The organism is Aquibacillus saliphilus (assembly GCF_020404745.1).
GTDB lineage: Bacteria > Bacillota > Bacilli > Bacillales > Amphibacillaceae > Aquibacillus > Aquibacillus saliphilus.
Window position 1 is genome coordinate 115343 of record NZ_JAIZAP010000010.1, and the last position, 57671, is coordinate 173013.

Genomic DNA, 57671 nt, shown 5'->3' on the forward strand with positions numbered 1-57671 from the left:
GAGGATGAAATTGTCCATATTAAGCAAATTTTAGAAGCTGCCCAAATAGAAAATGTGATAGAGGGAAATCCAAAACTTACAAATGCTCCCTTATTAGTCGAAAATGTAATGAGTATGTGTTTGAAAGAGTCTGTTACGAATATAGTTAAACATAGTCAAGCAACATACTGTGAAGTAATGATTGAGCAATCACCCGATGAACTGCTTGTAAAAGTGCATGATAATGGTGTCGGTATTTCAGATGACATGGATGCTAATAAGGGGCATGGACTTCAGGGGATGCGAGAACGATTAGAATTCGTTAATGGCAGTTTAGAGATTGAATCTTCGAATGGCACGACACTTTGTATCAAGATACCGAATGCTATTCAACAAACAAAATGGGAGGGATTAAAGTGATTCGGATTGTACTTGCCGAGGACCAACGCCTGTTGCTCGGGGCTCTTGGTTCTTTGCTTGATTTGGAAGAAGATATGGATGTTGTTGGTAAAGCTAGGAACGGGGAAGAAGCATTAGCCTTAGTTAAGCAGCATGACCCTGATATATGTATTATGGACATCGAAATGCCGCTTAAAAGTGGCTTAGATGCAGCCGAGGAATTAAAAGATCATTCATGCAAAGTGATTATCCTTACCACTTTTGCAAGATCAGGATATTTTGAACGAGCACGTGATGCAGGGGTAAGCGGCTATTTGTTAAAAGATAGTCCAAGCGAGGACTTGGCTAACTCAATTCGAGTCATTATGGATGGTCGCCGAGTTTATGCTCCAGAATTAGTGGATATGGCTTATAGTGATGTAAACCCGCTTACCGATCGAGAAGAACAAGTAATCAAATTAATGGCTGATGGGAAAAATACAAAAGAAATAGCAAGTCAGCTTTATCTTACCAATGGTACTGTCCGCAATTATATTTCAACCATTCTAGATAAGCTTGAGGTAAGCAACCGGATCGAGGCTATTACTCGTTTTAAGGAAAAAGGTTGGTTTAAGTAAAATTCTTATTTTACCGAGTCAATGTTGTATCCTGGTGGCGATAAATAGATATGATGAAATTGATTGTACCAGTCGATAAGGCTGGTATTTTTGTTGGATTTTTTGAATTGCTCAAAACAAACGGGCGCGATTAAATAATCGCACCCGTAAAATTAGTTGTCTACCATGTCAGTATAAATGTGAATAGCATCTCTTAAAAATGCTGCTTTACCAGGTTGGTCCTTATCATAAAAGGCAGTAAACCTTTCATCGTCAACATAAAGTTGAGCAACACCCGCATGTGCTTCTTTTGTATAACTATTCCAATAAAGGCTTATCCACTGACGATGTAAGTCAGCTGTCTTCCTGGCCAAATCACTAGAAGGATCTTTGGTTTCGAATGCCTCACTTAGTGTAACAAGTACTTCTTCACCAAGTTTTTCCGCTCTTTCAAATTGTTCTTGTGTCATCCCCTTCATTTTTTGGTTAGATTTATCCACTTGTGCATCCCCGTATGTTTTCCTAATTTCTTTCCCGAATTCTTTTTCATTTTCATCTATCATTTTTTGTTTAAGACCCTCAAATTTTTCTTTGTCAGTCATTGTAGTTCTCCCTTCTCTGTTATCTAATGTTTTATTAACAGTTGAAATCATCTTGTCTAACTCTTCTCGTTTTGTTAAAAGCTTCTCTCTATGGTCGTAAAGTGCATGTGTACTGTTAAATGAGGGGTCAGTAATGATTCGCTTAATAGCATCCAAACTAACTCCAAGTTGTTTATAAAAAAGAATTTGCTGGAGCTGATCTACCTCTGCTTGGCTATATATCCGGTAACCGGAAGAATTGATTCTTGAAGGTACTAAAAGACCAATTTGATGATAATAACGAAGCGTTCTGGTACTAATACCTGCGAGTTTTCCAAGCTTTTGAACAGTGTATTCCATGGGTTTCACCTCCTGTTAACTAATACAATACACCTTTACGTAACGTAAAGGTAAAGAGGGAATGAAAAATTTAATAAGAAAGTTAAACTATTGTGTTATCATTGGTAATTATAATAGTCAATCAATAGCTGAGAGGGTTTTTGAAATGAATGATGAGTTTAGTCTGAAAGAGTTTCTTTTCAATGATGACTCATTCAAAAAACGAAGAAAGTGATAGGCATTATATTCACACTAATCTTTTTCGTGATCCAGATTACTACTGAAAATACGAATAGTCTATTAATGATTTTACAACTTATGTCCATTGGTTTGATCGTATTTTACATATTAAAAATAGTTATCTATACTATTCCCGAAAAGAAAAAAGTCCATATTTGGGACCTTGTTGGGATCGTTCTCATAACACTATTATTCATTTATCTAGTTTCGCCGTCTGTTGTTGCTAATTAACTAGTAAAGAGTAAACAAATGTTTGTTAATTAGGTAGACTTTTACCGTTGAAAAATATAGTAGTCTTCCAGGTCACCAATACACTAGACATAAATAGAGAGGAACAAACGAATGCAATCTTCAAGTTATAAGAGATCGACGATTGTTGCGCTTTTACTTGCCGGAGCGTTTATAGCGATTTTGAATCAAACATTAATGATTACAGCGATTCCGCCAATTATGAAGGAAATGAACATAACTGCGAATTCAGCACAGTGGCTAACAACTGTATTTATGCTTGTAAACGGGATTATGATCCCGATAAGTGCTTTTTTATTGGAGCGATTTTCGACTAGGCAGTTGTTCATAACAGCAATGAGTGTTTTTGCTTTTGGTACATTGGTAGCGGGATTAGCTCCAAATTTTGAGGTTTTATTAGTGGGAAGAGTCATCCAATCAAGTGGAGCTGGTGTCATGCTTCCGCTAATGCAAACGGTATTTTTAATGATTTTTCCAGTTCATAAGCGCGGTGCCGCGATGGGTTTAATCGGACTTGTTATTTCCTTTGCCCCCGCTATTGGGCCAGCCTTATCTGGTTGGGTAACGGAGCATTACTCATGGAGGCTACTATTTTTTATTATTTTGCCAATTGCAATTATCGACATCATTGTCGCTTACTTTGCCTTAAAGAATGTTACAGAACTAAAAAATCCAAAAGTAGATGTCCTTTCGATTATTTTATCTACTTTCGGGTTTGGCGGCTTGCTCTACGGATTTACATGTGCAGGAAACTATGGTTGGTTAGCTCCAATTACGCTTGTTATATTAGGGTTAGGTAGTTTAGCACTTACCTTGTTTATAGTGAGACAGTTACGCATGAAACACCCAATGTTGGAATTCCGTGTCTTTACCTATTCGATTTTCCCTTTAGCCGTAATTGTTGGAATGATTGTTTTTATGGGGTTAATAGGTGTAGAGACGCTTGTGCCGCTTTATATGCAAAATATGCGGGGTTTCACTGGACTTGAAGCGGGATTAGCACTGCTACCAGGTGCACTGATTACTGGTTTTATGTCTCCAATTACCGGGAGAATATTTGACAAAATTGGTGCGAGAAAGCTTGCCGTAGTAGGCTTGACAATTGTCACACTGTCATCGTTTGGGTTTACTAGGCTAGATGCCTCTACATCAATGGCCTTTATCACAATTATGTACAGTATAAGAATGTTTGGCTTATCGATGGTATTAATGCCAATTGCTACTGCTGGCTTAAATCAATTACCAAAACGATTGATTCCACATGGCGCTGCAATGGATAATACAATGAGAATGATTGCTGCTTCAGTTGGAACAGCAATTCTTGTTACAGTAATGACGACAACGTCTGAGACTGCTGCACTTCGACCGGAAGTTTCTTATCCGGATATCCACGGGGCTAATATAGCATTCATGGTCGTAGCTATTTTATCGTTGATTGGTTTAGTTATTTCATTCTTTATTAAAGATAGCAGACCGTCAGAAGAAGAAATGGAAGATAATTACAATGAGAAGGTTGGTGAAAGTTAACGCACCTGAAACTTTCCCTACCGTTAAGACGTAGAATGGGTAGTAGGTTATGTGAAAGGGAGTGTAAACATGAGTAAGTATTCGATTGATGAATTCATTAAACAGACGAAACAAGATGACCAAGAAAATGAGTACTTTGAATTGGAAACACCACGTATCCTAGAGGTGAACTTGAGAGATCAAGTCTGGGCGAAAGTAGGATCGATGATCTCATATAATGGAAAAATTAAGTTTGAGCGTGAAAAGATATTAGAGCACGGTGTAGGTCGTATGTTTAAGAAGGCCTTCACTGGAGAAGGAAGCTCATTAATGAAAGCGACTGGAAATGGTCGGCTGTACTTAGCAGACCAAGGCAAAAAGATTACCATTTTGGAGCTTGATAATGAGTCGATTACGGTAAATGGGAATGATTTACTTGCTTTTGAACCAGGCATCGAATGGGACATTAAACTTATGAAAAAGATCGCTGGCATGATGTCCGGTGGATTGTTTAATGTAACCTTAAAAGGTAGTGGAAGGGTTGCAATCACTTCGCACTATGAACCATTAACACTACTAGTTCACCCAGGTGAAAATGTAATTACTGACCCAAATGCCACTGTAGCTTGGTCTGGTCACCTGAAACCAGACTTCAGGACTGATATAAGTGTGCGAACTGTCTTAGGTCGTGGTAGTGGTGAGTCGATTCAAATGGAATTTTCTGGTGATGGTTTTGTCATTGTTCAGCCGTTTGAGGAAGGCTCAACCAAAGGTAGCTGATTAGAAGATAGAGCATATTCCATATAAGGATTATTTCAGCTTTTAGTACAAAAATTAAAATAGTAATGCTAACGGTGTACAAATTCATACGAATTCGTACACCGTTTTTTTGATTGCTTATGAAATACGAATTTCCTTGTTAAAGAATTGACCCTAAAGTTATTAAGTACAGTGTTTAACAAACTCGTTTTTGAAGCTAAATTGAGATACTAAATTATAAAATAAAAGAACTACGAATTAACTAACGATAAATTGCCATTTGCCTACTTGATTCCTTCGGTTTTTAGCTCATCAATGACTTTTCTCAAAAATCTTCTGGTTTGGTCTATATCCGCAATGGTGAAGTTATCATGATGGCTATCAGCCGAAGATGTCTTGCCTTTAGACCGTATAAGTAATTTTCCACCCTTAATTAAGTATTGATTGGTTTCTTTAAAATTTCTACCGGCGAAGGATTTCGTTTTCTCAAATCCCTCATTTAAATCTAAGAGTTTTTGTAATACATCTTTTGTTAATCTCATTGTTAATATCCTCCTCAAATTCTGATTTTTTTGTTGGTAAAAAATAGTGATACTTCACTATATTCTACTTATGTGAATCCTTCGATATTAAACATAAATTCTATTTAACCTTATAGTAAAGTTACTCTCGTTTTCTATATCACATATAAAATCATTACCACAGACAATTCGCTACCTATACAATTATTATTTCCACCGTGCGAAAGCACTTGCTATTTATACCGAATAAAACACTTTTTGATTTAATAAACCTAGAACAATAAGAAAAGTCCCATGTGAAATTCATTGTTAATTTCCATGCGACTTTATATGTGAATTATATTGTTTGCACCTCAAAAATAGAACCTGTTATACAGAAATAAGTGTCTTTCTTATTTCGAAGGCGTCTGCGCTTTTGTTCAATGTCACATTTCGACTTCCATAGCTGAATCATTATATTCGATGATTTCTACATTCGCCGTCATTTGAATATTTTGCGATGAACCGTTAATGGATTGATCCGAATCATTCAGAAGTTATTGAAAACGTAATGAGTTATATTGAAGAAAATATTGTCAATGATAGATTCGCTAGCTTGCATATTGATCGAGAAGAAAGAGATTTAGGCATGATTAGGCGATGATACATTAAAAGAGGATGAGGCCGAGCAAGACAAGAATGCATTTCAAAAGCTTTTTTCCACAATAAAAGAGTGGTTGGTTCATTTATTGTAGAAAAAGAACCCCTTTAATTTTTTGGGGTCCTATTTGGATTGTAGATTTGCTAATGTTTTTTATTTTTAGGAATTGCTTGTTCGATAAAATTGTCTGCTAGGTCGTGTAATTGTTCTCGTAAAAGGTCACCTTCCATCGGTAAACCATGTCCTGAAAGAAGGGTTTCGGGTTCAAGAGCGGCCAATTTTTTTACAGACTCCTCAGCTTTGACCCAATCAGACGTAAAATAAGCTGGAGGGCCATATACTTTTTGCAAAGGTATGAAAACAGCTACAGCTGATTCGGGTTTTTCTGTTACAATTGCATCGCCAGTAATTAATGTTCGGTCACTTTCACGAAACAGTACAATATGACCAGGACTGTGTCCAGGAGTGTGAATGTATTTCCACTCGTCTAAAAATGGAATTTCGCCGTTCTCAGGAAGCGGTTTGACCCACTTTTTAAAGTTGACTGGCTTCTGCGGGAAAAATGGTGATAATAATGAGAGCGTACCACCACCAACAGTAGGGTCTGCGGGCGGATAGGTATCCTTTCCAGTTACATAGTCAATCTCATCTGAGTGGATATAAATAGGTACGTCCCAATATTTTGCTAATTCCTTTGATGAGCCCACATGATCAAAATGGCCATGGGTAAGTATAATAGCACTTGGAGCTTTGTCGCCGAATCGTTTTTCGACAGCTGCGATAATGCGTTTAGTATAGTGAGCAACCCCGGTGTCAACAAGTAACCAGTTATCTGAATCAGGCTTACCTATCATACATACATTTGCAACGATTGTCCGATAAAATGCAAGGTCGTCAAGTACTTCCTCAGCTACCGCATGGTCCATGTCAAATTCTTCATTAGAGTTATCAATGTCCTTATCCATAAGTTTCATCCGTCTCCTTTTTCACTTAGTTTGCTTTAGATGCGAGCCATTATTCATCGAACAAGTGGATATTTTAGTAGAGGTTTTTTGGGGGAAATTCAAATTAGAACAAATTTTCATCAGGGGGTATTTGGTTGAAATATAAATTTTTAATAATGTTACTACTAGTTACTTTCATTCTGATTGGATGTCAAAGTCCAGAAGACAATACGAGTGAACTAGACTTAAAAAAGAAAACTATTACTCATATTGAAGTTCGGAGTTGGGAAAGTGAAGAGCTAATAACAACTATTGATAACCAAACATTTATTGATGATCTAATCATTCAGATTAGTGATTCAAAACATAGTTCGACAGCTACAATGGACTTCAGGAGCCCTGATTATAAGATGACTTTTATTAATGAACAAGAAATGGTATATCAATTAGGCTACTATCTAAAAGCAATGAACTTAGGCGTTATTGGTCGTTACTGGGATTTTAAACAGGACCAACAAATTGGTGTCACTCAAAAGTTGCCGATTAAAAGTAATAAGTAGAGCGTCATCTTAGTAAAATCTGCTATTTAAACGAATCTGGGCACTTTTATAGTGATGTCTAATACTGGTCGTAATTATACTGCCTAAAGGACGAATGATGTATGTCACAATTATTTAATGCTATGCTAGTGAGTCAATTTCATAATTACAATATCAAGCCATATCCTAACAACATAAGTTGGAATAGGTTCAAGTCCAACTTATGTTGTCAGGATATGGCGGTACATAGGTATTATGAAATTGATTAAGTTATAATGAAAATATAAAAGAACTGGAGGTAACTATTATGGTCAAAAGGAAAAAAGGAATAGAGAGACATGAATCGTTAATATCGTTATCCCATCACCATCACCATGCACTTTTCTTAGCATTAAATTTAAGGAAAGTCGGGACAGAGAAAAGTAAGTATTCACCGGAAGAAGTAAAAGCAGAGTTGCGACAATTTTGGGAGCCTGGTGGACAGCAACATTTTCGTGAGGAAGAAGAAATTTTGTTACCAGTCTATGCACAACATCAATCAATTGAGCAGCCTGAGATTACTGAAATGCTTTTAGAACACGTGAAAATCAGGTCAATGATCATGCAAATCCTTGAAACAGAAAATGAGATAATCCCATTGATGAATGACTTAGGTGTTCAGTTAGATGCGCATATTAGAAAAGAGGAACGTGTAATCTTCCCAATGATAGAAAAAGCACTCCCCGAACACATTTTAAAAAGCTTGGAGCAATACCTTCATAAGGACTAAAGTCCATGGAATCAAGGATATAATAGAAGCTAAAAGCCTTTATCACAGGTACTTAGGATAAACTAGTTGAGAAGCGATTAAAACTTTAGTTTATGATACTAAAGTTGTTTCAGCTAGGTTAAAATGGGGAAACATCAAGAATATCGATTAAACTACTGGGTGATTACATGATTGAAATTATAAAAAATAGTTACGAAGACTTCAAAGCGTCCTATAAGAAATATCTATCCTTTGAATTAATATACATGCTCCTTGCTAGCTTTATCTTTGTACCACTGATCTCACTAATTTTTAATCGAATGTTAAAAATAATGGGGACTGGAACGCTTCTAAACGCAGATGTATATAAGATCGCCTCAAGCTATACAGGAATTATTGGAATGCTTCTTATTAGTTTTTTGGCAGTTGTTATTTTGTATATCGAATTTGGAGTCATGATTATTATTGCTCAAAAGAGATATTTTGATAGAAATATCCTCGTTTCTGAGGCCCTGGTTACAACAATAAGAAAATTACCAAAATTACTTGGTTTTGGGTTTTTACAATTAATTCCTATCTTATTGCTAATTACACCTTTCATTGATTCTTCAACATTACCAGTTTTGTTGGATTTTAATATACCTATTTTTCTAACCAGTGAAGTCTATCAATCCTATTTTTCAATTATCATATATTTATTCGTATTTTTAATCATTGTTTATCTATTTATAAAATGGATATTTACACTTCATTATATTTTTATCGAAGAGAAATCAGTCTGGGATGCAATGAAACTCAGCATGAGAATTACAAGAGATAATAAACTGAAAATATTGCTGAGTCTAAGCTTGTTAAACGTATCTATTTTTGTTGCTGGGTTCCTAGTCATGACAATGATATCTCAAGTAGCGACCATGCTTGATACGAAAGTAATAGGCGATATTATTAGTAATTATTTGATTACTTTTTCGAGTTATATAACGATTATCTTTTCATTACTCTTACTACCAATAAATATTATTATTATTACTAGATTGTTTTACCGGTTTAATACTAATCAAGGGGATTCAGTCGACGATCAGTTATTACTTGAGACTAGTAAAAAGTTAAATGAATTTGAGCATTATGTCACCCGATTTTTCACTAAAAGGAAGAAAGCATTAACAACAATAGTAGTCCTCTTTTTAACTGGAATGTTTCTAATAAATTATACGGTAAATGAAACTATTGTTTATTTAAAATGGGATGTTTCTGTTGCAAGTCATCGGGGCGACTTAAAGAGTGCACCAGAAAATTCGATGAGTAGTATCCGTTCTGCAATCGACAAAGGTGTTGATGCTATAGAAGTAGACGTCCAGATAACAAAGGACGGTGTCATTGTTTTAAACCATGATTATGATTTAGAGCGAATTGCGGGTGTCTCTTCTACTGTCAAGGACATGACTTATGAGGAGGTATCTAAAATAGATATCGGGAGGCTCTATTCAGAGGACTTTATCGGTGAAAAAATCCCGACATTGGATGAAGTGTTAGGGAATCTTAAGCAAGAAGAGACGAAACTGATTATTGATGTAAAGACAGCTGAATCTAGTGTTGAACTTGCCGAAGGGGTAGTAGAATTAATAGAGAAACACGACATGGAGGATGTTTCCTACATTCAGGCATTTGATAATGAGTTACTCCAGGAAATCAGAAACAGAAATAGCGAAATTAAAATTGGACAAATATTGTATTTAGCTGTTGGTAATTTATCGAGTTTGGATGTTGATTTTTATACCATTCGCCAAAGCATGCTGACCGAACGATTTATTGAAAACGCTCGTGAAAACAACCGGGAAGTATGGGTATGGACAGTCAATAGTAAAAGAAATATGAAAGAGGTACTGAAATATGATATTGACGGCATTATAACCGATTACCCTGAAAAAGTTCAAAATGTACTAGGTGTTAATTTTTCTCAACAGAGTCAATCTGATAATTAGCTTGATGAAATTGACTAAACATGAATATTTTTTTATACCATTAGGCGCTTTCTAGTTAGGAAGGCGCCTAATGGTATATTTTTAGAAAAATCGTTATGATACTTGTGATTTAATGTGAAGTTATTAACAGCATAGGTAGTAAAAATAGCAAAAAAGCATGAAAAATTACATTTAAATAATTTCCATATCTTTTCCTCACGGTACATTAATAATGATAAAATAACTTATAGAATCAAAATAGTTCAGGGGGATACTGCGATGAATGAACAGTTTAATAAACCAAAAGGGTTTGGAGAGATACTTGACCATACGTTTCGGTTAGCTAAAAATCATTTTTCTGATTTTTTCATGATTTTGTTAATTCTAATTGGACCGATTTACCTGTTACAAGCACTAACCCAGCTATTGTCCGGAACGAATCTTTTTAGAGAAGTTGGAACTGGAGACAATTGGCTAGATCAGATAATAACAAGCTTTGATCAAGGAGCACCAACGACGAGCATCGGTGCTGATATCGGAATTGTTTTTTTAGGGTTAGCTAGTATCATTTTGTTGCCGGTTGCACAGGTGGCTATATTTTACACAGTCAATCACATTATGAGAAATGAAGAGTACATGGTTGGTTCTGTCATTAAACAAGCGTTTTCTAGATTTTGGCCTATATTCGGAAGTAGTCTTTTAATGGCAGTGATTGCATTTGTGATGATAATTATACCAATTGCTAGTGCATTTTTAGTAGGTTTTGTTAGTTCATTCATTGATCCGATTTTGGGTGTATTTGCTGGAATTATTCTATTTTTAGGCCTAGGTTTAGTTGTTGCACTTTTACTAGTTCGTTGGAGCTTTTACCTAGGTGTCGTTGCTTTTGGCAAAGAGGCGCCTGGTTTATCTAAAAGTTGGAATCTTACCCGTAAACGAACGTGGGTAATAGTAGGGCTTTATCTCATCTTAGCTCTTATTATCGGTAGTATTAGCGCAGCAGTTGAAGTACCTGTTATGCTCATACTTGGTGACAGTGTCTTATATAGCATTATTATTAACGTCGTTTCATTAGTTACAACAATGATTTTTGCTGTAGCTTATGCAGTTATCTTCTTTGACTTGAAACTTAGAGTGGGTGCAGATGATCTAAAGGAAATGATTGAAGATTATAATGAACGAAAATAAATGAATTAACCAAACCAAGGACGTGCTTAGCCTTCTTCTAAGGATCGTGGGGTGAATAAGTAATTGTATAATCAGAATCGAGCAAAAGAGGAACTGAATAAAATTTTGGAACAACCAGAATATCAGGTTTACTATGAGGACAATCGAAGTCTATTTGAAAAGTTGTGGGATCAGGCACAAAGTTGGCTAGCGGATTTACTGGCCAACTGGTTTTCTTCGTTTGAGCCTTCAAGTGGTGTCGCAAACGGAATATTAATTTCGGTTATTGTTGTAGTAGTTGTCTTATTAGTAGGAGCTATTTTTATCGTTGGACGTAACTATCGACGCAAGCAGGATTTTCGAGATAACAAACCACTACAATCGATCAATGAAATAAATTGGTCGTTCAAAAACCATCTAGCAGAAGCAAAGAGACAAGAAGAGTTACAGCAATATTCACTCTCTACACGTCATCTATTTTTAGCTTTACTTCTTTATTTTCATGAAAAAGAATGGCTTGAAGCTAGAATATGGAAAACCAATTGGGAGTATTATGATGAACTCACGAGAGTTAATCAAAGTAGTGCAGAACAATTTTATAATCTAGCACTTATCTTTGATGAAGTAGCCTATGGTGAGCGTACGATGGAGCAGACGGAGCTAGTCCAATACAAAAATGAAGTAATGAACTGGTTGGAAGAAACTGAATACAGTAATCATTCCTAGTAAGGATAAGGATAGGCGGAAAGGTGGAATGAGTAGGCATTGGAAAAATCAAATTCGAATAAAAGGACATGGCTTTGGCTTCTAAGTATTCTTCTAGTGTTTATAATGATAAGTTTCTTCATCACATCGCCAGAGCCAGAGGATTATCCAGATTATGTTACAGATTCTCCGTCTCCAACCGGTGTAAAGGGACTCTATACTTATTTAGAGGATGCTGACAGGTGGTCCTATCGACCACAGCTTTTGCCAGATCAAGACGATAATCAATTATTAATTATTGTTCAACCTTTTTTTATACCTGAAACAGAAGAGATGGAAGCATATCGGTCATTTATGGAATCTGGAAACACGATTTTGTTATTGCAAAACAATCCTAGTGGGATGTTTGACCTTGAAACAACATACATAGAAGAGGAAGCACCGGTTCATGTCTATCATCAAAATGAAGAGAAATTTCGCGCTGATGTAGCTTCTTCTGTACGATTAGAAACAGAGGAACAAGATGAGGTATTGATCTACGATGACCTAGGTACAATTGCGTTAAAGCGTGACTATGGGAATGGCGAATTAATTGTTTCAGGCACACCAGAATGGGTGACTAATGAAGAACTTCTAAATAACGATCACTTGCCTCTCGTCTTGTCGCTTATTGAAAAAGGGAGTCCAACTGGAACGAACATATCCTTTGATGACTATAGTCACGGTGCAGAAAATGCTTCGACTCTATTAACTATTTATCCAAAATGGGTATTGGTATTGGCTGTTCAACTACTTGTTTTTCTCAGTATCTGGCTGTGGTATCAAGGAAAGCGATTTGGTCCGATTGTTGTCGCAAGAGAGGAAACTGTTCGATTTAGTGATGAGCGAATCACCGCGTTAGCTGCTTGGTATCATAGGAGTCGAAGCTATCATGAATCATTAGTTACTCAAGCAGATTATTTGAAGTATATGATGCAGGAACACCTTGGAATACCTTATTATAAAGAATGGCGACACCTTAGTGAACAAATAGGTAATAAGCTTCCTCATTTACCAACTGCGGAAATTAGCTATTTCTTAGATGGATTAACTGATTTGTTAGAAAAAGAAAAAATAAGTAGACAGGAATATATTCTATGGTCAAAAAAAATAGATCGATTCAGGAAAGAGGTGGATAGGGATGAGGAACGAACTAACATCCTTACTAAATAAGTATGAGCAACGTATTATTGGTCAAAATACTAATCTTAAACTCCTACTATCTGCTATTTTAGCTGGTGGACACGTCTTAATAGAAGGAGTGCCAGGCACCGGGAAGACTCAAATGGTGCGGACACTCGCTACACTGTTAGGTGGAAAATTTAATCGAATACAGTTCACACCAGATTTACTGCCCAGCGACATTACTGGAAGTACGATTTATAATATGAAAGATAGTTCATTTCAAACGTTAAAGGGACCTATCTTCACAAATATTTTGTTAGCAGATGAAATCAATCGTACTCCTGCAAAGACACAAGCAGCATTACTCGAGGCGATGGAAGAAAAGCAGGTAACCATTCAAGGGGAAACGTACCTGTTATCCGATGTCTTTTTTGTTGTAGCAACACAAAACCCAATTGAGTTTGAAGGTACTTATCCATTGCCTGAGGCGCAACAGGACAGGTTTTTATTTAAAATTCAAATTGATTTTCCTTCTCAAGAAGAAGAAACAAAAGTTTTAAAACAAGTGTTAGAAACTAGTAACGAATCTACGGACGAAGACAAAATAATGGATATAGAAACATTTCTTGCAATTAGAAATGAAATAGAGCAAGTAACCTTAAGCGATGAGGTGATGCACTATATTATGAAAATTGTTAGAAGAACAAGAGAATCTGAAGCCATTCGCTTTGGAGCAAGTACCAGAGCTGCCATCTCTATCGGCAGGTCTGCACGAGCATGGGCATATATTACAGGTAGAGATTATGTAACACCTGATGACATCAAAATGGTAGCACGACCGGGGTTAAGACATCGCATTCAATTATCCCCACATGTAGAATTGGAGGGAGCGACCGTTGATCAAATTATTCAAGAGCTTGTGGGGTCGATTCCTGTTCCAAGGTAGGGGCATTCTACCAACCAAGCGTTTACTTGTTAGTTTTGTGATTTTTTCCAGCGGAATATCATTGTCTACTATTTGGGGAATTTCGTGGACGTTTGTGATTCTAGCAAACATCCTGTTCTTCTTAGCTAGTTTAGTAGACTTATTACAATCACCTAAGAAAAAGGAGCTATCATTTAAACGTGCTATTCCCGAAGAAATGGAAAGGCGATTAACTTATTCGGTTAAAATTGAAATGAAAAATAGCTCTGTACATGCAAGTAGATTTCAATTTGTCGATGGTATTCCGCAATCATTTCACAAAAACTTCCCTGTCAAAGGTTGGGCCAGAAACCAATCAACGACCGTAGTCACATATGACGTGGAGGCACCTGTACGCGGTAAGTATCGCATCGATAAACTTTATGTCCGCTATAGTAGTTTGCTTCATTTGTGGGAAAAGCAGACAACTGTGGTGCTTGAGGATGTCGTCAAGGTCATTCCGGATCTAACAGAAACGAAGCATTATTTAGAGAATGCTCAACGTTTTTTGATGGCTGAAGGGGTAAAGGTACGTAAACACAAGAGCGGCGTGGGAGAATTCACCAAAGTTAGGAGCTATGTTGTTGGTGATGATCCCAGGAAAATCAACTGGCGTCAAACTGCAAAGTTACAAGAGGTTATGACGAATGAGTACGAACCAGAACACGGGAAGTATATTACCATTTTAATTGACTGCGGGAGAATGATGGGTGCTGAATTAAAAAAAGGTAACCGTTTAGAAAAAGTATTAGAAGCAGCCATCACAGTCGCGGCCGCGGCATTAAAAAAAGGAGATTATGTATCGGTTCTAGCTTTTTCAAAGGATGTAAAGTTTTTTGTACCAGCTGCAAAAGGAACGGGACACCTACAGAAAATTCTTCAAGCGTTATATGATGTAGAAGTGGATGCAAATGAGTCTAATTATGCAGCTGTTTTTAACTATTTACAAACAGTTCAAAATAAAAGAAGCCTGTTAGTATTGTTTAGCGATATAGGTACGTTTCTTCATGAAGAAAGTGGACTTGTCTATGTGAAAAGGTTAAGACAAAAGCATTTATTTTTAATGATAGGAATGGAAGATGAGACGATGTCAACTACTGCAAAAATAGAACCCATTAACTCACAAAAAGCAATGGTGAAAAGCATCGCACAACAGCAAATTAGGTTAAAAAATAAAGAAAAGAATAGATGGGAAAGACAAGGGTTACAAATGGTTGAGGTAAAGGAGGAACGACTGGCAACTGCAGCCGTTTCCTATTACATTGATATTATGAACCGGGGCTTGCTATAGATTGATTTTTCCTAAGGTACTGGTTGCCGACTATAAGATAGACTATTAAACCAACTACAGTGATTATAGCAACAAGATATTTCATTTCGAGTGTTAGAGATGCTGGCGTGATAAAGCCTTCAATAACACCAGCAATGATAAACAATGGAATTGTTCCAAGTAATAGTTGAATGGAGCGCTTTGCTTGCACCTTTAACTGGTAACCTCTCGAAAACTGACCTGGAACAAATAGCTTATAGCCCATCAATAACCCAGCGCCACCAGCGATGAATATTGCTGTAAGCTCAATCATTCCATGAGGGACGATATAAGCCCAAAATTCATAAGATTTTCCGGAATTCCAAAATAAGGCTGCCAGAGCACCAACCATGATACCGTTGTAAATCATCAAGTAAACGGTCAAAATTCCAAATGTAACGCCTCCTGCAAAGGCCAGGATTGCGACTTGAATATTGTTCGTCATAATATAAGCTGACATAAACGAGGAATCAACCGATTCGTTATTAGACCCTAATTGATCCGGGTCCACGCCTTGAGCCATCTCGGTTGGAATCACGGAATAAAGGTGGATTGGATCATTTACGACAGATATAAAACTAGCTAAACCCCCAGCTGCAAATAAAAGCATGGCGACAAGGACAAACTTCCATTGTTCCATAAGCAATCCAATGAATTTTGTGCTAAAGAAATGCCGGAGTTGTTTCATGCTAGATAATTGATCTTTATATAAAAGGTTATGCGATTTAGAAACGATACCGTTTAAATAAGCTGTTACATCTTCTCCCTGAAAGTATGTTTGACTGTATGATAAATGTTGGGCTGCTTTTTGGTAGAGTCGATGAAATTGATCAATTTCATAGGCTGTAAGTTTTCTTCTTTTTTTATGTAGTTTTGTGACCAGTTGTTCAAGCTCTTTCCAATCATCACGGTGTTGCTTCACAAACTGTTTGACATTCATTTTAACACCTCATTAAGTTGACTTCGAATTAGCCTTTTTGATTTTTAGATGATAAGACCCGTTTCAGGGGGCTAGGGGCTAAAGCAAGAATGAAGCCTCACCATATATTATAAATAGTTTGTAATAGAATAGAAACCGATATCCCAATATTTAACGAAGAAAGTGGGTTTTTGCTATTAATCAAAATCATGTCGATATTAAAACACCTGAATTCGTTTCTTTACAATTCCAAGTAGCTGGCCTAGGGAGTAGGGCAGCAGCATTGATTATTGACCAAATTATCCTAACTATAACTAGTATTTTAGTTGTTGTAGCCATGTTTTTTGTTGAATTTGGACAGTTAAGTATGTTGTATATCCCAGAGCTGTCATCACTACCTATTGCAATTACAATAATTCTGCTGTTTATTATCAATTGGGGTTACTTTTTTATCGTGGAGTATTTTTCAGGAGGAAGGACAATTGGCAAAAGGTTTATGGGGGTAAGAGTTATTCAAGATAACGGTCATAGTTTGACACTGCTTTCTAGTCTCATTCGTAACCTACTTCGGATTATTGATTCATTACCATCCGGTTATTTGCTTGGAATCATAATGATTTTCTTTCACTCTAAACATAAACGACTAGGCGATCTTGTTGCAGGTACGATTGTGATTCATGAAAGAAAAGAAAAAAAGAAAAATAAATCAACTGCTATTGAAAAGGAAATAGCAGCGCGAGGACTTACTAAGGACGATTTAGTTATAGATGAATGGACATTGAAAACAATTGGAATGAAAGAATGGAATCTGTTGAAAACGTATAGCAATCGCTTATTACAATTACCGGTAATAGAAAGAAAAGAACTAACGAAGGAAATGGCAAGGATCCTATATCCGAAAATCGGGTTAGAAATCGATAACAAGAGTAATCGTGATTTAGAAAACACACTTCTTATTCTTTATTTACTATTAAAAGAGGAATGGGAGTTTGAATTATAACTTTAACCTAAAACTACAAATAAAGTTAATTCTATTAGGGGGATACGATTGGAGATAAATAATATTTTAATAACAGGAAATCTTGCTAACGATATAAAAAAAGTGATTGATCCAGAACAGTATCCACAAACCTTTAGATTTATTGAAGAAAAAAGTGTTACTTCCAAAGACTTACAATGGGCTGATGGTTATGTTGCATTTAAGCCAACAACAAATTTTGAGTTCTTTGATATTAAATGGGTTCATTCATTAGGAGCGGGCGTCGATGGTTTTTTGTTCGGAAATAAGTGGAAAGAAGATGTATTATTAACAAGAACGATTTGTTCATTCGGCCAACGTATCAGTCAATATTGCTTAAGTTATTATCTTAAGGATTTACAGGAACATGATTCTTTTCGTGAAAAAGAAAGTCATAAACAATGGCAACCAGTTACACCTAAACTGATCAAAAATCAAAAAGCGCTCGTATATGGAACAGGTGAGATTGGCCAGGAAATAGCTAAATTATTCTCATCTTTAGGGATCGAGGTATATGGCGTCTCTTTAAGCGGCAGTCAAAAACCACACTTCAGCAAGGTGTATTCCATTTCAACCGAAACTGAAATTTTATCTGAGGTTGACGTTGTTATAAATACACTTCCATTAACAAAAGAAACGGATAAGCTGTTTGGGAAGGATCTATTCAATTATATGAATCATGCTATCTTTATAAATGTGGGTAGAGGAAGTTCTGTAGTTGAATCCGATTTAATTGATGCTTTGCAAAACAATACGATTAGATTAGCAGTATTGGATGTATTCAAGGAGGAGCCGTTACCAGTTGATCATAGATTTTGGGAATTAGAAAATGTACGGATTACACCACACATATCCGCAGTAACGACAGTGGAAGAAGCTGTTGACTGCTTCTTGGAAACTTTGAATAAACTAAAAGATAAAAGTGTATTAAAAAATAAGGTTGATACGTCTTTGGGGTACTAAGAGTACCGCAAAGACTTTTTTGAACTAATACTGTATTTTTCATAAAGAAATACAGTGATGGGTTTATTAACGGTTAAAAAAAGTTATAGTTATATAGGCAGTGTTTGAATTAACTGAAAAATAACCTTTAAAAAGTTTAACAGACTTTTCAAAGCTGAGGAGGTTCGATATGTCTAGTGTTATTCTGTTTGATGGAATGTGCAATCTTTGTAACGGCAGCGTGCAGTTTATTATAAACCGTGATCCAAGTGGCCATTTTAAATTCGCATCCCTACAAAGTGAAATAGGGAAGCAACTAGTAAATAAGCATGGCATTCCAGAAACGATTGACAGCTTTATTGTAATAGAAAATGGGAAAGTTTATTATAAATCGAGCGCCGCGCTTCGGGTAAGTAGAAACTTAAAAGGACTTTGGAAGCTTGCTAGTGTGTTTCGGTTAATTCCTAGACCATTAAGAGATGCAATTTACCGAATTGTAGCAAGGAATCGGTATAAGTGGTTTGGGAAAAGAGACGAGTGCATGATACCTACTCCAAAGAATAAAAAGAGATTTTTAGAATGATGCAAATGGAATAAGGTTTTTAACCAAAGGTCTGCCAAGAACGTCTGCTATGGTTAATTGCTATCTATTTGCCAAAGAAATGCGGCAATTTGTTTATCAACACCGAGGTGTTCGTGTAAACCAGAGTGTGTGGCTGTTTTGTCATAAAATATCTTCTGATTGTATTTATTGGCAGGTACGATATCCTGAATGCCGAGTGCGCTGGCCAAACTAACAAGACCGTCTGAGTTAGACTTGTCAATCACTCCTGCGATAGCAAGAACATCAATGTGGTCCCCAAAGTTCCCTTTTTGCTCGATAAGATTTAAAAGGGAATGAGATTCTGATCTTAAATCAATGGTTGCCGCTCCATAGTTGACTGAGAAATAGTGGTCATTATCAATTCCTTTAAAGGGACTTCCAATAACAACAAGCTTTTCTACACGTGGAAAAGGGATGACGCTATTTGTTACTAATAAGTTAGCTGAAGCTAACCCACCCATCGAATGTCCAACTAAATTAACTTGCTTGATACCATAGGTCTGATAAAGCTTAGTCATTACTTTCTGCAACCAAATCGTCTGATTTTCAATACTTGATCGTTTGTTTTCAAATATTACTTGAATAAATGGATTTTGCTCATCCCCAAGTGCGCCTCTAGCAGAAATTTGCCCATTGTTAGAAATTCGGAAAACCATTCTTTTCGAACCCCACTGATTTCGCTCAAACCTTTTTATCATGGAGTTGAAAGAACTTGCCCCACCTTTATATCCGTGTATGAACAGTGTAGGTGTGATGTCTGTCATGTCTTTTGAATTAATTGGTTTGGAATATAAAAAAAGTAAGGAACTACTTAACATAACGAAAGTAAGAAGTAAAATTAGTGATTTGAACTTTTTATAAAATAGATTCATGCTTGTCACCCTAAGTGTTTTTTTATGAAAAATTGATTATCATTATTAAAATGACTAATGCAAATTCATCTGGAATTTATTTTACTATATTCAATTAAAAATACTACCAGTTAATTGTAACTTTTTCTAAATTTAGTTATTAAAAAATCCTATAATGATGTTAACTGGTTCTGTTACCTATCGCAAACATTAAAATTACAATATAAAATGACCACCAAATTGTATGCTAATTTGTTGGTCATTTTTTGTTTGTCTAACAGCATTTTATTTATAATATACATTAAAATTGTGTAATTTGTACCTCTATTTGTTAGATCCAATAGCCAGTGAATATCTACATTTTGACCTACAAATTCGTATGCAAATTAAAATACATGAATTGTAATTAAATTGGGAATTGGTTAGTTTTTGCAAGGTATTCAGAACATTTATGTTAAAATAAATATAGATATTGTGAACGATTACACTTAAAGTAAAGACGCAGGTTTGTTAATTTAGAAATGAAATATAAAGATAAAAGGGAGGTAAGAGAAATGACAAGTACAACAAGGTAAGTGCAAGAGCCATCTGATGTTCAACAAACGGGGGATATTGTTGTATTAATAAATGAAAAAATTTAAGCAAAAAGGATGATTATTTATGCTATGGATTGCAACACAAGATGATAAAAGTTTGATAAACGCGAAAGAGATTACTGTAGACGGGAAGAAAATAGAAGGAGTAATGGGTAGTGTTTCTATGGCTCATTGGAGTAAAAATTTAGGTAAGTACGAATCAAATGAAAGAGCAATAGAAATTCTTAATGAAATATTTGTTAAAATTGAAGAAAGTAATGGCTTTTCTGTGACATACACTATGCCTGAAAAATAATAGCAGAGCAAATTGTTCAACAAACAGGTGCGATTGTTTAAGGGGGATTTTTTTGTCAAACCACGGAAATGAAGAAATGCTAACAGGAGGGAATGTCTCTAAGGTTTATCGTTTGGGAGATACTGTTAGACGTGAATTAAATCCACACAGTTCAAAAATTCATAAGCTATTAAAGCATTTGGAGAACAAAGGTTTCAGTTATGCTCCAAAGTTTTTAGGTATTGATGAAAAAGGAAGAGAGATATTAACATTTATTGAAGGAGAGGCTGGTAATGACCCTTTAAAACAATACATGTGGTCTGATGATGTTTTAAAAGAAATAGCGAAGATGCTCCGTCTATACCATGATGCTGTGAGTGATTTTCCATTAATAGACGACTGGAAACCGTTAGATAATACTCCAGATAAAGTCGAGGTATTATGTCATAATGACTTTGCTAGGTACAATATTATTTTTAATCATAAAAGACCAGTTGGTATTATTGATTTTGATGTTGCAGGACCTAGACCAAGACTTTGGGATATAGCTTATACCCTTTACACTTGCGTCCCCTTAAGTAGATTTTATCTTTCTGAAACAGGTAAGGAAGTTTATTATAATTCATTACAGCATGCCAGTCGTATAAAACATAGGGTTAGTTTGTTTTTTGAATCTTATGGTGAAAAAAAAGAAGAAGATTACCTGGAAATGGTGTTGATACGATTAGAAGGGTTATGTAAAACAATTAAAAGAAAAGCCAGTGAAGGTGACATTGCGTTTCAAAGGATGATTGAAGAAGGACACCTTGAACATTATCAAAATGATATAAAATTCATTCACGAACATGGGAAAGAGTGGATTTAAATAAAATTTTTATTGAACTATCGGGTGCGATTGTTCAATAAGAATAGTCGCTTCTTGTGCTAACGCAGCAGTAATGTGGAAGAAGGTTAAAAGTTAAAATTTATAAGGCATTGCTGAACAAAAGCAGTCGTTTCTAATTTTAGTAAGATAAGATAAAAGATTAAACAAGGATCCATTTATACAAATCGGAATTCAAATAAATTTTTTAACTATTCAAATAGTAATGTATCGAGTGCGATAGTTTAAAGTGTGTTGTATCCTTCCCCTTATTATTTACACAGAGATGAATCTATATTATAAACAGGTGACTAGGTTATTTGCAAACTCCTTTTACTAGATAGCTGATAAAGAAAAGAATTGTTTAATAGCAGTTCTTTTTATTATGGCTTATACTTGTAGGTAACGGGTATTTGCCTATGTGTTAAAATATAAAAGGCTAAATGAATGAAAGGATTGAAAGGATTGAAGGATCATGTCAAGAGGAGAATATATACTTCAAGAACAATATGGAACAACAAAGAGAGCTTCCTCCTTTTATAAAAACCAAATGCTAAATTATTTAAATAAAGAGATGACAGAGTTTATATCTAAGCAAGGCATGATGTTTATAGCAACGGCTGACTCCAGCGGGAACTGTGACTCCTCTTTTAGAGCTGGATCAGCAGGTTTTGTAAGAGTTATTGATGACAAAACATTAATATATCCTGAATACAAGGGGAATGGTGTGATGGCGAGCCTAGGGAATATTCTTGAAAACCCCCATATAGGGTTAATGTTTATTGATTTCTTTGAACATGCTATTGGCTTACATATTAACGGTGAAACTTCTATTATCGAAAATCAACAATTAACCACATTAAATATAACAGATGAGATAATGGACGATATTAATGAAAAAGAAGGGAATAAACCAGAACGTTGGGTAATAATCAAAGTTGATGAAGCTTATATTCACTGCTCAAAACATATTCCAAAGCTAAAAAAGATGGATAAAAAGATACAATGGGGCACTGATGACGAAAAACATAAGGGCGGGGACTTTTTCAAAGCAAAACAAAGTAAAAATATATAAACGTGTTCTTCAAATAAAGGGTGCAAATAGTTTAAAAAGGGATCATCGATTGCGGTGATTCTATTTTTGAGTTTACAGAATAATCGTAATATTATGTTAAACTAGTGTGTGAACAGTTGTACTTAAATTAACGCAGCAGGTTTGTGGAAGAAGGATATGAGGAGTTTGTATGGAAATTAAAGCGTAAATTAAAAGCCGAAAGGTTATAAAAAAACCAATCGGCTATGACTATGTTTAATATTTATTAAAGATTAACAGCCTTTGTTTTACGTGACTGTTTTGAATGTAATTTTTTCATTGCAAATCTTGCAATGGGCTGTGCAATTAACAACTCAATCCAAAATGCAACACCAAAGTTCCTAAACCAACTATGAAAAAAGTTATGAAAAGGTTCAAGGCTTATTTGTTTTGTACCAACCCAAGTTCCGATAATTGTAAGAAGAATAGATAAGACTGTAACATTCAATAAAGTATTTAATAAAACTCTGGCATTAAATCCATCTGTTTTTCCTACGAATTTTGGCATCACTTTACCAACTAAGGGTCCCGCAACAAATCTTACTAATATAATGACGATAGTCCACATAATCGGAATAACCCTTAAGGTTTTCAAGTAATTTTCCTTACTGAAACCGAATTCCATCCCCATAATAATCGGTGCAATAGTGTTGACTGAAATAATCGAAATAATCAACATAAATATTATGCCTTCTTTTGGGCTTTGAGGCAGTCTATCTTCCCTATACATATTTTCACCCTCCGAAAAAATAAAAATTTCAGATGGCAGACGTATCATTCGACATATATTTTTGGTTAGTAAAACTCATACCAATATCTCTACTCACTGATTATTTAATTTTAAACAGGTTCGCAAATGAATACCAGTCTTGAATAAATTGATTATATGTGAGCAAAAAAGATTGTGTTGTTAAACTAAAGGGTGCGTATATGGAACAAGATACGCTTATTTAATTGGTTCAGTACAAAGTAATGAACAAATTTTAAAAATGTTAAATTATGGGTTGACGATTGGAAGTATTGAATATAATATGAGTGAAATTTAATGATAGTTAATTAAAATAGGGGGTAAAGTGATGAAAATTATTGGGCTTATAGGTGGAATGAGTTGGGAGTCTTCAGTAGAGTATTACCGAATAATTAACGAAAAGGTAAAAGAAAAATTAGGTGGATTACATTCAGCGAAGTGTCTGCTGTATAGTGTTGACTTTGACGAGATTGAACGCTATCAAGCTGAAGGAGATTGGGAAAGTGCGGGTAAAGCATTAGGAGAAGTTGCATCATCTTTAGAAAAAGCAGGAGCAGAATTCATATTAATTTGTACAAATACAATGCATAAAGTAATTGATTATATAGAGGCACGGATTAACATTCCTGTATTACATATTGCTGATGCAACAGCGAATCAAATTCAAAGTTCCAATATTAAAACAGTTGGCTTACTTGGGACTAAATATACAATGGAGCAAGATTTTTATAAATCTCGAATCGAATCTAATGGAATTAACGTGTTAGTTCCAGATAAAGAAGAACGAAACAATGTCAATAAAGTTATTTACGAAGAGTTGTGTTTAGGGAAAATTGAACAATCATCTAAGAATTATTATAAAACTGTCATTCAACATTTAGTGGATGAAGGAGCAGAAGGAATCATTTTAGGTTGTACAGAAATCGGATTATTAGTAAAACCAGAAGATTCAAAAGTTCCATTGTTTGATACAACAGTTATCCATGCCATTGAAGCAGTAAATACTGCGTTAGAAAGAAGTTCTATGCAATAAGGCTTATTAATCTAACGTAGGGCTTTCCTTGAATAAGGAATTGCACCTTATTGAACTAAAGCCGCAGGTTAGTTGAAGAACACAAGAGAAAAATAAACGAAAGGCAGTGTTTAAAGTGGAATGTTTCGGCTGTAATTTAGCAAATAAACAAGAACCAGTTAATGTAGTTTGGGAGAATGACTATGTTTGTTGCTTCTTGGACCATGACCCATATAACGAAGGGCATATCTTAATAGTACCTAAAAAACATGTAAGGTACTTTGATGAACTTGATGAAAACACTGCCAATTCAATAATGAAGGCTGCAAAGCTTCTTTCAAAAGTAACTAAGGAATTGTTTAATCCTGATGGTATTACTATTTGTCAAAATGGAGGTAGTTTTGATGAGTTAACTCACTTTCATATGCACGTTGTTCCGAGATATGAAGGACAAAATTTTGCGAACTTTTATTCCGAAGAATCTGAACAAGTTGTAGTAGATGAAGTTGGGTTATCTAAGACCAAAAGGAAAATAATAAATGCGATAAACAGTATTTAAAATGAAAGGCTTATTTTGCTAACGGGTGCAAAAGTTAAAGAAGCAGACTGACGTTAAAGTCGGTCTTTTCTTTTGTTTTATAGTTTGGAAATTTCCGATTACTAATTGGAATATTATGTTAAAATTAAATATATAGATATTGAACTAACGGAGCAGTTTAGTGAAAGATGCTACATTGGATTAGGGGGGATAAATTGAAAGAGAGTAAAGTACATAGGGCTGTTAAAATTGCAACTAATATTACACTGGTTTTGTTATTCTTAGGTGCATTTCAGATGTTACTTGATAATATTTATGAAAATGACCACTATGGATGGTTATTTTTAATAGCTTTTTGTACTTTGATAAGTTTATACGGTTTTTTTGAGGATAGAAAAAACGATAAGAATAAATCAGCAATTATAAGTTTGCTTCCCGCAGTTGTTGGTTTTGGTGTATTACTTTGGCAAACCATAGTCTTTCTGACTTTTTAGTTTATACAACAAAAGGGTGCGATTGTTCAATAGGAACAGTCGCTTGTTGTGCTAAATTAGCAGGATAGTGAAAGAAACAATAAAAGCAAAATTTATAAAATGATATACTTATTAACAGGGGGAGATAGAATGATTTTAGAATCAGTTATGCTACAAGTTAAGCAAGGAATGGAAGAGGAATATGAGGAAGCGCTTCGAGAAGCATCAAAAATTATATCGTCAATGAGAGGCTACATAACTCACGAATTACAACGATGTATTGAAGTTAAGGGGAAATATTTATTGTTGGTGAAGTGGGAAACATTAGAAGACCATACAGTTGGATTTAGACAATCGAAAGAGTATCAAGAATGGAAAAAACAACTACATCATTTCTATGACCCATTCCCAACAGTCGAACATTTTGAAAACGTCCCTCTTTAAAAGGTTATTGAAGTAACGGGTGCAAGAGTTAAATAAGCAGACTGACTTTAAGTCGGTCTTTTCTTTTGCTTTTTAGTTCAGAAATTTCCGATTACAAATTGGAATAATATGTTAACATCAAATATATAGATATTGAACTAACGCAGCAGGTTAGTGGAACAAGAAATCTGGAAAAGGGAGACTATTTTTTATTGAGGGAAAAGTAATAAATGGGTTCACTCTTTCTTTCTGTTGTATGAATTATTTAAAGCCTGAAAAATGGGGGTTATTATGAAGGTAGCACTTATTCACACGGGTTATTTTGTTGCCCTTATTATCCTATCTGTCGCATCCTTTTTCTTGATACTTGGTGCAGGATTTGGCGGCTTTATTAACATATTTGTCTTATTTATTCCTTTTGTTTTTAGTGTGTTGTGGCTTAGTGATTACACATGGCGTATTCTTAGTACAAATCCAGATAAAATACAGTTGATTCGTCCGACTAAGAATTGGTCATTCATCAGTTTATTCCTTTCAGGGATTTTTACAGTGTACAGTCTATTTCTAACGTCTTTGTTTCCAACACCAATAGAACGTGCTCCGTCATGGATGTTTCTTGGAACACCAATCATACTGCTTCTTATTTGGTATTGGCTACTATATAGATACACAAAGAACAAAAGAAATTATACTCAGAGAGTTTTAAGTTCGATTCTTTTTATTTTCGCTTTGATATATGCTTATCAAATTTGTGAATATTATATTCTGAATACTTAAATCTAATTTAAAGTATATTTGATTTGTGAGTAAATGCACTTAAAGTAACGGGTGCTTTAGTTGAAGAAGCAATTGAAAATAAATAGAAAAAAACTCAGTTCAGTGAACTGAGTTTTTTATAATAGCTTAGGAAATTATAAAATTGGTTTCGTGTGGATATTTTTTTGACAATGTTAGCCGCGTCCAACTCCGGCGCCTACGCTTTTGTTCTTAGATTACAATTATAACTACAAAACACGGTACAATGCATTATACAAATTTAGGAGCATTTTATAATGTGATTTGGAGTTTTGCGATAGGTAACGGATCCCGTTACAATGATGTAGGACCTTTTTAAATAGCTTATCGAACTTTGTTTTTAAGAAAAATTTGAAAGGTTTTTTTATACTTAATTATCAATTAAACCTTTGGAAGAAAGAAATTCTCTCGCAACAGCTTGATAATCTTCCCCATCGATATCGATTCGCGCATTCATTTGCTGCATTTCCTCTTCTGAAATTTGTCCAGCTAGTCCATTAAGTGTTTCTTCAAGATTGGGGTATTGTTCAAGTATTTCCTGTCTAATTACTATTGCTGCATCATAACGAGGAAAAAAGCCAAGGTCATCCTCAGTTGTTTGGATATTCTCTCGCTCAATCCGACCATCTGTTGTAAAAGCTGGAATTACATCCACATCACCTTGAATCAATGCTTGGTACATGACATTTGGATCAAAGCTTTCGACACTTGCAAAATCAAAGCTATACGCTTCTTTAAAAGCATCATAACCATCCCCTTGGCGCTCATAGAAAGCGTGAGGTGCGCCGAAAGTAAGGTTCTCTGATAAAGTTGCAATGTCAGAGTATGTATTTGCTTCAAAATCTGCCTCATCTGTGTAAGCTAGTGTATAGTTGTTTTCAAAACCCAATGGTTCTAACCAGGTTGCATTATAATTCTCTTGATACCCTTCTCTTACGCGGTTCAAAATACTATCGCTAGACTCACCTGCTTCTGCTTGTTCATCAAGTACTGCCTCTAAACCAGTTCCGGTATATTCTACATACATATCAATCTCACTATTTTCTAGTGCTGGTTGCAAGACTGCTACTTCACCTAAACCATCTTGTAAATCGACAGTGTAATCAGTATTTTCTTCAATATAAACAGCAAGTATCTGTGAAAGGACATATTGCTCTGTCCAGTTCTTTCCTGAAACGACTAATGGTTCATCAGTAGATCCCTCATTATTTCCTCCGCATGCAGTTAATAGTAGTATTAATACCATTAAAATTGATATAGACAATTTAGTTTTAGTCAATTTAACACTCCTCTTTCACGATTTTATACCTTTAGGTGTAACTCTTTTCTCTAATAATTTTAAAACAAAATCAAAAAACAAGGCCATAAGAGCTACAGGAATTGCGCCTGCCAAAACAAGGCTATTATTCCAAGATTGAAGACCTCTCCAGATCACATCTCCCAGCCCACCGGCTCCAACGAATGTTGCAAGTGTGACCACACCAACAGTTAAAACTGTAGCAGTTCTTATACCAGCCATCATAAATGGTAATGAAAGTGGTAATTGTATTTTCAAAAGAATCTGACGCGGCGTCATTCCCATTCCTTCTCCCGCTTCAATAATTCCCTCATCCACTTCTATAATTCCTGTGTACGTATTTCTCAGAATTGGTAAAAGAGCATAAATAATAAGTGCTACTAGTGCAGTCAAGGTGCCAATACCTAAAATTGGTACTAGAAAACCAAACAGAGCAAGACTAGGGATTGTTTGAAAGACAGCGGTTATCCCAATGTAAAATTCAGCCATTTTCCGTTTTCTAGAAATGTAAATCCCAAGAGGCACGGAGATTAAAACAGCAATTGCTATTGCTAAGAAAGATAAGTATAAGTGTTCAATTGCCCTTTCTACTATTAAGTCCTGTCTAGTTACAATTGTATCAAAAAAGATTTGAATGGATTCCACCTTGTGCACCTCCCGCCCGAATACCGGCAAGTTCTTGGAGCAATCTCTGATGGCTTATAACACCTATTGGCTTACCATCTTCCCCGTTAATAATGATTGTTTCCGTTTCTTTAGTCAACATGACGCGTGCCACATCCTGTAGAGATGAATGATAGGATAAGTTTGGAACATCACCGGTTACTTGTTCTGGTACCAAAGGCTCCATAATAGTAGAAGCATGAAGTTCTTCTCTTTTTTTGGTGACCCTCTTCGCTCTATCCTCACCAATGAAGGAACGAACAAATTCATTTATTGGGTTTTGAATTAGTTCTGTTGGTGTTGCAATTTGCTGGATACTTCCACCTTTCATGACCACTATTTCGTCTGCAATTTTTAGGGCCTCATCCATATCATGAGTCACGAATACAATGGTTTTATTTATGCTTTTCTGAAGAAGTTTCAATTCATCCTGAAGTTGTTGTCTGCTGATTGGATCTAGAGCGCTGAATGGTTCGTCCATTAAAATGATTGGAGGTTCACCTGCTAAGGCGCGTATAACTCCAATACGCTGTTGCTGGCCGCCACTTAACTCCAAAGGGTATCTGTTTTTATAGACCTGTGGATCAAGTCCTACCATGTCTAATAGTTCATCTACTTTTTTCTGATAATCTGCCTTTTTCCATCCTTTTAATTTAGGAACTAAGGACACATTTTCTTCTATTGTCATATGAGGGAGTAATCCAATCCGTTGTATCACATACCCAATATTCCTTCTTAATTCTACACTTTCTTGTTCTGATATATCATTTCCATTAATTGAGATGGTACCTGAAGTGATAGAAATTAGTTTATTTATCATTTTCATTGTTGTTGTTTTCCCGCAACCGCTAGGTCCTATTAATGTGACCAAATTACCCTTTTTAACAGTAAACGAAATATCATCAACAGCAACCGTACCGTCTTCAAAAGTCTTTGTTACATTGTTAAATGTGATCAATATCCTCACCTCCCTGGAATTTGGGTGTTTCATATAGCCTAAGTACACTTATTTTATAAATAGCTTTGGTAATAGTCAAAAAATCTGTATTATTAACCATCTAAAAGTGACTGTGGTCCGGATGCCGTAGTGAATACTTTTTTTATACACGGGAAAAATAGTTTAAAAAACAAAGATATTGGAGTGGATATATTTTGGGAAAAGCTTTAACCGCTGCGGAGGTAACCAATCTTTTTAACTCATATATTGGCAATACAATGGCTGTAGGGGTTACGTCATATTTTATCAAAACTGCGAGTGATCCTGAAGTAGTTGAGATACTTGAAAATGCCTTAGACCTCGCTAAGTTTGAAGTAGAGCAGGCAAGAAATTTACTAAGAGAATCTGGTCATCCACACCCTCAAGGATTTTCGAGTGAGGATTTTAACTTTTTAGCTCCAGCTTTATATAACGATAACATTATTCTATTAGTAAAGTTTATCTTGTCACAGGATGGCGCAACTGTTTATTCTGTTGCAATGTCTGAAGCAACACGCATGGATGTGCGCAAGTATTACTTAGAATGCTCAACAAGGACGATTGAATTTAATAATCAACTCGTTGAACTAATGGAGAAGAAAGGCCTTTTTCATCCCAAAATTCATTTGCCGGTCCCGGGTAGTATTGAAAAAGTACATAAACAGTCGTTTGTGGGAGGAGTATTTTCTGGCCGTCGCCCGTTAAATTCAATGGAAATAATGCAAATTTGTACAAATATAAGAAATATTGATGTCGAAAAAGAATTTTTGACAAGCTTTATTCAAATTACATCATCAAAGCAATTAGCCGAGCATTTTAAGCGTGGCGAAAAAATTGCAAAAAAACATTCACAAATTTTCAGGTCCTTATTAGCTCATGACGGTTTGCCGCAATATCCATCCTTGGAAAGTGAAATTACGGATAGTACCGTTAGTCCTTTCTCAGAACACATGATGTTGTATAAAATTTCAGTTTTTGCTTCATCCACTGTTGCACGATATGGAACCGCAATTTCGACAATGATGCGAAAGGATGTAGGTGTTGACTTCACCCGTCTAATGGCAGAATTATCCCTATATGGTGAGGATACGCTTAATTTAATGATTGAACTTGGTTTCCTAGATCAATTGCCTCTAGCGAAGGAGTTAGAGAAATAATAGGTAAGAAAGCAGTATGATTTCACTTTCTCGCTCGTAAAGACGTTCATCTGCTTTATGAAGGTCATCTCACTTTGATTGCTGACACAATTTGACGTTCATCTGCATCATGAAGGTCATCTTCCTTCGATTTCTTGCTTTTGCATGTAAAATATCGCTAGAAAATCAAAATAATCACCTAGAATTGATACAAATCAATTTTTTATTTATCGTGGGCAGATAAGATAAGAGTATAAGATAAAGGAGGAAAACGATATGACAAAAGCAGTATTTCAGTTAGAGGCCCTTACATGTCCATCATGTATTAAAAAAATTGAAACAGCACTTAATAAAACAGTTGGTGTAGAATCAGCGAGGGTATTATTTAGTTCAAGTAAAGTAAAAGCACAATTTAATGGAACTCAAGTTAGGGCAAGCCAATTAGAAGAAACAATAAGCAAATTGGGGTATCCAGTGTTATCAGCCAAAGTTTCATAGAATCTATCATTAGAGATAGTCTCTTATCCAGGTTATCTCTAGTTTTTGTGATTAATAGTCTATGTTATTAACTTCACCTTCACTTGAGTGAATACTCCGCGATCTGCCTCTTGGATTGATAAAATTCCCCTAACTTAGCTATTGCTTGTCCAATCAAAAAAATAAGAAAAGAAAAACGATATCATTGAATAATTTTATCGTTTTTCTTTTGTTGAAATTCGTTTCAGACATTACTATTAAATTTCTAAACTTGATATAGGTCAATTACTTAAAACAACAGTCGTCATAGTATGTAGATAGAAGAAAACGTTCTAAATAAAAGTAAATCAGGTTAGTTAAAAAGTAGTCCAAAGTATTCTATGGGAGGAGAAAATGATGATCCACATAATTAATAAACACAAAAACCATATTACCGCAGTATCAGCGTTACTAATTGCTATTGGTTTCTCAGTTGGCTTTATCGGTAACGATGGCATGAAAAATTTTACTCTAATAACTGCTACGATTATCGCTAGTGTTCCTATTTTTATCAAAGCATTCCAAGCGTTACGAATGAGAGTTTTTAGTATCGAATTACTAGTAACGATTGCTGTTATAGGAGCCCTTTTTATCGGTGAATATGTAGAACCAGCTGTTGTTACATTCCTTTTTTTATTCGGTGCATATTTAGAAGCACGCACATTAGAAAAAACACGATCGTCTCTCAAAGAATTAGTTGATATGGCGCCGCAAGAAGCAACTATTATTCGAAATGGAAATCAGATTGAATTGCCGGTGGAAGAGGTAGTAGAAGGGGATCGTGTAATTATTCGGTCCGGCGGAAAAATTCCTGTTGATGGAAGGATCGTATCCGGACAAGCGTTTTTAAATGAAGCTGCTATTACAGGGGAAAGTACTCCTGCAACAAAAAAGCGTGATGATAAAGTATTTAGCGGAACAATTTTAGATAGTGGTTATGTTGAAATTATCGCTGAAAAAGTTGGCGACGATACAACATTTGCTAAAATTATTGAACTTGTTGAAGAGGCACAAGAGTCAAAATCAAAGACAGAGAAATTCCTTGATAAGTTTGCTAATAGGTATACACCGGCAGCCGTATTGTTATCAATCGTTGTTTATCTAATTACAAGAGAGGTTCATTTAGCAATCACGTTCTTAGTCGTTGCTTGTCCAGGTGCTTTGGTTATTGGAGCGCCAGTATCAAACGTCGCAGGTATTGGGAATGGTGCAAAAAATGGTGTCCTTGTTAAGGGCGGAGAGGTCATGGATAGGTTTTCCAAGGTGAATACACTCGTGTTTGATAAAACTGGCACGCTAACGAAAGGAAAGCCAGAAGTAACCGATATAAAAGCATTTAATGACCTGGATTCAAACGAACTGCTAAGATTGGTTGCTCTAGCCGAAACTATTTCTGAACACCATTTAGGCCAAACGATCGTTAAAGAGGCAAAGGCTAGAAAGTATCTACTTAATGATGAACCAGAAGATGGAGAAGTTATTAAAGGCAATGGAATCCGTGCGACGGTCGAGGGTTTGCGTCTAACAGTGGGTAATCGAAAATTAATGATTAAAGAAAAAATAGAGATCCCAAAAGAAATTGCAAATTATGCAATAAGTCGCGAGAAAGCAGGCAATACCGCAATCTTTGCAGCAGTTGATGGAAAAGTTGCTGGTATCTTTTCAATAGCCGACCAGATTCGTGAAGATGCTCCAAGGGCTTTGGCTGAAATGAGGAAGAACGGTATAAAGAAAATTGTTATGTTGACAGGTGACAATCAACACACAGCTAAATTAGTTGCCAATCAGCTAGGACTGGACGAATACCATGCAGAGCTATTGCCAGAGCAAAAGGTAGAATACGTAAAGAAATTAAAAGCAGACGGACACATAGTAGCCATGGCTGGTGATGGAATTAATGATGCTCCAGCAATCGCTACTGCCGATATTGGATTAGCGATGGGTGAAGGGGGTACCGATGTGTCAATGGAAACCGCCGACGTTGTCCTGATGGCTGATAAACTAATGCAATTTTCACACGCATATTCTCTTTCAAAAGCTACCATTCGAAACATGAAACAAAATACGTATTTTGCAGTAGGTATTGTTTTTGTTCTTTTGCTTGGTGTTTTAATGGGGTCAGTTCATTTGGCCTCTGGTATGTTAATCCATGAAGCAAGTGTTTTACTTGTTATCTTAAATGCGATGCGTCTAATTAGGTTTAACCATAAGAAAAGACAACAAGAACTAGTTTCATTAGTTGAACCTGCTTATTCAAAGTAAAAGAAATCATCATGTAAACTCCGAAGGCATAAAACACATTATTAAGGTTGAAGTTCTGTTACTATTGTGTTAAAAGTAATGTAACTTTTAAAGCTTCAAAAACATAGGAGTGGATAAAATGAGGTCAGAGGATATCCAAATTCATGCCCATAATTGTCATAATGATAAAGAAACACACAAGGCGTGTGTTTCTTTAGTTCCAATTTTTAACCATTTAGAGGAGGAACAAATGGATGAAATTATGGTCACTGCCCAATCAGTATCATATAAGAAAGGTGAGATAATTTACCGTGCAGGTGAGCAATCAGACTCCCTTTATATTATTAATAATGGAAAAATTAGAATCTATCGATTGTCTGAGTCTGGAAAAGAGCAGTTGGTACGTATTTTAAATACCGGAGAATTTACAGGCGAACATGCATTATTTAGCGAATCCACCCATGAATCCTATGCAGAAGCATTGGTTGATACAAAAGTGTGTATGATAAAACGAGCTGATTTACAGGAATTCCTATTAAAATATCCTTCTATTTCCTTAAAAATCCTTACTGAATTTTCGACTAGATTAGAACAGTCTGAAAAACAAACCACTCGTTTTGCGACTGAAAAAGTAGAAACACGGATTGCACTTTTTTTAGCAGAGTGTAAAGATAGTGAAGAAGGTAAATCTAAAGAGATTGTCTTACCAATGAGTAAAAAAAATTTAGCGTCCTTTTTGGGAACGACGCCTGAAACACTTAGTCGCAAATTAGCTGACCTTGAAGATCAAGGTTTCATCAGCCAAAAAGCACAACGAAAAATTGAGATTATAGATTTGGATGGGCTGCTTCTAGTCTAATAACGAAAAATGGGAGGGTATTTTTTTGAATGATTTCACGAAGATCAAAGAGCATTTGCATTCCCTTGAAATCTTGTTACTTCAAAGTGAAACAAGAAAATCAAAAGAAAAACTTGATGAACTATTAGCAGTTGACTTTATTGAGTTTGGTAGTTCAGGTCGCATCTTTGATAAAGATGCTATTCTTAGTAGACTTCCGAAAGAGAAAAATCCAGAGTTTGAATTAATGGATTTTGATGCACGACAATTAGCTCCAGGTGTTGTACTAACTACATACCGGGTTTTAAAACGCATGGACATGAAATATTCGTTGCGCAGTTCTATTTGGAAATTAAATGAAGGAAAATGGCAAATGACTTTTCACCAGGGAACAAATACCTAATACTAATCCTATTTTGAAAATATAAAGAATATTAAAGTTAGGTGACCAGGGGCAATTATTCTAATCTGAGCAATAAATAATACGGGCGGTATCTCTACGTAGAGATACCGCCCGTTGATTATAATTAAGGTACTTAATTAATTATTTGTAGTTCTTTAGGAAATTTAGTTAGTGTTTCAAACCCATCTGCAGTAACGAGGACATCATCTTCAATCCGAACTCCGCCCATTCCTGGAATGTAGATTCCGGGTTCAATCGTATATACCATTCCTTCTTTTAATACGCCATCATTTAGGTGATTCATGGAAGGGAACTCATGAACGTTTATTCCCATGCCATGTCCAATCCGGTGCGGGAAGTAGTCACTATATCCTGCGTCGCTAATAATTTCACGGGCAACAGTGTCTAAATCACCAATCCGAGTTCCTGGCTTGCTTTTTTCTAACGAAGCTACTTCAGCTTTTAACACTGTATTGTAAATTTCTTTTTGCTTGTCTGAAATCGATTTAAAAGCCACTGTTCGTGTTATATCAGAGCAATATCCATCAAGAACAACTCCTAAATCAAATAACACCATGTCACCAGGTTTAAGCTTTCTATCACCGGGATTTCCATGTGGGTCACCAGATTTTTCACCGAACAAAACCATAGTTGAGAAGGACATTTCACGAATTCCTTTTTTCTTTAATTCATATTCAATTTTCGCTAAGACTTCCATCTCAGTAATTCCTTCTACCAGGGCATCAATACCAGTCTTCACTCCAAAATCAGCCATAGTTGCTGCCCGTCGAATAATATTAATTTCATTAGTATCTTTTACAACGCGCATCTCATTTAATTTATCTTCAACTGATACTAATTTTGCTTCTGGGAATAGACTTGAAATTTCTTTGCTGCGTCCGTAGGAGAGGACTTCCTGTTCTATTGCAACTGTTTCCACTTTAGTGAGATTTCTCTTCTTAAGTGAAGACTGAATTAGCTCCCACGGGTTTTCGTGGTCAGAGTATCCGATTATTTCATATTGCCATCCAGAATCTTGCAATTGGCCGACTTCCATTGCAGGTAAGATAAATAAAGGCTGATCCTGTCTAAATATAAATATTCCCATTAAACGTTCATGTGGGTCTGTATAGAAATTAGATAAGTAGTACACATTTTCAACTGAATTTAAAAAAGATACTTCTATATTTTTTTCGTTCATCCAAGCAGTCATTGTTTCTAAACGTTCTTGCATGCTCCTGACACTCCTTCTATTAAAATTACTTGTTTTTGTTTTTATTTTGGGTTGTTAATGTTACTAAAATTAATACGATAATTGCTGCTGGAACTGAAATAACGACGCTATTTAATTCAAATGGCTTACCAAGTGCAATCTCCCATAACAATGTTGTTATAACACCCGTGACCATTGAAGAAACACCACCAATTGCATTTACACGTTTCCAAAAGAATACTGCCAAGATTGCTGGTGTAATACCTGCTCCATAAACTGTGTAGGCGTACATTTGGACTTCAAGGACAGTTGGAAAAAACCGAATTAAAAGATAAGAAAATACACCGAGAATTACGATGAACAATTTTGTCATCTGTAATTGTTTTTGGTCCGATGCATCTTTATTAATATACTTTCCATAGATATCATACGTCATATTTGTCGCAGCTGAAAGCAAATAGGAGTTCCCTGTTGTAATGATGAAGGCAGAGGCTGCAGCGAGTAAAATACCGCCAATTGCAATCGGCATTGCCAACGTCGTAGCCATTAGCGCCATCCCTGGATCGATATCAGGAAACAAAGAACGGGAGGCAAATGCTATTAATGAAATCGAGGGCGATATAATTAGCATTATCACCAACCAACCTATTTGTCCTTTTTTAGATGAGGAATCTCCCTTTGATGATGCTAAACGCTGATACATATTTTGGTCACCAAGCAAGAGAAATAGGGACGGTAGTAGGTAACCAATCAACTGAATTGTAGTTAATCCTCCCGTAGCAGTTAGATGTGAACTTGGAACGTTTGCAACAATCGTATCCCATCCACCAGCAACTGAGAAAATCACCGGAACAGTAATCAATAAACCTCCAACCATAAGAAAGCCACTAACTGCATCCGTTTGGGACACAGAACGAAGGCCGCCGATCATTGCTAGGAAAATGATTAATGCACCACCTATCAGTGTACCGGTTTCTACGCTCATTCCTGTTGTAAGATTTAGGATGAACCCGAACCCTTTCATTTGATAGGAGACGATACCTACATAAGCTAAAAGAACTATGATACTTGCAAGGTTGCGGGCAGAAACACCATACTTTTCTTCTAGGATACCCGAGATTGTATATTTTCCAAAAGCTCTTATTTTAGGCGCAATAACATACAGTGTGAGGATACCAATTAAAGTAGGTACCATTAACATAAGTGAAGGAATAAGACCAAAACTATAAGAGACAGAGGTTTCTCCACCTGATATACTTCCGCTTCCTGTCCATGTAGCAAGCAGGGTACCCATTAGTACTAACGGGCCCAAGCTCTTTCCAGCTAGGATAAAATCAGTACTAGTTGAAACTTTTCGTGACATATAGATGCCTAGTCCAACCATTATTAAAGCATAAATTCCAATAAACCATAGTAAGTTTGGATTTGCTTGAAGTTCCATGTGTAATCAGCTCCAATAGATTAAAAAGTTTAGTTTAAGTTTACAGGTTACTATTTGTATGAAATGAGGTCAATATGTATTTTGAACTGCCTGAGTAAAAACAAACCTAGTTCAGGTCATGATTTTTAATTTTAAGAGACACCAAATCATCCCCTCTCTTCGATTATAGATGTGAAAGGAGGTGGAACGAGATGGCAGTAGCACAGTTAATTGATTCTCGTCTACAATTATCATTTGAGGATGGCGTAACAGAAAAAGGCGAAGTTATTATCAAAAACAAAAGCTTTAACAATGTAAAAACTTCAGCAACACCTGATCAACTACTTGCGATTACCGTTGCATTAGTAGCGTTACAACAAAAGACTCTCCACTCTATTAAACGTAACGATACGGAACTAGTTACAGAAGAATAATTAATCAATTAAAATTAATGACAGAGAGGAGGAGAATGTTTTGAAAACATTAGAGCTTAAATTCCTAAATGAAACAGACAAGTTGGTGACAATCACACTTGATAGCCCAATTGAACCTGCTGATCCAGTAGCAGTTGAACAAGCAATGGACGAAATCATTGCTCAAAATGCTTTCTACTCATCTGGCGGTGATTTAGTTAGCAAAAAGAGTGCACGAATCGTAGAACGAAATATTTTTGATATAGAGGTGTAATGAGAAGGGAGCGTAAAATCGCTCCCTTTCTTTCACAACTCAAGGACAGTAAGTGAGAAAAAAATTACCATATAATAAAATGCAAAAAACTGAACCTTCCAGCTAATTAGGAAGTTCAGTTTTTAATGATTTACAAGCGCTTAAAACCTTCTTGTTGAAGATAATCAGCCGCCCCGTTATAGGTTGCATAAGTGCCATCTAACATTTCATCCGCGTAAATGTTCCACGAGTCGTAGTCATAAACAATTTTAAGCGTTTGTTGCTCTTTGTTTATCCATGTTTCTTCAAAGTGCTTTTCTGAGAGAGACTCGATGGACAGTCTAATCACTTTACGAAGCTCTTTTTCAGAAAAGTCGCGAATATTTGTCATCCCTCTGTCATCAATAGCATAGGGTTCATCATCTATTAGTTCTGTGAATACAAATGCATTACCATTTGGATGCAGATGATTTACTACGATTTTTTTATCGATTACACTTTCTTCATAATGAAAATTGACACGACCAAGGGATACTTCTTTACGTTGTAATTCAGGGAATGATTCGATAATAGTCAGTTTTTCTTCAAATGTAAGCATGTTACCTCCAAGTGTTTTTTGAAATCTAAACCATATTATACCACTGCAGTCTTGTAAAATACGAATTTCATTTATTAAAGGCATACTTTTAGGGCACGCTCAGGGTTAAACCGAGCGCGCTTTTTGTTCTTGTCTAGGAAATTGAGAGAATTGTAAAATTGGCTTGATGTGGATATTTTTTTGGCAAGGTGAGGCCGCGTCAAGCTTCAGCGAAATAACTTCGAAGCGGTTTTGCAACGAGTAATCGCAGGAGCGACTATTAATTGTATAAATACCGACGAATTGTTTATAGCAGGCAGTCACCCAAGTAACAACAAGTAAATAAACTTCAATATGCTCTTAGTTAAGAAATAATGCAGTTATTTTAAACTAGAAAATATAAATTGCAGTTAACCTGCTGTAAAGTAATCTTTACTATCAATCAGCTGAAATCTCTTCTAACTCTTCTTCAAAATAAAATGTGTTAGGGTACTCTTCAACTGTATAAGAATAGCGCTTCATGTTTTCAACGTAACTCCACTTGTTAATAGTAACAGGTTCACCGGTTGACCTAAGTTTCACTTTTTGGTTATATTCGAATTTATTTTTACTTTTCACTATGTCACCTCATTATTTTATGTAGATATTAGTATTCATCCCCATTATTCAAGCTAATTAAACACGTTTGTTCTTATGTATGGTGGTATTTACTACCAAAAAAGGTTATAATAATAGAAGGGAATTAACCCAAGGTATTCTTAAAGTAGAGATACACCGGTAGTCGGTTGAGATCAGGAAACGGAAAGGATGACCAAAATGTCAGGTATATTGTATCAAGCAAAAGCTGGGGATGGTTTCAAAAAAGAGGGATTAAATAGAAAAAATACATTCTTTAACACTCCAACAGAGGCAGTTTCAGAAGCCTTAGCATTAAAGGAAAAAATGGATCAAAGATACGAGAATGAAATAGAATGGGATTATAGTGGTGAGATGACAGGCCCAGTCAAAAAGATAAAAATATTAAGAGGCTATTTGGATGGTGACCGTAAATCAAAACCATTTTATTTGCAAATTGTAACGGTTGAAAACCAAACAGAACAGCTTAATGTTGTGTCGGCAAAAAAACCTAAAAAAGTGACTACGAAAGATAAGAAAGTATTAAACAAGGTAGTAAAATTACTGAAATAGTTGTTACTATACATATTAATATTTTTAATAAAACCGCTTTAGAGAAAGCGTTTTTTTAAATTTTATAAACTTTTCAATCTCGAAATATGTAACGTTAATGAAAAAATAAAGAATTAAAGATGAAAAAACCGATTATAATTCAACAAAATTATAATCGGTTTTTTCATTATAGAAGTAAGAAATTAATTATTCTATTAAGACTTTATCATAAATATATGACGTACTTGCTTTCTTTTGGATTTTGGTGCTAAGACATATAATATATCTTTCTTTTGAAGTCTTGTGCTACCAGTAGGTGTGACCACTTTATCGTTTCGTATAACAGCTGTAATAAGTGTATCGTTAGGCAATCTTATCTCAGTTAGAGTTTTATTCAAGACTACAGAGTTTTCTCTAACATGAATTTCAATTATTTCAGAGGAAGAATGTCCCATTGAAACTAACTCGAGTGTGTGTGGTGATGTTACTTTTTCTCCACCGACTAATCCTAGTTTATTTGCTAAAGGTGAAATTGACGCCCCCTGTATTAATGCAGAAGTTAACACAACGAAAAAGACAACATTAAATAGCAACTGACTATTTTCTAATCCTGCAATCATCGGATAGGTAGCAAGTACGATCGGAACTGCTCCTTTTAAACCTGCGCTTGATATAAAGACTTTATCTTTTATTGTAAGCCCCATTTTAAACGTACTAAGGAATACGCCTATAGGTCTAGCTACTAACATAAGCAACAAGGATAAAAGGATACCCTGCCAAAAAATAGTTAACAATTGGTTTGGAAATACCAATAGACCTAATAAAATAAACATTAGAATTTGCATCATCCAAGCAAATCCCTCATTAAATCGGAAAATAGAGTGTCTAAAGGTTAAATCAGAATTGCCGACTAAAACAGCCATAGCATAGACAGCTAGAAAACCACTGCCATTAAATAAGCTAGTTAAACTGTAGGTTAGAATTGCAAAAGCTAAAGCTAATATTGGATATAAACCGGAAGAATCTAAATTAATCTTATTAATACTCCATACGCCAATTTTTCCCATCAACAAACCTACTACTAATCCAAACCCCATTTGCCAAAAGAAACTAAAGGTAATTCCAAGAATATTTAATTCAGGATTCTGAATTATGGAAATGAAAGAAATGGTTAAAAAAACAGCCATAGGATCATTCGTACCGGATTCTGCTTCTAATGTAGATGAAAGCTTCTGCTTTATATTCTTATTACCAATGACAGCAAATACTGCAGCAGCATCCGTTGATCCTACTATTGCTCCAAATAACATACCTTCTAGCCAAGTAACTCCTAGAATATACTTAGCACAAGTTCCTATCAATAGTGCAGTGACCAAAACACCAATCGTTGCTAAGGATAACGACGGTTTAGCAACCTTTTTTAATTGTGTCCAGTTTGTTTGCATACCACCCTCGAAAAGAATCACAATAAGTGCTAAGATACCGAATAATTGAGTGAGTGATGCGTTGTCAAAATAAATATAGTTCGATAGAAACATACCAACAATTATATAAAAAACTAGAGAAGGTAATCCAAGACGTGAGGAGAATTTCGTTGTTAATACACCAATAATTAATAATATTGCTACTAGCAAAATGGAATTGTTGACTGTGTTGTTTATGATTGTAATCATATACCGCCACCTGTTTTACTGTTTATTTTAAGTGAGTGCTCTTCCTAGGTTTTTAAAGCTTTAGGAGTTTATTCTTAGTATAATGTGGATTTAGAAATCATTTCAGAATGTATACTATTATTATACCAGAATTATCAGAACTAGCTGAGAATTTTGTCTCGGGGAACTATTGTGAGCATAAAAAAAGTTGCGAACAATCATTTTCTATATAGGCTTGTTAGCTTTTGTTTTGATAAAAATAGATAATTGGGTGACTGCTTTAAAACGGATTGAAGAGATAACTTGTCGTGAGAGAGGATATTAATTAGTAAAAAACTTACCCATTTAAATTTTTTATAAAACGGGTGAGATATTTGAATGACTTCAAATCCGAGTCGTTCACAGCATTTGGTTAACGAAGTTATTCCAACGACTCCTTTAATATCACTTCCATGAGAATTTTTTTGGATATACTCGTCTAAACCAGGTAATGACTGTTTTACATACTGATAAAGTATTCTAGTTTTTTTAATATCACTTTTGACATCTTTTAGTTCATTAAGTAATCGTACATTGTGTAAGTGAATTTTTACTAACTTGTCATTTGTATTTATACTTGTTCCGTCCATTAGAGTTATATTTCTACCCTTATACTTCGTTACACGGACCCTCAAAATAGTATCGGATGTGTGTTTGTTGATTGGATAGGAAAGACGTGAAACTTTAAAATAAATTGGGTCAAGTTTAGTCCAAATCGGTAATAGGAATCTAATCATTATGTTCTTCCTTTTATAACATTTTTTAGTTAATTTAATTCTATGAGTTGACTATAAGAGTATTATTGTTTCAACGATATGAAATATACATGTCAACGATCCATGTGGAAAGAAAAAACCATAACAAAAGTGAAAATTCAAGGTAGTTAAGAAAAAGTAGGAAAGACCGGTAGGTGGATGATTAAAAGAATAACAGTTCAGTGTGTGGAAAGACGGAATTTTAACAACTGAGTAAAATAAAAAAGGCAAGCCATTTAAGCCTGCCTCTATCTATATGGTTAATTTTAATTTAAAGATAAATTAGATTATCCGCGTCTTCCGCCTCTACCGCCCCGTTTAGTTTCGGTGCTTCGTTTGAGGGTGTACAGATTTTCCTCACTAGTTTTTAAGAATTTGGCCATTTTATCTTCAAAGTTTTCTTTTGGTTTAAAATTGCCTTTTGAGCGGAAGTCTTTTGAATTCCTACCATCTTTTCCTTGACGTGGTGGACGCTTAGAATAAGAAGAAGTACTTCCTTCGGGTTTATCTATAGTCTTTTTAATGGACAAGGCAGTTTTTCCGTCTTTCTCACTTATCACTTTTACTTCAATTTGGTCGCCTAATTTGAGATGGTCATTTACATCTTTTACATAACTATCCGCCACCTCGCTGATATGCACAAGACCTGTTGTTCCTCCGGGTAATTCTACGAACGCTCCAAAATTAGTGATTCCTGTTACTTTACCTTGTACCTTACTGCCTACTTCGATTGACAAAAAAAGTTCCCCCTCAATAGTATTAAAACCATTTTATTATAACATGTGAATTGAATAATATCAATTATGTGATTATAAGATTTATTATTAATTAATTTAATCCATTTCATAATACCTATTTACCGCTGATAGTGTAATGATGAAATTGACTCAATTAGCTTATAATATAAATATAACATTTTCTTCGTGAATGTTGAAAGATGAAAAGTATTATTAGTATAGGATGTTAGGTGGTATTTTATGAATGGTAAACAAATTGCAGGAGAAAAGGCGATAGAATATGTCGAGTCAGGAATGTTGTTAGGTCTTGGAACTGGTTCAACAGTCTATTGGTCAATTAAAAAGCTAGCTGAGCTTGTGAAAGATGGGCTTGATATTAAAGGGGTACCTACATCTCTTGGTACTGAGAAACTCGCATTAGAATTAGGTATTCCGCTAGTTAATCTATCTACAGTCGATCACATAGATTTGAGTATAGATGGGGCTGATGAAGCTAATTCAAATTTCGAATTGATAAAGGGCGGTGGAGGAGCTCTGTTACGAGAAAAAATGATTGCATCTATTTCGAAGCAATTCATCGTTGTTATTGATGAATCAAAATACGTTCCCCTTTTAGGTGGTTATCCGTTACCTGTTGAAATTGTTCCGTTTGGTTTTGAGTTAACTGCAAGGCAAGTTGGTAAGTTAGGTTGTGAAGCTAAGTTACGAATTTCGAAGAATACTCCCTTTATAACAGATAATGGGAATTATATATTGGATTGTTATTTTGAGGAAATTCAAGATGCCAGTGCATTAACTAGCAGGTTAAATATGATTCCTGGGGTAGTAGAGAACGGTCTGTTTATCAAAATGGCTGATACCATTTTAATTGGTGCGAAAAACGGAACTGTAAATACATTAAATAGATAAAGCAAGAATAAATGGAAGCTCTACTTAAGAATTAAGAAGTATAGCTTCCATTTATTCTGTTGTAACGAATTTTTCCCCGGAATTATGTTTCAATGAATTGATGAATTTTTTTGAAAACTATTTCTCGTATTTGTTTTGATTCATTAAATAATTCATGTTTACCATTATCTATCAGAACTACCTCTAAATTTGTGAACTTTTCTTGGGTGAAAACAAGATTATGTTTCCAATCTACTGTTTTATCTTTATTACCCTGAATGATACAAGTTTTTGTACTTGTTTTTTTATATGACTTTATCTCTTCGTTCCATTTGATTAATGCTCCAATCCACTCCAGGGGGATAGCGTCAGTTTGTAATGGGTCATTACTTATAAAATCGAGATAACTCTTTTCCGATGTATTTTCTCGATAATTTCTTTTAACATCGGTGACGAAAGGAAAGAGTTTTGCCATGCTAAAACCTATTCTGGATAGATGCCAATGATTTGATCGAATAAGTGGGGCAACTAAGATCACTTTATCAATTTGATGTTCCTTGTGTCTCAATAGATAATCAATTGTTATTGCTGCACCTGTACTATGTCCAATCACATAAAAAGGACCCGGAATTTCGGCAGTGGCTTTATTCATTAATTTTTCCATTGTTATAACATAATCGGAAAAATGAGTAACGGAAGCAGTCTTTCCTCTAGAAAGTCCATGACCTTGTAAATCATAACTAATTACCGTGTATTGTTGTTCGTTTAAAAACCGAATGATACGACTCAAATGGCCAATATGACTTAAATAACCGTGCAATAAGAAGATAGTTCCTTTGCTCTTATTCGGCTTAAAGATTTGTACACTAATATTGTTTTTATCGATCTCTATTTTGCCGAAGTGAAAATCAATGTTTTCTAAGTCAATATGATAGTAATTAAGGTAGGCTCTGATGTCAGCATCTAGTTCACTGGGTTTATGGAAATCAATTTTTTGCTCCTTGCAGGATAATCGGTCCAAACTATCCTTTATCTTGATGGCTTTTTTCACGCGACATTTCTCCTTAACTTGGATCCATTATAAAGGCTTTTTATTATTATACACAGTGGTTGTTAAACTATTTAAACGATTCTATATGTATAGTGAAGAACTTAAAAATCGGGGATGCAACAAGGTAAATGCATAGGATAAACATGGGGGGTGCTCTATTCAACTATTTTATCACTCAAAAAAGGAGCCAAGATTGGCTCCTTTTTCTGTAATTAGTCGTTAATCCATTGATCGACTAACTCTTGATTATTTTCGACCCAAGTCTTTGCTCCATCGAGCGGTTCTTCCGCATTCTCTACTGCGGTCATTAATGTTCCAATTTCTTCGTCATTCATCTTCCAATTTTTCAACCATTGATCAAATTCTTCAAAGTCTTCCTCAAAACCATGTCTGGTGGCGTGGTGAATTTTTTCTATTCCACCAAATGTATTTTTAGGATCGTCTAAATATTTCAAGTCATATTCGGCAAATATACGATGTGGATTCCAAAGTGGAGCAACAATAGCTTCCTCATTTTTAATCGCTTCGCCAATTGCAGTTAGCATAGCAGGCTCGGAACTAGGGATGAGTTCAAAATCGAGATCATAATCTGAAATTAGTTGTTCAGTAACCTCCATTGTTCCAGCACCAGGATCAAAACCTGTAATTCGACTTTCGAACAGCTCTTTATGTTCATTTAAATCTTCGATACTGTTTATATCTTCCATATAAGCAGGAACAACTAAACCAACTTTTGCATTATCGTACCAAACTTCTTCGGAGAAATTAACATCTTCCTTATAAGTTTCAAAATAGTTTGCATCCTGAACAGGTAACCAAACTTCAAGACTAAGGTCAAGTTCACCTTTTTCCAAGGCTTTCATTGTGGTACCCATGTCGATTACGCTAAATTTAACATCGTATCCTCTGTCTTCAAGTATGACCTTCCACATATTTGTAACAGCTATATTTTCAGCCCAGTTTATTTGTCCCATATGAATTGTCTTTTGTTCAGCTTCTGTCACGTCTTCATTATTATCAGTACTTCCACAGGCAGCAAGTACAACAATTAGAGATAAAAATAGAATTATAGATTTTTCTTTGATGAATTTCATTAATTACCCTCACTTTAAAGTTTTATAAATACTATGGATTTTTGACTTTCGATCCCCCTTTAATTAAATGTGTTTAGAACGTTAAATTATTATTTTACAAACTTAATGGTAACTTATATATAAAAATTGTCAAATTTCAGTCACAAAAGATTTAGAAATTGCTGAGATTGAACTGCTTGACACTTTTTTTGTGTCTGAACAATACAACTGAAGAAATTAAACTTTAGATTGTTTGTAAAGTTGGTTGGCAATATATGTCGCGTCGTGATATACTCGCGTTACTACATATCACTATGATACATAGTTGTGATTTGACATGAATTGCTGGAGGTGAAACGAATGAGCGTTGATAAAATGTTGAAAAAATATATCCCGATGACCGAAACCGCTTTTTACATCGTTCTATCATTAACAAAACCTCGCCATGGTTATGGCATCATTAAGCATGTTGAAGAGATTACAGGTGGTCGAATTCAATTAGGCTCTGGAACGGTCTATGGGACACTAACAAAGATGCAAAGGGATGGAATTATTACCGTTTATGCTGATGAGAAAAGAAAGACAGTCTACGAAATTACAGCTACTGGGAAAAGAATAATTAGTGTAGAGATAAGTAGATTAAAAGAGTTGCATAAAAATGCGCTTATTTACGAGGAGGATTTTTATGGTTGAAAAAGTGTTTAGACCGTTTTGGAGCTATGATTTACAAAAAACAGAAGAATGGCTCAAAACTATGGCTAAAGACGGTTTTCACTTTGTGGATTTGAATCGTCAAACACGTGTTTTTTTGTTTGAAAAAGGAGAACCGAAAGTGAGAACATACCGGATTGGATACGATAACTTCCAACCTGAAACTCTTTCAAAAAGCATGTCAGATGAGGGATGGGAAAGAGTTTTTAACAAAGGTAAATGGTCCTTTTTGGTGAATGAGAAGCCTGTTAATCAAATTCAACTATCACCAGTTCGAGATGGCATCATTAAACGTAATGGTAAACTAGTATATCTTTTTGGTGGAATTGGAATCTATTTGACGTTCTCTGTTCTATTAAATGTGGTTCTGCTTACATTCAGTATTTTTTTCCAGGATACTCCTATTACCATTGTTCCGAGTCCTTTTTGGATCTTAACTCCATTTATTTTTTTATTTGGAATTGCTGTATGGTGTCTTGTTCTTTATTCTATTTTTAAGATAATTAAAACAAATAAACAACTTAGCGGAGAAGAAGTAAGTTCCTCCGTACACCAAGAAAAACATGAGCGGACTAGAAAAGAAGAAAAACAGTTGAAGCGTTCGGGCAAACTTATTGTTAAAAAGAAATTTGGTTGGATGTATGCCCCTGATAAGCTAGAAAAATGGCTGGAGTCAATGGAACAACAGGGCTATAATCTCCACCGGGTAAGCAAAATCGGTACAATATTCTACTTTACAAAAGGTCAGCCGCGAAATGTAAGCTTTTGTGCAGATTATCAAAACATAGCAAATGAAAGCTATTTTAGTGCACATAAAGATGCTGGTTGGGAAAATATCTTTTCGTCATATTCCTCTATTACAAAATGGACAATTTGGTCACGTAAATACAATGAAGGTGAAGAGGCTCCCAAGCTTTATACTGATCGAACGCATAAGTTAAAACATGCTAGGCGAATAGCGGTGACAAATTCTTGTATGTTTGGTCCTTTGCTAGTTATGTATGTATTTATCATTAGTTCAATGATTACTCATGCTATTCAATATGGTTTAGAACAGCAACAATTAATAAGTATTGTCTTATTTGGATTATGTATTGTTATCTTTGGATCATTTACAATTAGAACATGGTTCTATTACATACGACTAAAAAAACATTCTGACTAATCGAAAAGCTGATCATAAGTCGTTTCAAAATGACTATGATCAGCTTTTGTTCCTTTTTTAAATGGTCGATTCCCCACTTACTAATGCTATTAATTGTAACGTACCATGAACTCCTTCTTCTAAGACTATTTATAAACTAACCCAACCCTTGGAGCTACTTTCGTCTGATTTAGTTTTGTGAAACTCTTGAAAAAGTGTCAAGTGAAATAGATTACTAATCATCCAATGTTATAAGTGGCGTGATTTCGGAAAAGAAGAGTTTCTTTTATGTCATTTGTTTTAAAAGTGAAGCAAAAATAAGTTAAATATTACGCTTACATTAAATTTTAATAGTTATATAGACTTTTCAAATTAACGTGGTAAAATTTATAATAAGTACATAAAGGGAGACATTCATATGAAGCTTTGGATTAAAAAAATATCCGTTGTCCTAATTACATTTATGACTTTAGGGGTCTACATCCCGCCAACTTATTTAAATGCAACTACCGAAAATGATGAATTCGTTTCTGCAAAAGCGAATTTTAATGATGATAGTTTTATCCCTGTTGCAAAATCACAATTAGAAGATGAGGAAGTTCTTGAAGAGTTAGATACAAGCGAGTATTTAATAGATTTGATAACCGAACAAGCAAAAGTGCAGACATTTTCAAAATTGGGTCCCAGAATAATGCCTCAAATTGAAGACGATTTTTCTACTATTATTCTACCTCAAATGGAAGAGGTTATTAGAACGGTTATAGCAGAAGCTGATGAAGATGAATCACAGTTCTATGGAATCTCTGAACAACCTACAGCCGGATATGGGGAGAAGATTTTTCATCTTTACAATTATCGTACAAACATGGATATCGCAAGGTTCCATGTTAGGCGTGATAATCGACCTGGGGAAGGGTACTGGTTCAATTTTCACTATCATTTAAGTAGCGATGGTTTTGAAAAGCATAATTCAATTGGGGAAATTTATTGGTCTAAAGACACACCGCCTAAATGGATGGCGTAAATAAATTAAATAAATACGAGAAAACCAGTCCTAAACTTATTTAAAGTTTTGTGGACTGGTTTTATATTTTAGATAGTAGTTAGCAGGTCCCGAGCTATTTTAAGTTTTTTAGATTAGGGTAATCACAGTATTCAATGATTGTTCCTTCTGTATCAGCTGGATTTAAATAAATGAGGCGTCTTCCGTGTTTATTTATCCGTAATGAATCCTCTAACACACGAATGCCTTGTTGCTTTAACTCTAGTAATGCTTGATCCAGATCATCAACACGATAGGCCAGATGGTGTACTCCTTTTCCTTTTTGTTTAATAAAACGCGCAATCGGAGAAGTTGTGTTATTCGTGGGTGCGAGTAGTTCTATCCGTTCGCCGTTTATTTCCATGATGGCAATTTCGCTTTCTACACCTTTTGCATCACTGCTATAATGATCGATTAATTTAGCTTCTAACACCTTTGTATAAAAGGTTATACTGCTTTCTATATCTCTTACCGCAATGCCGATGTGGTCCATTTTTTTATTCATAATACGCTCCTGATAATTTTTGTCCATTGTAACATAGGAAGTGAGAAATGGTTTTAATGATACAAGTTAATTTTATCAAATCTCTAAAAGGAGAATATGAATGGAAGAAGTCGTTGGCGTCTGTTCCAAATGTGATCGTACAATCTATTGTCAGGATGGATTTTTAGATGGTGTTGTTGATGAGAATCATACACTCTATTGTTTTGTGTGTGCAGAAGGTAATGATGATAAGAAAAACGGTTCTTTTAATGGAATTTAAATTTTTCAAATAATTATTTGTAGACATGGATTCCCTCAGTCGTTACAATTTCAAGTAAGGGAGGGGAACGAGAATGAGCGATCAAAAAGTTACCATTCAAGTGAAGGACAATGGCTCTATCCGAGTTACTGGTGATGTTGAGCTACTAGATGCTGATGGAAATGTCTATGAATCAAAGCCTGCCTTTTCATTATGTAGATGTGGAGCTTCCAGTAACAAGCCGTTTTGTGATGGAACGCACAAAAAGATTGGATTTGAAGATAGGTCACGAGTTGGAGAATAAACAGAGCTAGAGCCATGATTAAGTGGCTCTTTTTCTATTTGGACAAAATATTGTAATCATCATAATAAATGGTCTGGTAATTTGGAAAAAGGTAGGAGAGAGAAATGTGAGTAAAAACTTGGCATTACTATTTATTGCTATTGGAGCTTCATTATGGGGGGGTATTGGTGTATTTGTTACTTACTTGTACCAAATCGGATTTACACCGACACAGGTAGTAGCGATTCGTACTATATCCGCTTCTGTTTTTCTTGTGTTATATGTCCTAATCAAGAATAGGCAGTTGTTTAAAATAAAGGTGGCGGATAGTAAGTATTTTATAGGTACTGGTGTGATCAGTATTGTGTTTTTTAACTGGTGTTTATTTAGTGCAATGGAGGAGACGTCGATATCAATTGCCACTATCCTACTATATACTGCTCCTGCATTTGTAACGATTTTAGCAAGAGTATTTTTTAAAGAATTATTTACAACCAGAAAAATAATAGCTCTTCTAACAACATTTATTGGCTGTGCTTTTGTCATTGGAGTGTTTCCTGATACCAATGGGTCCATCTCCTTTTATGGATTAATTCTTGGTCTCGGTTCAGGATTTTTCTATGCATTGTACAGCATATTTGGAAAGTTTGCGTTAAAGAAATATGACTCATTAACTGTTACTGTTTATACGTTTTTATTTGCAATGGTTGCCATAACCCCTTTCAGTGGATTATGGTCCGTTATTCCACTTTTTTCATCTGTTGAAGTATGGTTTTACATAGTAGGCTTAGGACTATTATCTACGATGCTAGCATTTATTTTTTATACAATAGGATTAAATAGGGTAGAGTCCAGTCAAGCGTCAATCATTGCTACGATTGAACCTGTAGTTGCATCGTTAACAAGCTTTATTATATTTGAAGAGAGATTAAATTATTGGCAATATTTTGGGATAGTGCTAGTAATCGCTGCGGTTATAATTGTTCAAGAAAAAACAAAAAAATCAAAACTGGTAACGTCTAATCGCTCATCGTTATCAGGTTAATAGGAGGGATACAAATGGGAATAATTGTTTATATAATTTCATTATTTATTCTATATCTTGTGATTGAAACAGCTGTAAGGAGAGGTATAAATAGTTCGAAAATAGGTCAATTGATTGAAGATAAATATGAAAAAGAAGAGAAACTATCTTTTTTTGATAATGATTTAGATGACTAAATGAATCGTTTATTAAGTACTTCTGAAGATGGAGAAGAAAAAACTACCAAACTTCCGTAAATACAGAAGTTTGGTAGTTCGTGTAATATAAGTTAACGTTAGCGGCTTATTAGTTTCATAAGTTTTTAAATAGGCTACAAGATTTTACTTAGGAATGCTTGTGTTCGCTCATTTTGTGGGTCCCCAAAAATCTGATTAGGTTCCCCTTCTTCTTGGATAGATCCTTCGTCCATAAATATAACGCGGTCACCCATCTCGCGAGCAAATCCCATTTCATGTGTAACAACAATCATAGTCATTCCTTCTTGAGCCAGGTCTTTCATAACTTGCAAAACTTCCCCAACAAGTTCTGGGTCCAGTGCAGATGTAGGCTCATCAAACAACATCACCTTTGGATTCATCGCGAGAGCCCGTGCGATGGCAACACGCTGTTTTTGTCCTCCGGATAAACTATCCGGGTAATCATCTGCTTTTTCAGAAAGACCAACTTTTTTAAGTAATGCAATTCCAATATCATTTGCCTCACTTGCAGATAGTCCCTTAACTTTTTTTGGAGCCAACGTAATATTTTCTAATACAGTTCTATGAGGAAAAAGGTTAAAGTGTTGAAAAACCATGCCAACTTCTGCCCGTAGTTTATTAATATCTGTAGTTGGATCCGATAAATCTTCTCCGTTGATATAGACATGCCCAGAAGTGATATCCTCTAGTAGATTTAAGCACCTAAGAAAAGTACTTTTACCTGAGCCTGAGGGCCCAATTACGCACACTACTTCCTGTTCTTTTACTTCTGCATTTATGCCTTTTAAAACCTCTAAATCACCGAACGATTTGTGTAAGTCTTTTACTGTAATCATTTATACATCCAGCTTCCTTTCTAATCTTCTTAAGTATAATGATGTCGGGATGGTTATTAGTAGGTACAGTATGCAAACCATCAATAGCGTTTCAAATATTTCGTAGGTAACATTATAGTATTGTTTCCCCATATAAAGCAGTTCCCCAACTGCGATAACAGAGAAGAGTGATGTATCCTTTAAGCTAATAACAAATTGATTTCCAAGCGGTGGAATCATTCGTTTGAAAGCCTGGGGCCAGATGATATACCGCATCGTATCATTTTCGGTAAGACCTAATGAACGACCGGCTTCACTTTGCCCTTTCTCGATTGAGTAGACAGCACCTCGGACAATCTCTGCAATATAAGCTGCTGCATTAATTGTAATCGCAACAATTGCTGCTGTGAGCTCATTAATACTAATACCAATTAAATCCTCTGTTAACCCGTAATAAATAAACAATACTTGGACTAGGATTGGTGTTCCTCTAACAATTTCAATATAAACGATCGATATACTACGGATAAATTTACTTTTTGACAGTCGTGCAATACCAACAATTGCACCTAATATGAAACCAAAAAAGAGACCTGAGAATGTAATTAATACAGTCATCTTCAATCCATCAAATAGAAAAGGTAATGAGTCTATATAGGGTGATTCTAAAATTGTGTCTAGCATGAATAAACCTCTCCTTCAATTAAAAAAAGCTAAGTTGTAAGTCATTTAATTATGAGAAAAACAAAATGATACTAGAAATGTAAAAGTGTTTTTCATGAATTATAAAATTTGACGATGGCTTTCTTTAGAGAACATTTTTGTTACTACGTTCTTTAAAAACAGCGTAACAAGGTAAAAGCTTGTTACGCTGATAAGTTATGTGTTTTATTTTAGATGAAAATTGAATACTATTACTGAGGAGGTTCTGTACCAAACCATTTTTTGTATATTTCATCATAAGTACCATTTTCTTTAATTGTTGCTAATCCCTCGTTAACAGTTTCTACTAAGTCAGAGTCTTTTGGAAATGCAATTCCATATGGTTGACCTTCTAGTACATCACCAACTGTTTTTAGTGTGTCTTGTGCATTTTCTTTTATATAATATTTCACATTTGGCAAATCATAAAGTACGGCATCGAGTCTGTCTCTTTCAAGGTTCATATAAGCGGTAACGATTTCCGGATAAGCAGTCACTTCGGCGTCAGTACTTTCAAGAAGATAAGCCTCACTAGTTGATCCTTGACGTGCACCTACTTCAAGGCCTGCAACATCATCAATTGACTGGATATCTGATTCCTCAGGTACTGCCAAAATTAGACCTGAGTCATAGTATGAATCCGAGAAAGCAATGGTTTCTTTACGTTCCTCTGTAATGGAAATACCTGCAAGAGCAAGTGGGAATTTTCCGGATTGCATCGATGCAATTAGTCCATCGAAGTCCATCGTTTTAAATTCTACGTTAAATCCAGCTTCATCGGCAATCGCTTCAATGAGTTCGATATCAAAGCCTTCCATCTCTCCTGTATCTGGATTCTTATATTCAAATGGTTGGAAATTTGCATCCGTTGCGACGGTGTATGTTTCCATATCTTCTCCAGAGCTATCCCCAGATGATTCTGAACCACACGCAACTAGCAGTGAAATTGCAAACATTAATGCCATCATACCTAGAAATTTCTTGTTCATTCCATTTGCCCCCTCTATTTTTATCGCTCCACTACTATTATTGCAAATATTTACAAGTATTGAAATTTTTAAAAAATTACAAATAAGAACTGAAACTTCCAAATTTTCCTTTATATCGAGTATAAACTGATTCTGTATAAGATAGCTTGATAATAGTTCGTTATACTCCCATATGATATGTAAATGAACGCGAAACAGTAGTACAGATCTATTAGTATTCTCGGATATTTGGATTATTTTTAAAAAAGAGCACACGAAAAAGAAATTAATCTAGTATTAAAAAATATTGAGGAACAGTTAAGTCCTTTAATAAATAAAAAATTGTGCACAAAAAAGAAGCGATAATGATAAATCGCTTCTTTTTGATCAAAAGTAGATGTTATTGTTTCACACTTGAAAAATAATCGAAGGAATCCATCGCCAACGTTACCCCTTGAGAAAAAGCTGCCCCGCCACCTAGTGCTGCACTTACTGCGATTGTTTCCATAAATTCATCTTCAGAAGCACCGTGTTCAATTGCTCCTTTTGTATGATACATAATGCAATACTCATCCTGTGCATAAATACTAATGCCTAGTGCTATTAATTGCTTCTCTTTCTTAGCAATCGAACCTTCCTCAAAACAAGCTTCGGTGAAGTCAAAATATCCTTTTGTCATCTCAGGTAATTTTTGTTTAAACCTAGAGCTACCTTCTTTGTAATCTAAAATTGATTCATCATAATAATTAAACACATCTTCGGAATTTGTATCCACTTGATCCCACCTTGTTTCAATATATATTCTATATACTCTAGCATCTTAAAAATCAGCCGAAAATATACATGGGATTAGTTGGTAAGAACTGTTTCTAGTGTCCGCTTGCCTCTAAATCATTATCATTTCCATCAGCTGTAACTTTAATAAATCCCGCTGCCCCTTTTTGTACGTGATTGAATTGATGGGTTACCATCGTGTACATACCTTCTTCTTTAACAGTGAATTCAACAACAGCACCGCCACTAGCAGGTAACATTACGGTTTGTAACCCTTTCATATTATTAGCGGGGTTGCCGTCAACATAGACATCATCAAATATAGTTCCAACAACATGGAATGAACTAACTTCATTTGGCCCGACATTGTTAACATAAAGTCTGATTTTATCCCCAACTTTTGCTAAAAGTGGTTCGTCTCTTAAACTATTTAAGACGCCGTTCGTATTAGGTTGGCCCTCTTCTAGAGCTTTCGTTGAAAATACTACTTGTGATGGTTCTCCATTTGTCATATCGTCTAAATCATTATATTTGTACCATTCGTTTTGGATGATTACATACTCTCGGTCAACTTCGTCATCGGTAGGATATCCATCAGACGGCTTTACGATAATCGTTCCATGCATCCCGTTAGCTATATGACTTAGTACCGGTGCGGTCCCACAGTGATACATAAATACACCGGGATATGTTGCTTGATAGGTGAATGTGTCTTCTTCATTAGGCATTACATCCGCAAATTTTTCATTTGGTGCTGCGTGGACCGCGTGAAAATCCATGCTATGTGGAATGGAAGGGTCTATATTTTTTAATGTGAAATGAATCGTGTCACCCTCATTAACAACAACAAGCGGCCCTGGAGCTTCTCCGTTAAATGTCCAGGCTTTATACGGTTTACCATTTTCTATTTCAATATCAGTAATCTGTGAAGTCATTTCAACATATACATCATTTCCATCCCGTTCGATTTGAAGCGGTACTGGCTCCTGGTTTACACCTTGGTGCGGCTTAATCACTTCACTTTCTGATTCCTCTGCTTGAACTAAGTTATCATTTTCATTCTGGTCTGGACTACTGTCATTCTTATTTGCACAAGCGGATAAGATTATTAATAGAACCCCAAACATTAATGCCACTCGAAAACCTTTCATTTCATACAATTAGATCACCTCATTATTATTTTTAAATAAAATGGTAAATTCAGTGAAAAGATAAGGTTTAGAATGACTCTTAATTTACTTTATTTACCTTTTCTTCTCAGTATTAGAATAATGTTTGGTAGCGTTTACAAAAGTGATTTAAATCACTTAAAACTGCTCATTTGTGAACACACTATGACGTTGGGGTTATTTCTACAGATAGGACTGTTCTATAGAGCAAAGTTAGTTTCGTAATCATATAAAAGTTGACTTATAAGTTTCTCTAGGGTTAAAATGTTTACTGAAGGAAACATTTTTAATTGCGTGCATATAATTAATTCCAAGTAAATAAAAGTTTCATAAAAAAACAGCAACGATAGTCTGATTATCCAAACAACTTTCTTCAAAAAGAAATGAAGGTTTGTGGAGATATTTTTTAAAGGGGTGAGGAATAATGGATGAAAATTTACTATTTGCCTTTGCGTTGACATTAATGGCAGGTCTAGCCACAGGTGTTGGGAGCGTGTTGGCTTTTTTCACATCTTCAACAAATACGAAGTTTTTATCTTTAGCGTTAGGGTTTTCAGCTGGTGTGATGATCTATGTATCTATGGTGGAAATTTTCGTTAAGGCACAAGATTCACTGGTTGGGGCAGTTGGAAATGGACTTGGCCAATGGTTGACTGTGGTTGGATTCTTTGGGGGAATGATACTAATCGCGATTATTGATCGGTTTATTCCTAAACAAGGGAACCCACATGAGTTGAAGAAAGTCGAGGATATGAAAGAGCCAGAAAAACACATTAAAGATCCTGATTTATTAAAAATGGGTACATTTACAGCATTAGCAATTGCGATTCACAATTTTCCAGAGGGAATAGCAACCTTCACCTCAGCGCTGCAAGATCCGGCACTGGGAATTGCTATTGCTGTTGCGATTGCGATTCACAACATTCCAGAAGGAATTGCAGTTTCTGTTCCAATTTATTTCGCGACAGGTGATAAGAAAAAAGCATTTAAATTATCTTTTTTGTCTGGATTATCAGAACCAGTTGGGGCTATCGCAGCATATTTTTTCTTATTACCATTTTTAAACGACATTATGTTCGGTATGATTTTTGCGGGTGTAGCCGGGATAATGGTGTTTATATCGTTGGATGAACTACTACCAGCAGCTAAAAAGTATGATGAGGCACATATCTCTATTTATGGCTTAATTGGTGGTATGGCTCTTATGGCATTGAGTTTGTTATTATTTATATAAAAAGTAGAGGGATTAGTCCAGACTATTCCCTTTTTTTATGCTTCTTATCGCAGTTTTTTTATCTCAGTAACGGGAAACAATGTAGGTAGAAGAGGGATGGGAGTAGCAGCTCTTATCTAGCTAGTAGTGTGCATTTAATAAAAGCTCCTCTAACCAGTTAGCTTATGTAGTGGTGTTATTACAATTATTCGTTAACATTAAAAGAGGGGGGTTGAGTATGAAAAGTACTTTTTTAGATCAATTTTACACCTACGATTCTGAGACGGGTAAATATATTATTGAAATTGCCCTAAATAATTATGATGATATATTCAACAGTTGGGATTCCTCAGTTTATAACATTCGTGATTTAGATTCTAGTTTGAAATCTTTCTTAGAGGAATGTTCATTTGATATTACTTCAAGCAAAGATATAATTTTGCGTTTTAATATAAAGAATCAGGAGAAAGATCCTGAAAGAGAAAAGCAGATTGAAGAAGGAATTCGAAATTATTTTAATTACTGTTTATATATAAAGAAGACCCAATTTACGTACAGAAGGAAAAGGTCATTAATTTATATTATGGCCTCATTGTTTTTTACAATCTTATCCTATTATCTGCAAAACATTGTAGACAACGAGTTTTTAAAAGAAATTGTATTATTGAGCTTAACAGTTGGAGGTTGGATTTTTTTTGTGGGAAGCATTCTCGCTTTTATTTATTCAAAGCGGAGACCTTTCAAAGAAAAAGAAGCAATATAAAAGAATTTTAGCTGCACCAATGAAATTTAATTATGATTGAAAAGGAGAAGTGTTTTTTTACTTCTCCTTTTCCGTTTGAGAAACAATTAAGGAATCTAAAAATAGAAGAAAGAGAAATGACTACTAATGAATACATGTAACAACCTTGATAGTCATTATATAAATTCTTGTATCCATTTAACGGATTCCTGTTTGTTATAGCCATGGTATAACTCGGTAGAAAGACGGATTGGATCACCGAAAAAATATCGTTCATATTGGGTTTGACGAGTGCCAAATGCGCTCATAGACAAATCCCATGCTAATCGGAATAATCTTACTCTATCTACTGCATGC

The 57671-nt window shown here is 35.2% G+C and carries 66 protein-coding genes (2 of these 66 running past the window's edge); 41 read left to right on the forward strand and 25 right to left on the reverse strand.

Features of this window, described 5'->3' with window-relative positions; all coding sequences use genetic code 11:
* Both LD272_RS11925 and LD272_RS11930 read left to right on the forward strand, forming a co-directional pair.
* Positions 1–399 carry the final stretch of a sensor histidine kinase gene (locus tag LD272_RS11925; RefSeq protein WP_226036831.1) on the forward strand. Its footprint begins 738 nt before the window's first position, so only the last 399 of its 1137 coding nucleotides appear in the window; its start codon lies off the left edge, out of view; its stop codon occupies positions 397–399.
* Positions 396–995 carry a response regulator gene (locus tag LD272_RS11930; protein ID WP_226036832.1) on the forward strand — a complete coding sequence of 200 codons (600 nt, stop codon included), beginning with the start codon at positions 396–398 and terminating at the stop codon, positions 993–995. Before LD272_RS11925 ends, LD272_RS11930 begins: the two co-directional genes overlap by 4 nt.
* A 152-nt stretch (positions 996–1147) precedes the next feature.
* Here the strand turns inward: LD272_RS11930 and LD272_RS11935 are convergent, their stop codons facing one another.
* Entirely contained in the window at positions 1148–1915 is a 768-nt protein-coding gene (locus tag LD272_RS11935) for a MerR family transcriptional regulator (RefSeq protein WP_226036833.1), read from the reverse strand.
* Between the two features lie 561 nt (positions 1916–2476).
* On the opposite strand from LD272_RS11935, the gene LD272_RS11940 reads away from it, so the two are divergent.
* The gene (locus tag LD272_RS11940) at positions 2477–3910 is read left to right on the forward strand and encodes an MDR family MFS transporter (protein WP_226036834.1); all 1434 of its coding nucleotides are present in this window, start codon (positions 2477–2479) and stop codon (positions 3908–3910) included.
* Positions 3911–3979: 69 nt separating this feature from the next.
* Positions 3980–4669, forward strand: a complete 690-nt coding sequence (locus LD272_RS11945) for an AIM24 family protein (protein ID WP_226036835.1) — start codon at positions 3980–3982, stop codon at positions 4667–4669.
* A gap of 263 nt (positions 4670–4932) precedes the next feature.
* Here LD272_RS11945 and LD272_RS11950 read toward each other — a convergent pair whose 3' ends face one another.
* Together LD272_RS11950 and LD272_RS11955 are read right to left on the reverse strand one after the other, a co-directional pair.
* On the reverse strand, positions 4933–5190 hold the full coding sequence (locus LD272_RS11950) for a hypothetical protein (RefSeq protein ID WP_226036836.1): 258 nt from the start codon (positions 5188–5190) through the stop codon (positions 4933–4935).
* Positions 5191–5952: 762 nt separating this feature from the next.
* On the reverse strand, positions 5953–6774 hold the full coding sequence (locus LD272_RS11955; protein ID WP_226036837.1) for an MBL fold metallo-hydrolase: 822 nt from the start codon (positions 6772–6774) through the stop codon (positions 5953–5955).
* A gap of 134 nt (positions 6775–6908) precedes the next feature.
* Between LD272_RS11955 and LD272_RS11960 the strand changes: the two genes are divergently transcribed.
* The 8 genes from LD272_RS11960 (at position 6909) to LD272_RS11995 (ending at position 15292) form a co-directional block, all read left to right on the forward strand.
* Positions 6909–7313, forward strand: a complete 405-nt coding sequence (locus tag LD272_RS11960; RefSeq protein ID WP_226036838.1) for a hypothetical protein — start codon at positions 6909–6911, stop codon at positions 7311–7313.
* 286 nt (positions 7314–7599) lie between these two features.
* Complete coding sequence (locus LD272_RS11965; RefSeq protein ID WP_226036839.1) at positions 7600–8061, forward strand: hemerythrin domain-containing protein; 462 nt, start codon at positions 7600–7602, stop codon at positions 8059–8061.
* 167 nt (positions 8062–8228) lie between these two features.
* A complete protein-coding gene (locus LD272_RS11970) occupies positions 8229–10022 on the forward strand; it encodes a glycerophosphoryl diester phosphodiesterase membrane domain-containing protein (protein ID WP_226036840.1) in 1794 nt (597 codons plus the stop codon).
* Positions 10023–10280: 258 nt separating this feature from the next.
* Positions 10281–11189 (forward strand): hypothetical protein, encoded by a 909-nt coding sequence (locus LD272_RS11975; protein ID WP_226036841.1) that lies wholly within the window; start codon positions 10281–10283, stop codon positions 11187–11189.
* Positions 11190–11252: 63 nt separating this feature from the next.
* Entirely contained in the window at positions 11253–11894 is a 642-nt protein-coding gene (locus LD272_RS11980; protein WP_226036842.1) for a DUF4129 domain-containing protein, read from the forward strand.
* A gap of 39 nt (positions 11895–11933) precedes the next feature.
* Positions 11934–13085: a DUF4350 domain-containing protein gene (locus LD272_RS11985; protein ID WP_226036843.1), complete on the forward strand. Its 1152-nt coding sequence runs from the start codon at positions 11934–11936 to the stop codon at positions 13083–13085.
* Entirely contained in the window at positions 13054–13983 is a 930-nt protein-coding gene (locus tag LD272_RS11990; RefSeq protein WP_226036844.1) for an AAA family ATPase, read from the forward strand. Before LD272_RS11985 ends, LD272_RS11990 begins: the two co-directional genes overlap by 32 nt.
* Positions 13934–15292 carry a DUF58 domain-containing protein gene (locus tag LD272_RS11995; protein ID WP_226036845.1) on the forward strand — a complete coding sequence of 453 codons (1359 nt, stop codon included), beginning with the start codon at positions 13934–13936 and terminating at the stop codon, positions 15290–15292. The genes LD272_RS11990 and LD272_RS11995 overlap by 50 nt, the downstream gene beginning before the upstream one ends.
* Here LD272_RS11995 and LD272_RS12000 read toward each other — a convergent pair.
* The gene (locus LD272_RS12000; RefSeq protein WP_226036846.1) at positions 15270–16250 is read right to left on the reverse strand and encodes a stage II sporulation protein M; all 981 of its coding nucleotides are present in this window, start codon (positions 16248–16250) and stop codon (positions 15270–15272) included. The two genes, LD272_RS11995 and LD272_RS12000, sit on opposite strands and share 23 nt — an antisense overlap.
* A 175-nt stretch (positions 16251–16425) precedes the next feature.
* On the opposite strand from LD272_RS12000, the gene LD272_RS12005 reads away from it, so the two are divergent.
* From LD272_RS12005 to LD272_RS12015, 3 genes are all read left to right on the forward strand, one after another.
* A complete protein-coding gene (locus LD272_RS12005; protein WP_226036895.1) occupies positions 16426–17229 on the forward strand; it encodes an RDD family protein in 804 nt (267 codons plus the stop codon).
* 48 nt (positions 17230–17277) lie between these two features.
* The gene (locus LD272_RS12010) at positions 17278–18210 is read left to right on the forward strand and encodes a D-2-hydroxyacid dehydrogenase (protein WP_226036847.1); all 933 of its coding nucleotides are present in this window, start codon (positions 17278–17280) and stop codon (positions 18208–18210) included.
* Between the two features lie 169 nt (positions 18211–18379).
* On the forward strand, positions 18380–18772 hold the full coding sequence (locus LD272_RS12015) for a thiol-disulfide oxidoreductase DCC family protein (protein ID WP_226036848.1): 393 nt from the start codon (positions 18380–18382) through the stop codon (positions 18770–18772).
* A gap of 53 nt (positions 18773–18825) precedes the next feature.
* Here the strand turns inward: LD272_RS12015 and LD272_RS12020 are convergent, their stop codons facing one another.
* Entirely contained in the window at positions 18826–19665 is an 840-nt protein-coding gene (locus LD272_RS12020) for an alpha/beta fold hydrolase (RefSeq protein WP_226036849.1), read from the reverse strand.
* Between the two features lie 639 nt (positions 19666–20304).
* Between LD272_RS12020 and LD272_RS12025 the strand changes: the two genes are divergently transcribed.
* The 3 genes from LD272_RS12025 (at position 20305) to LD272_RS12035 (ending at position 22451) form a co-directional block, all read left to right on the forward strand.
* Positions 20305–20535: a hypothetical protein gene (locus LD272_RS12025; RefSeq protein ID WP_226036850.1), complete on the forward strand. Its 231-nt coding sequence runs from the start codon at positions 20305–20307 to the stop codon at positions 20533–20535.
* Between the two features lie 52 nt (positions 20536–20587).
* Entirely contained in the window at positions 20588–21379 is a 792-nt protein-coding gene (locus tag LD272_RS12030) for a phosphotransferase (protein ID WP_226036851.1), read from the forward strand.
* Positions 21380–21851: 472 nt separating this feature from the next.
* Positions 21852–22451, forward strand: a complete 600-nt coding sequence (locus LD272_RS12035; RefSeq protein WP_226036852.1) for a pyridoxamine 5'-phosphate oxidase family protein — start codon at positions 21852–21854, stop codon at positions 22449–22451.
* Between the two features lie 244 nt (positions 22452–22695).
* On the opposite strand, the gene LD272_RS12040 is transcribed toward LD272_RS12035, so the two are convergent.
* A complete protein-coding gene (locus LD272_RS12040; RefSeq protein ID WP_226036853.1) occupies positions 22696–23199 on the reverse strand; it encodes a DUF2798 domain-containing protein in 504 nt (167 codons plus the stop codon).
* A gap of 346 nt (positions 23200–23545) precedes the next feature.
* Between LD272_RS12040 and LD272_RS12045 the strand changes: the two genes are divergently transcribed.
* From LD272_RS12045 to LD272_RS12065, 5 genes are all read left to right on the forward strand, one after another.
* Complete coding sequence (locus LD272_RS12045; protein WP_226036854.1) at positions 23546–24250, forward strand: aspartate/glutamate racemase family protein; 705 nt, start codon at positions 23546–23548, stop codon at positions 24248–24250.
* Positions 24251–24365: 115 nt separating this feature from the next.
* The gene (locus LD272_RS12050) at positions 24366–24788 is read left to right on the forward strand and encodes an HIT family protein (protein ID WP_439647395.1); all 423 of its coding nucleotides are present in this window, start codon (positions 24366–24368) and stop codon (positions 24786–24788) included.
* Between the two features lie 194 nt (positions 24789–24982).
* A complete protein-coding gene (locus LD272_RS12055; RefSeq protein ID WP_226036856.1) occupies positions 24983–25261 on the forward strand; it encodes a hypothetical protein in 279 nt (92 codons plus the stop codon).
* A gap of 129 nt (positions 25262–25390) precedes the next feature.
* Positions 25391–25684: an antibiotic biosynthesis monooxygenase family protein gene (locus tag LD272_RS12060; RefSeq protein WP_226036857.1), complete on the forward strand. Its 294-nt coding sequence runs from the start codon at positions 25391–25393 to the stop codon at positions 25682–25684.
* 270 nt (positions 25685–25954) lie between these two features.
* Positions 25955–26440: a hypothetical protein gene (locus tag LD272_RS12065; protein WP_226036858.1), complete on the forward strand. Its 486-nt coding sequence runs from the start codon at positions 25955–25957 to the stop codon at positions 26438–26440.
* Positions 26441–26828: 388 nt separating this feature from the next.
* On the opposite strand, the gene LD272_RS12070 is transcribed toward LD272_RS12065, so the two are convergent.
* Genes LD272_RS12070 through LD272_RS12080 form a run of 3 tightly spaced genes read right to left on the reverse strand, consistent with a single transcriptional unit; the run spans position 26829 to position 29376 of the window.
* Positions 26829–27704 carry a glycine betaine ABC transporter substrate-binding protein gene (locus LD272_RS12070; RefSeq protein ID WP_226036896.1) on the reverse strand — a complete coding sequence of 292 codons (876 nt, stop codon included), beginning with the start codon at positions 27702–27704 and terminating at the stop codon, positions 26829–26831.
* Positions 27705–27752: 48 nt separating this feature from the next.
* Positions 27753–28391 carry an ABC transporter permease gene (locus LD272_RS12075; protein WP_226036897.1) on the reverse strand — a complete coding sequence of 213 codons (639 nt, stop codon included), beginning with the start codon at positions 28389–28391 and terminating at the stop codon, positions 27753–27755.
* Positions 28375–29376 carry an ABC transporter ATP-binding protein gene (locus tag LD272_RS12080; RefSeq protein ID WP_226036859.1) on the reverse strand — a complete coding sequence of 334 codons (1002 nt, stop codon included), beginning with the start codon at positions 29374–29376 and terminating at the stop codon, positions 28375–28377. The genes LD272_RS12075 and LD272_RS12080 overlap by 17 nt, the downstream gene beginning before the upstream one ends.
* Before the next feature lie 194 nt (positions 29377–29570).
* Between LD272_RS12080 and LD272_RS12085 the strand changes: the two genes are divergently transcribed.
* The 5 genes from LD272_RS12085 to LD272_RS12105 all read left to right on the forward strand — a co-directional run bounded on the left by LD272_RS12085 (position 29571) and on the right by LD272_RS12105 (position 34528).
* On the forward strand, positions 29571–30551 hold the full coding sequence (locus LD272_RS12085) for a DUF3231 family protein (protein ID WP_226036860.1): 981 nt from the start codon (positions 29571–29573) through the stop codon (positions 30549–30551).
* A 255-nt stretch (positions 30552–30806) separates the two neighbouring features.
* Positions 30807–31028 (forward strand): heavy-metal-associated domain-containing protein, encoded by a 222-nt coding sequence (locus LD272_RS12090; protein WP_226036861.1) that lies wholly within the window; start codon positions 30807–30809, stop codon positions 31026–31028.
* A 375-nt stretch (positions 31029–31403) separates the two neighbouring features.
* The gene (locus LD272_RS12095) at positions 31404–33308 is read left to right on the forward strand and encodes a heavy metal translocating P-type ATPase (RefSeq protein ID WP_226036898.1); all 1905 of its coding nucleotides are present in this window, start codon (positions 31404–31406) and stop codon (positions 33306–33308) included.
* Between the two features lie 118 nt (positions 33309–33426).
* Complete coding sequence (locus tag LD272_RS12100) at positions 33427–34146, forward strand: Crp/Fnr family transcriptional regulator (RefSeq protein WP_226036862.1); 720 nt, start codon at positions 33427–33429, stop codon at positions 34144–34146.
* Between the two features lie 25 nt (positions 34147–34171).
* The gene (locus LD272_RS12105; protein WP_226036863.1) at positions 34172–34528 is read left to right on the forward strand and encodes a nuclear transport factor 2 family protein; all 357 of its coding nucleotides are present in this window, start codon (positions 34172–34174) and stop codon (positions 34526–34528) included.
* A gap of 133 nt (positions 34529–34661) precedes the next feature.
* Here LD272_RS12105 and LD272_RS12110 read toward each other — a convergent pair whose 3' ends face one another.
* Positions 34662–35762 carry a M24 family metallopeptidase gene (locus LD272_RS12110; protein WP_226036864.1) on the reverse strand — a complete coding sequence of 367 codons (1101 nt, stop codon included), beginning with the start codon at positions 35760–35762 and terminating at the stop codon, positions 34662–34664.
* 25 nt (positions 35763–35787) lie between these two features.
* Entirely contained in the window at positions 35788–37182 is a 1395-nt protein-coding gene (locus LD272_RS12115) for a sodium:solute symporter family protein (RefSeq protein WP_226036865.1), read from the reverse strand.
* 191 nt (positions 37183–37373) lie between these two features.
* Between LD272_RS12115 and LD272_RS12120 the strand changes: the two genes are divergently transcribed.
* Both LD272_RS12120 and LD272_RS12125 read left to right on the forward strand, forming a co-directional pair.
* Positions 37374–37595: a DUF1659 domain-containing protein gene (locus tag LD272_RS12120; protein ID WP_226036866.1), complete on the forward strand. Its 222-nt coding sequence runs from the start codon at positions 37374–37376 to the stop codon at positions 37593–37595.
* A gap of 40 nt (positions 37596–37635) precedes the next feature.
* Positions 37636–37848 (forward strand): DUF2922 domain-containing protein, encoded by a 213-nt coding sequence (locus LD272_RS12125; protein ID WP_226036867.1) that lies wholly within the window; start codon positions 37636–37638, stop codon positions 37846–37848.
* Positions 37849–37978: 130 nt separating this feature from the next.
* Here the strand turns inward: LD272_RS12125 and LD272_RS12130 are convergent, their stop codons facing one another.
* Both LD272_RS12130 and LD272_RS12135 read right to left on the reverse strand, forming a co-directional pair.
* Entirely contained in the window at positions 37979–38425 is a 447-nt protein-coding gene (locus LD272_RS12130; RefSeq protein ID WP_226036868.1) for a hypothetical protein, read from the reverse strand.
* Positions 38426–38842: 417 nt separating this feature from the next.
* Positions 38843–39022 carry a hypothetical protein gene (locus tag LD272_RS12135; protein WP_226036869.1) on the reverse strand — a complete coding sequence of 60 codons (180 nt, stop codon included), beginning with the start codon at positions 39020–39022 and terminating at the stop codon, positions 38843–38845.
* A 198-nt stretch (positions 39023–39220) separates the two neighbouring features.
* On the opposite strand from LD272_RS12135, the gene LD272_RS12140 reads away from it, so the two are divergent.
* Complete coding sequence (locus LD272_RS12140; RefSeq protein ID WP_226036870.1) at positions 39221–39592, forward strand: hypothetical protein; 372 nt, start codon at positions 39221–39223, stop codon at positions 39590–39592.
* Between the two features lie 194 nt (positions 39593–39786).
* Here the strand turns inward: LD272_RS12140 and LD272_RS12145 are convergent, their stop codons facing one another.
* The 3 genes from LD272_RS12145 to LD272_RS12155 form a co-directional block, all read right to left on the reverse strand.
* Complete coding sequence (locus LD272_RS12145) at positions 39787–41244, reverse strand: potassium/proton antiporter (RefSeq protein WP_255639730.1); 1458 nt, start codon at positions 41242–41244, stop codon at positions 39787–39789.
* A gap of 197 nt (positions 41245–41441) precedes the next feature.
* Positions 41442–41999, reverse strand: a complete 558-nt coding sequence (locus LD272_RS12150; protein WP_226036871.1) for a YkoP family protein — start codon at positions 41997–41999, stop codon at positions 41442–41444.
* A 305-nt stretch (positions 42000–42304) separates the two neighbouring features.
* Positions 42305–42754 (reverse strand): S1 domain-containing RNA-binding protein, encoded by a 450-nt coding sequence (locus LD272_RS12155; RefSeq protein WP_226036872.1) that lies wholly within the window; start codon positions 42752–42754, stop codon positions 42305–42307.
* 240 nt (positions 42755–42994) lie between these two features.
* Between LD272_RS12155 and rpiA the strand changes: the two genes are divergently transcribed.
* Positions 42995–43663, forward strand: coding sequence for a ribose-5-phosphate isomerase RpiA (gene rpiA, locus LD272_RS12160; RefSeq protein ID WP_226036873.1), 669 nt, complete (start codon positions 42995–42997; stop codon positions 43661–43663).
* 82 nt (positions 43664–43745) lie between these two features.
* Here rpiA and LD272_RS12165 read toward each other — a convergent pair whose 3' ends face one another.
* Positions 43746–44693 (reverse strand): alpha/beta hydrolase, encoded by a 948-nt coding sequence (locus LD272_RS12165; protein ID WP_226036874.1) that lies wholly within the window; start codon positions 44691–44693, stop codon positions 43746–43748.
* 212 nt (positions 44694–44905) lie between these two features.
* The gene (locus tag LD272_RS12170; RefSeq protein ID WP_226036875.1) at positions 44906–45787 is read right to left on the reverse strand and encodes a glycine betaine ABC transporter substrate-binding protein; all 882 of its coding nucleotides are present in this window, start codon (positions 45785–45787) and stop codon (positions 44906–44908) included.
* A 339-nt stretch (positions 45788–46126) separates the two neighbouring features.
* On the opposite strand from LD272_RS12170, the gene LD272_RS12175 reads away from it, so the two are divergent.
* The 3 genes from LD272_RS12175 to LD272_RS12185 all read left to right on the forward strand — a co-directional run bounded on the left by LD272_RS12175 (position 46127) and on the right by LD272_RS12185 (position 48645).
* Entirely contained in the window at positions 46127–46459 is a 333-nt protein-coding gene (locus LD272_RS12175) for a PadR family transcriptional regulator (RefSeq protein WP_226036876.1), read from the forward strand.
* Positions 46452–47642 (forward strand): DUF2812 domain-containing protein, encoded by a 1191-nt coding sequence (locus tag LD272_RS12180; protein ID WP_226036877.1) that lies wholly within the window; start codon positions 46452–46454, stop codon positions 47640–47642. The genes LD272_RS12175 and LD272_RS12180 overlap by 8 nt, the downstream gene beginning before the upstream one ends.
* A 397-nt stretch (positions 47643–48039) precedes the next feature.
* Entirely contained in the window at positions 48040–48645 is a 606-nt protein-coding gene (locus tag LD272_RS12185) for a YpjP family protein (protein ID WP_226036878.1), read from the forward strand.
* A gap of 94 nt (positions 48646–48739) precedes the next feature.
* On the opposite strand, the gene LD272_RS12190 is transcribed toward LD272_RS12185, so the two are convergent.
* Positions 48740–49168: a VOC family protein gene (locus tag LD272_RS12190; protein ID WP_226036879.1), complete on the reverse strand. Its 429-nt coding sequence runs from the start codon at positions 49166–49168 to the stop codon at positions 48740–48742.
* 100 nt (positions 49169–49268) lie between these two features.
* Here LD272_RS12190 and LD272_RS12195 point away from each other — a divergent pair, with 100 nt between their 5' ends.
* The 4 genes from LD272_RS12195 to LD272_RS12210 all read left to right on the forward strand — a co-directional run bounded on the left by LD272_RS12195 (position 49269) and on the right by LD272_RS12210 (position 50910).
* Positions 49269–49427, forward strand: a complete 159-nt coding sequence (locus LD272_RS12195) for a hypothetical protein (RefSeq protein ID WP_226036880.1) — start codon at positions 49269–49271, stop codon at positions 49425–49427.
* Between the two features lie 73 nt (positions 49428–49500).
* Positions 49501–49710: a CDGSH iron-sulfur domain-containing protein gene (locus LD272_RS12200; RefSeq protein ID WP_226036881.1), complete on the forward strand. Its 210-nt coding sequence runs from the start codon at positions 49501–49503 to the stop codon at positions 49708–49710.
* Between the two features lie 106 nt (positions 49711–49816).
* Positions 49817–50734: a DMT family transporter gene (locus LD272_RS12205; protein WP_226036882.1), complete on the forward strand. Its 918-nt coding sequence runs from the start codon at positions 49817–49819 to the stop codon at positions 50732–50734.
* Between the two features lie 14 nt (positions 50735–50748).
* Positions 50749–50910 (forward strand): hypothetical protein, encoded by a 162-nt coding sequence (locus LD272_RS12210; RefSeq protein ID WP_226036883.1) that lies wholly within the window; start codon positions 50749–50751, stop codon positions 50908–50910.
* Positions 50911–51044: 134 nt separating this feature from the next.
* Here the strand turns inward: LD272_RS12210 and LD272_RS12215 are convergent, their stop codons facing one another.
* The 5 genes from LD272_RS12215 to LD272_RS12235 all read right to left on the reverse strand — a co-directional run bounded on the left by LD272_RS12215 (position 51045) and on the right by LD272_RS12235 (position 55341).
* The gene (locus LD272_RS12215) at positions 51045–51767 is read right to left on the reverse strand and encodes an amino acid ABC transporter ATP-binding protein (protein ID WP_226036884.1); all 723 of its coding nucleotides are present in this window, start codon (positions 51765–51767) and stop codon (positions 51045–51047) included.
* Positions 51768–52430 carry an amino acid ABC transporter permease gene (locus LD272_RS12220; RefSeq protein WP_226036885.1) on the reverse strand — a complete coding sequence of 221 codons (663 nt, stop codon included), beginning with the start codon at positions 52428–52430 and terminating at the stop codon, positions 51768–51770.
* Positions 52431–52660: 230 nt separating this feature from the next.
* A complete protein-coding gene (locus tag LD272_RS12225; RefSeq protein WP_226036886.1) occupies positions 52661–53437 on the reverse strand; it encodes a transporter substrate-binding domain-containing protein in 777 nt (258 codons plus the stop codon).
* A 379-nt stretch (positions 53438–53816) separates the two neighbouring features.
* Positions 53817–54191 (reverse strand): carboxymuconolactone decarboxylase family protein, encoded by a 375-nt coding sequence (locus LD272_RS12230; protein WP_226036887.1) that lies wholly within the window; start codon positions 54189–54191, stop codon positions 53817–53819.
* A gap of 94 nt (positions 54192–54285) precedes the next feature.
* On the reverse strand, positions 54286–55341 hold the full coding sequence (locus tag LD272_RS12235; protein ID WP_226036900.1) for a multicopper oxidase domain-containing protein: 1056 nt from the start codon (positions 55339–55341) through the stop codon (positions 54286–54288).
* 442 nt (positions 55342–55783) lie between these two features.
* On the opposite strand from LD272_RS12235, the gene zupT reads away from it, so the two are divergent.
* Complete coding sequence (gene zupT / locus LD272_RS12240) at positions 55784–56593, forward strand: zinc transporter ZupT (RefSeq protein ID WP_226036888.1); 810 nt, start codon at positions 55784–55786, stop codon at positions 56591–56593.
* A 217-nt stretch (positions 56594–56810) separates the two neighbouring features.
* Entirely contained in the window at positions 56811–57335 is a 525-nt protein-coding gene (locus LD272_RS12245) for a hypothetical protein (protein ID WP_226036889.1), read from the forward strand.
* A gap of 155 nt (positions 57336–57490) precedes the next feature.
* On the opposite strand, the gene hpaB is transcribed toward LD272_RS12245, so the two are convergent.
* A protein-coding gene (hpaB, locus tag LD272_RS12250; RefSeq protein WP_226036890.1) for a 4-hydroxyphenylacetate 3-monooxygenase, oxygenase component crosses the window boundary here: on the reverse strand, positions 57491–57671 show its end. It continues 1250 nt past the right edge of the window; the window shows 181 of its 1431 coding nt (coding positions 1251–1431); the start codon falls outside the window, past its right edge — the gene reads right to left on this strand; the stop codon is at positions 57491–57493.

Coding starts and splice junctions, on each gene's coding strand:
- LD272_RS11935 (WP_226036833.1), bottom strand. CDS start 1,915: ATGGAATACACTGTTCAAAAGCTTGGAAAACTCGCAGGTATTAGTACC.
- LD272_RS11940 (WP_226036834.1), top strand. CDS start 2,477: ATGCAATCTTCAAGTTATAAGAGATCGACGATTGTTGCGCTTTTACTT.
- LD272_RS11945 (WP_226036835.1), top strand. CDS start 3,980: ATGAGTAAGTATTCGATTGATGAATTCATTAAACAGACGAAACAAGAT.
- LD272_RS11950 (WP_226036836.1), bottom strand. CDS start 5,190: ATGAGATTAACAAAAGATGTATTACAAAAACTCTTAGATTTAAATGAG.
- LD272_RS11955 (WP_226036837.1), bottom strand. CDS start 6,774: ATGGATAAGGACATTGATAACTCTAATGAAGAATTTGACATGGACCAT.
- LD272_RS11965 (WP_226036839.1), top strand. CDS start 7,600: ATGGTCAAAAGGAAAAAAGGAATAGAGAGACATGAATCGTTAATATCG.
- LD272_RS11970 (WP_226036840.1), top strand. CDS start 8,229: ATGATTGAAATTATAAAAAATAGTTACGAAGACTTCAAAGCGTCCTAT.
- LD272_RS11975 (WP_226036841.1), top strand. CDS start 10,281: ATGAATGAACAGTTTAATAAACCAAAAGGGTTTGGAGAGATACTTGAC.
- LD272_RS11990 (WP_226036844.1), top strand. CDS start 13,054: ATGAGGAACGAACTAACATCCTTACTAAATAAGTATGAGCAACGTATT.
- LD272_RS12000 (WP_226036846.1), bottom strand. CDS start 16,250: ATGAATGTCAAACAGTTTGTGAAGCAACACCGTGATGATTGGAAAGAG.
- LD272_RS12015 (WP_226036848.1), top strand. CDS start 18,380: ATGTCTAGTGTTATTCTGTTTGATGGAATGTGCAATCTTTGTAACGGC.
- LD272_RS12020 (WP_226036849.1), bottom strand. CDS start 19,665: ATGAATCTATTTTATAAAAAGTTCAAATCACTAATTTTACTTCTTACT.
- LD272_RS12025 (WP_226036850.1), top strand. CDS start 20,305: ATGCTATGGATTGCAACACAAGATGATAAAAGTTTGATAAACGCGAAA.
- LD272_RS12035 (WP_226036852.1), top strand. CDS start 21,852: ATGTCAAGAGGAGAATATATACTTCAAGAACAATATGGAACAACAAAG.
- LD272_RS12040 (WP_226036853.1), bottom strand. CDS start 23,199: ATGTATAGGGAAGATAGACTGCCTCAAAGCCCAAAAGAAGGCATAATA.
- LD272_RS12045 (WP_226036854.1), top strand. CDS start 23,546: ATGAAAATTATTGGGCTTATAGGTGGAATGAGTTGGGAGTCTTCAGTA.
- LD272_RS12060 (WP_226036857.1), top strand. CDS start 25,391: ATGATTTTAGAATCAGTTATGCTACAAGTTAAGCAAGGAATGGAAGAG.
- LD272_RS12065 (WP_226036858.1), top strand. CDS start 25,955: ATGAAGGTAGCACTTATTCACACGGGTTATTTTGTTGCCCTTATTATC.
- LD272_RS12070 (WP_226036896.1), bottom strand. CDS start 27,704: ATGGTATTAATACTACTATTAACTGCATGCGGAGGAAATAATGAGGGA.
- LD272_RS12090 (WP_226036861.1), top strand. CDS start 30,807: ATGACAAAAGCAGTATTTCAGTTAGAGGCCCTTACATGTCCATCATGT.
- LD272_RS12095 (WP_226036898.1), top strand. CDS start 31,404: ATGATCCACATAATTAATAAACACAAAAACCATATTACCGCAGTATCA.
- LD272_RS12100 (WP_226036862.1), top strand. CDS start 33,427: ATGAGGTCAGAGGATATCCAAATTCATGCCCATAATTGTCATAATGAT.
- LD272_RS12110 (WP_226036864.1), bottom strand. CDS start 35,762: ATGCAAGAACGTTTAGAAACAATGACTGCTTGGATGAACGAAAAAAAT.
- LD272_RS12115 (WP_226036865.1), bottom strand. CDS start 37,182: ATGGAACTTCAAGCAAATCCAAACTTACTATGGTTTATTGGAATTTAT.
- LD272_RS12120 (WP_226036866.1), top strand. CDS start 37,374: ATGGCAGTAGCACAGTTAATTGATTCTCGTCTACAATTATCATTTGAG.
- LD272_RS12130 (WP_226036868.1), bottom strand. CDS start 38,425: ATGCTTACATTTGAAGAAAAACTGACTATTATCGAATCATTCCCTGAA.
- LD272_RS12140 (WP_226036870.1), top strand. CDS start 39,221: ATGTCAGGTATATTGTATCAAGCAAAAGCTGGGGATGGTTTCAAAAAA.
- LD272_RS12145 (WP_255639730.1), bottom strand. CDS start 41,244: ATGATTACAATCATAAACAACACAGTCAACAATTCCATTTTGCTAGTA.
- LD272_RS12150 (WP_226036871.1), bottom strand. CDS start 41,999: ATGATTAGATTCCTATTACCGATTTGGACTAAACTTGACCCAATTTAT.
- rpiA (WP_226036873.1), top strand. CDS start 42,995: ATGAATGGTAAACAAATTGCAGGAGAAAAGGCGATAGAATATGTCGAG.
- LD272_RS12170 (WP_226036875.1), bottom strand. CDS start 45,787: ATGAAATTCATCAAAGAAAAATCTATAATTCTATTTTTATCTCTAATT.
- LD272_RS12175 (WP_226036876.1), top strand. CDS start 46,127: ATGAGCGTTGATAAAATGTTGAAAAAATATATCCCGATGACCGAAACC.
- LD272_RS12180 (WP_226036877.1), top strand. CDS start 46,452: ATGGTTGAAAAAGTGTTTAGACCGTTTTGGAGCTATGATTTACAAAAA.
- LD272_RS12185 (WP_226036878.1), top strand. CDS start 48,040: ATGAAGCTTTGGATTAAAAAAATATCCGTTGTCCTAATTACATTTATG.
- LD272_RS12190 (WP_226036879.1), bottom strand. CDS start 49,168: ATGAATAAAAAAATGGACCACATCGGCATTGCGGTAAGAGATATAGAA.
- LD272_RS12195 (WP_226036880.1), top strand. CDS start 49,269: ATGGAAGAAGTCGTTGGCGTCTGTTCCAAATGTGATCGTACAATCTAT.
- LD272_RS12200 (WP_226036881.1), top strand. CDS start 49,501: ATGAGCGATCAAAAAGTTACCATTCAAGTGAAGGACAATGGCTCTATC.
- LD272_RS12210 (WP_226036883.1), top strand. CDS start 50,749: ATGGGAATAATTGTTTATATAATTTCATTATTTATTCTATATCTTGTG.
- LD272_RS12215 (WP_226036884.1), bottom strand. CDS start 51,767: ATGATTACAGTAAAAGACTTACACAAATCGTTCGGTGATTTAGAGGTT.
- LD272_RS12220 (WP_226036885.1), bottom strand. CDS start 52,430: ATGCTAGACACAATTTTAGAATCACCCTATATAGACTCATTACCTTTT.
- LD272_RS12225 (WP_226036886.1), bottom strand. CDS start 53,437: ATGAACAAGAAATTTCTAGGTATGATGGCATTAATGTTTGCAATTTCA.
- LD272_RS12235 (WP_226036900.1), bottom strand. CDS start 55,341: ATGAAAGGTTTTCGAGTGGCATTAATGTTTGGGGTTCTATTAATAATC.
- zupT (WP_226036888.1), top strand. CDS start 55,784: ATGGATGAAAATTTACTATTTGCCTTTGCGTTGACATTAATGGCAGGT.
- LD272_RS12245 (WP_226036889.1), top strand. CDS start 56,811: ATGAAAAGTACTTTTTTAGATCAATTTTACACCTACGATTCTGAGACG.